This window comes from Mesobacillus sp. LC4, assembly GCF_053543455.1.
Map to the genome: position 1 here is coordinate 403701 of NZ_JBGCUB010000002.1, position 57671 is coordinate 461371.

Annotated in this window: 52 protein-coding genes (2 of these 52 cut by a window edge); 38 read left to right on the forward strand and 14 right to left on the reverse strand. The window is 42.4% G+C overall.

The window, feature by feature from the left end; translation table 11 throughout:
- Window positions 1-491 carry the 5' portion of a DeoR/GlpR family DNA-binding transcription regulator gene (locus AB5I83_RS08535; RefSeq protein ID WP_448974491.1) on the reverse strand. 271 nt of this gene lie to the left of the window's left edge, so only the first 491 of its 762 coding nucleotides appear in the window; its start codon is at window positions 489-491; its stop codon lies off the left edge, out of view.
- Between the two features lie 357 nt (window positions 492-848).
- Between AB5I83_RS08535 and AB5I83_RS08540 the strand changes: the two genes are divergently transcribed.
- The 27 genes from AB5I83_RS08540 to tkt all read left to right on the forward strand — a co-directional run bounded on the left by AB5I83_RS08540 (window position 849) and on the right by tkt (window position 26251).
- A complete protein-coding gene (locus tag AB5I83_RS08540; protein ID WP_448974493.1) occupies window positions 849-1652 on the forward strand; it encodes a class II aldolase/adducin family protein in 804 nt (267 codons plus the stop codon).
- Window positions 1653-1664: 12 nt separating this feature from the next.
- A complete protein-coding gene (locus AB5I83_RS08545; protein WP_448974495.1) occupies window positions 1665-3215 on the forward strand; it encodes an aldehyde dehydrogenase family protein in 1551 nt (516 codons plus the stop codon).
- Window positions 3216-3225: 10 nt separating this feature from the next.
- Window positions 3226-3549: a BMC domain-containing protein gene (locus AB5I83_RS08550; RefSeq protein WP_448974497.1), complete on the forward strand. Its 324-nt coding sequence runs from the start codon at window positions 3226-3228 to the stop codon at window positions 3547-3549.
- 22 nt (window positions 3550-3571) lie between these two features.
- Window positions 3572-3859: a BMC domain-containing protein gene (locus AB5I83_RS08555; protein WP_448974499.1), complete on the forward strand. Its 288-nt coding sequence runs from the start codon at window positions 3572-3574 to the stop codon at window positions 3857-3859.
- Window positions 3856-4314 carry a BMC domain-containing protein gene (locus AB5I83_RS08560; RefSeq protein ID WP_448974501.1) on the forward strand — a complete coding sequence of 153 codons (459 nt, stop codon included), beginning with the start codon at window positions 3856-3858 and terminating at the stop codon, window positions 4312-4314. The genes AB5I83_RS08555 and AB5I83_RS08560 overlap by 4 nt, the downstream gene beginning before the upstream one ends.
- Window positions 4314-4586, forward strand: a complete 273-nt coding sequence (locus AB5I83_RS08565) for a BMC domain-containing protein (RefSeq protein ID WP_306050607.1) — start codon at window positions 4314-4316, stop codon at window positions 4584-4586. Before AB5I83_RS08560 ends, AB5I83_RS08565 begins: the two co-directional genes overlap by 1 nt.
- 775 nt (window positions 4587-5361) lie before the next feature.
- Window positions 5362-5637, forward strand: a complete 276-nt coding sequence (locus tag AB5I83_RS08570) for a BMC domain-containing protein (protein ID WP_167831228.1) — start codon at window positions 5362-5364, stop codon at window positions 5635-5637.
- Window positions 5637-6302, forward strand: coding sequence for a phosphate propanoyltransferase (pduL, locus tag AB5I83_RS08575; protein ID WP_448974503.1), 666 nt, complete (start codon window positions 5637-5639; stop codon window positions 6300-6302). The genes AB5I83_RS08570 and pduL overlap by 1 nt, the downstream gene beginning before the upstream one ends.
- A 15-nt stretch (window positions 6303-6317) precedes the next feature.
- The gene (locus AB5I83_RS08580) at window positions 6318-6578 is read left to right on the forward strand and encodes a EutN/CcmL family microcompartment protein (RefSeq protein WP_448974505.1); all 261 of its coding nucleotides are present in this window, start codon (window positions 6318-6320) and stop codon (window positions 6576-6578) included.
- Window positions 6579-6601: 23 nt separating this feature from the next.
- The gene (locus AB5I83_RS08585; protein ID WP_448974507.1) at window positions 6602-7762 is read left to right on the forward strand and encodes an ABC transporter substrate-binding protein; all 1161 of its coding nucleotides are present in this window, start codon (window positions 6602-6604) and stop codon (window positions 7760-7762) included.
- Window positions 7759-9093, forward strand: a complete 1335-nt coding sequence (locus AB5I83_RS08590) for a CoA-disulfide reductase (RefSeq protein WP_448974509.1) — start codon at window positions 7759-7761, stop codon at window positions 9091-9093. The genes AB5I83_RS08585 and AB5I83_RS08590 overlap by 4 nt, the downstream gene beginning before the upstream one ends.
- 16 nt (window positions 9094-9109) lie before the next feature.
- Window positions 9110-9943 carry a CoA transferase subunit A gene (locus AB5I83_RS08595; protein ID WP_448974511.1) on the forward strand — a complete coding sequence of 278 codons (834 nt, stop codon included), beginning with the start codon at window positions 9110-9112 and terminating at the stop codon, window positions 9941-9943.
- Window positions 9940-10662, forward strand: coding sequence for a CoA-transferase subunit beta (locus AB5I83_RS08600; protein WP_448974513.1), 723 nt, complete (start codon window positions 9940-9942; stop codon window positions 10660-10662). Before AB5I83_RS08595 ends, AB5I83_RS08600 begins: the two co-directional genes overlap by 4 nt.
- Before the next feature lie 335 nt (window positions 10663-10997).
- Complete coding sequence (locus tag AB5I83_RS08605) at window positions 10998-12743, forward strand: helix-turn-helix domain-containing protein (RefSeq protein WP_448974515.1); 1746 nt, start codon at window positions 10998-11000, stop codon at window positions 12741-12743.
- 95 nt (window positions 12744-12838) lie between these two features.
- Window positions 12839-12988 carry a hypothetical protein gene (locus AB5I83_RS08610; protein ID WP_448974517.1) on the forward strand — a complete coding sequence of 50 codons (150 nt, stop codon included), beginning with the start codon at window positions 12839-12841 and terminating at the stop codon, window positions 12986-12988.
- Complete coding sequence (locus tag AB5I83_RS08615; protein WP_448974519.1) at window positions 12969-14399, forward strand: sodium:solute symporter family transporter; 1431 nt, start codon at window positions 12969-12971, stop codon at window positions 14397-14399. The genes AB5I83_RS08610 and AB5I83_RS08615 overlap by 20 nt, the downstream gene beginning before the upstream one ends.
- On the forward strand, window positions 14396-14518 hold the full coding sequence (locus AB5I83_RS08620) for a hypothetical protein (RefSeq protein ID WP_264163815.1): 123 nt from the start codon (window positions 14396-14398) through the stop codon (window positions 14516-14518). The genes AB5I83_RS08615 and AB5I83_RS08620 overlap by 4 nt, the downstream gene beginning before the upstream one ends.
- Before the next feature lie 28 nt (window positions 14519-14546).
- Window positions 14547-15863, forward strand: coding sequence for a M20 family metallo-hydrolase (locus AB5I83_RS08625; protein WP_448974521.1), 1317 nt, complete (start codon window positions 14547-14549; stop codon window positions 15861-15863).
- Between the two features lie 27 nt (window positions 15864-15890).
- Window positions 15891-16595 carry a DUF1028 domain-containing protein gene (locus tag AB5I83_RS08630; RefSeq protein ID WP_448974523.1) on the forward strand — a complete coding sequence of 235 codons (705 nt, stop codon included), beginning with the start codon at window positions 15891-15893 and terminating at the stop codon, window positions 16593-16595.
- Window positions 16596-17205: 610 nt separating this feature from the next.
- Window positions 17206-18192, forward strand: coding sequence for a D-allose transporter substrate-binding protein (alsB, locus tag AB5I83_RS08635; protein ID WP_448974525.1), 987 nt, complete (start codon window positions 17206-17208; stop codon window positions 18190-18192).
- A 25-nt stretch (window positions 18193-18217) separates the two neighbouring features.
- Entirely contained in the window at window positions 18218-19729 is a 1512-nt protein-coding gene (locus tag AB5I83_RS08640; protein ID WP_448974527.1) for a sugar ABC transporter ATP-binding protein, read from the forward strand.
- Window positions 19730-19742: 13 nt separating this feature from the next.
- Entirely contained in the window at window positions 19743-20690 is a 948-nt protein-coding gene (gene alsC, locus AB5I83_RS08645; protein WP_448974529.1) for a D-allose ABC transporter permease, read from the forward strand.
- A 32-nt stretch (window positions 20691-20722) separates the two neighbouring features.
- The gene (alsE, locus tag AB5I83_RS08650) at window positions 20723-21409 is read left to right on the forward strand and encodes a D-allulose 6-phosphate 3-epimerase (protein WP_167831239.1); all 687 of its coding nucleotides are present in this window, start codon (window positions 20723-20725) and stop codon (window positions 21407-21409) included.
- An 84-nt stretch (window positions 21410-21493) separates the two neighbouring features.
- On the forward strand, window positions 21494-22426 hold the full coding sequence (gene alsK / locus AB5I83_RS08655) for an allose kinase (RefSeq protein WP_448974531.1): 933 nt from the start codon (window positions 21494-21496) through the stop codon (window positions 22424-22426).
- A 118-nt stretch (window positions 22427-22544) separates the two neighbouring features.
- Window positions 22545-23534, forward strand: coding sequence for a LacI family DNA-binding transcriptional regulator (locus AB5I83_RS08660; RefSeq protein WP_448974533.1), 990 nt, complete (start codon window positions 22545-22547; stop codon window positions 23532-23534).
- 84 nt (window positions 23535-23618) lie between these two features.
- Window positions 23619-24071 (forward strand): ribose 5-phosphate isomerase B, encoded by a 453-nt coding sequence (gene rpiB, locus AB5I83_RS08665; RefSeq protein WP_167831242.1) that lies wholly within the window; start codon window positions 23619-23621, stop codon window positions 24069-24071.
- 161 nt (window positions 24072-24232) lie between these two features.
- The gene (tkt, locus tag AB5I83_RS08670; RefSeq protein ID WP_448974535.1) at window positions 24233-26251 is read left to right on the forward strand and encodes a transketolase; all 2019 of its coding nucleotides are present in this window, start codon (window positions 24233-24235) and stop codon (window positions 26249-26251) included.
- A 355-nt stretch (window positions 26252-26606) separates the two neighbouring features.
- On the opposite strand, the gene AB5I83_RS08675 is transcribed toward tkt, so the two are convergent.
- The 3 genes from AB5I83_RS08675 to AB5I83_RS08685 form a co-directional block, all read right to left on the reverse strand.
- Complete coding sequence (locus AB5I83_RS08675) at window positions 26607-27335, reverse strand: amino acid ABC transporter ATP-binding protein (RefSeq protein ID WP_448974537.1); 729 nt, start codon at window positions 27333-27335, stop codon at window positions 26607-26609.
- Window positions 27332-27976, reverse strand: a complete 645-nt coding sequence (locus AB5I83_RS08680; RefSeq protein WP_448974539.1) for an amino acid ABC transporter permease — start codon at window positions 27974-27976, stop codon at window positions 27332-27334. The genes AB5I83_RS08675 and AB5I83_RS08680 overlap by 4 nt, the downstream gene beginning before the upstream one ends.
- Before the next feature lie 65 nt (window positions 27977-28041).
- On the reverse strand, window positions 28042-28833 hold the full coding sequence (locus AB5I83_RS08685; RefSeq protein WP_448974541.1) for a transporter substrate-binding domain-containing protein: 792 nt from the start codon (window positions 28831-28833) through the stop codon (window positions 28042-28044).
- Window positions 28834-29219: 386 nt separating this feature from the next.
- Between AB5I83_RS08685 and AB5I83_RS08690 the strand changes: the two genes are divergently transcribed.
- Window positions 29220-30329 carry a M20 family metallopeptidase gene (locus AB5I83_RS08690; RefSeq protein ID WP_448974543.1) on the forward strand — a complete coding sequence of 370 codons (1110 nt, stop codon included), beginning with the start codon at window positions 29220-29222 and terminating at the stop codon, window positions 30327-30329.
- 415 nt (window positions 30330-30744) lie between these two features.
- Here the strand turns inward: AB5I83_RS08690 and AB5I83_RS08695 are convergent, their stop codons facing one another.
- Together AB5I83_RS08695 and AB5I83_RS08700 are read right to left on the reverse strand one after the other, a co-directional pair.
- Complete coding sequence (locus AB5I83_RS08695; RefSeq protein WP_448974545.1) at window positions 30745-31113, reverse strand: DUF805 domain-containing protein; 369 nt, start codon at window positions 31111-31113, stop codon at window positions 30745-30747.
- A gap of 57 nt (window positions 31114-31170) precedes the next feature.
- Window positions 31171-32343 carry an acyltransferase family protein gene (locus AB5I83_RS08700; RefSeq protein WP_448974546.1) on the reverse strand — a complete coding sequence of 391 codons (1173 nt, stop codon included), beginning with the start codon at window positions 32341-32343 and terminating at the stop codon, window positions 31171-31173.
- A 419-nt stretch (window positions 32344-32762) separates the two neighbouring features.
- On the opposite strand from AB5I83_RS08700, the gene AB5I83_RS08705 reads away from it, so the two are divergent.
- A complete protein-coding gene (locus tag AB5I83_RS08705) occupies window positions 32763-39002 on the forward strand; it encodes a pullulanase (RefSeq protein ID WP_448974548.1) in 6240 nt (2079 codons plus the stop codon).
- Between the two features lie 41 nt (window positions 39003-39043).
- Here the strand turns inward: AB5I83_RS08705 and AB5I83_RS08710 are convergent, their stop codons facing one another.
- The 4 genes from AB5I83_RS08710 to AB5I83_RS08725 are packed head-to-tail and all read right to left on the reverse strand — an operon-like array spanning window position 39044 to window position 41817.
- Window positions 39044-39295, reverse strand: a complete 252-nt coding sequence (locus AB5I83_RS08710) for a DUF4176 domain-containing protein (RefSeq protein WP_448975259.1) — start codon at window positions 39293-39295, stop codon at window positions 39044-39046.
- Window positions 39288-39953 (reverse strand): hypothetical protein, encoded by a 666-nt coding sequence (locus AB5I83_RS08715; RefSeq protein WP_448974550.1) that lies wholly within the window; start codon window positions 39951-39953, stop codon window positions 39288-39290. The genes AB5I83_RS08710 and AB5I83_RS08715 overlap by 8 nt, the downstream gene beginning before the upstream one ends.
- Before the next feature lie 13 nt (window positions 39954-39966).
- Complete coding sequence (locus AB5I83_RS08720) at window positions 39967-40716, reverse strand: hypothetical protein (RefSeq protein WP_448974552.1); 750 nt, start codon at window positions 40714-40716, stop codon at window positions 39967-39969.
- A gap of 21 nt (window positions 40717-40737) precedes the next feature.
- Window positions 40738-41817 (reverse strand): hypothetical protein, encoded by a 1080-nt coding sequence (locus AB5I83_RS08725; protein ID WP_448974554.1) that lies wholly within the window; start codon window positions 41815-41817, stop codon window positions 40738-40740.
- A gap of 361 nt (window positions 41818-42178) precedes the next feature.
- Here AB5I83_RS08725 and AB5I83_RS08730 point away from each other — a divergent pair, with 361 nt between their 5' ends.
- Window positions 42179-42724, forward strand: coding sequence for a hypothetical protein (locus AB5I83_RS08730; protein ID WP_448974556.1), 546 nt, complete (start codon window positions 42179-42181; stop codon window positions 42722-42724).
- 263 nt (window positions 42725-42987) lie between these two features.
- Here the strand turns inward: AB5I83_RS08730 and AB5I83_RS08735 are convergent, their stop codons facing one another.
- A complete protein-coding gene (locus AB5I83_RS08735; protein WP_448974558.1) occupies window positions 42988-43803 on the reverse strand; it encodes a hypothetical protein in 816 nt (271 codons plus the stop codon).
- Window positions 43804-43995: 192 nt separating this feature from the next.
- Between AB5I83_RS08735 and AB5I83_RS08740 the strand changes: the two genes are divergently transcribed.
- Window positions 43996-45216 carry a c-type cytochrome gene (locus AB5I83_RS08740; RefSeq protein WP_448974560.1) on the forward strand — a complete coding sequence of 407 codons (1221 nt, stop codon included), beginning with the start codon at window positions 43996-43998 and terminating at the stop codon, window positions 45214-45216.
- A 17-nt stretch (window positions 45217-45233) separates the two neighbouring features.
- Window positions 45234-46124, forward strand: a complete 891-nt coding sequence (locus AB5I83_RS08745) for a hypothetical protein (RefSeq protein WP_448974561.1) — start codon at window positions 45234-45236, stop codon at window positions 46122-46124.
- Between the two features lie 325 nt (window positions 46125-46449).
- Here AB5I83_RS08745 and AB5I83_RS08750 read toward each other — a convergent pair whose 3' ends face one another.
- Entirely contained in the window at window positions 46450-47310 is an 861-nt protein-coding gene (locus tag AB5I83_RS08750) for a hypothetical protein (RefSeq protein ID WP_448974563.1), read from the reverse strand.
- A 9-nt stretch (window positions 47311-47319) separates the two neighbouring features.
- Entirely contained in the window at window positions 47320-48369 is a 1050-nt protein-coding gene (locus tag AB5I83_RS08755) for a tetratricopeptide repeat protein (RefSeq protein ID WP_448974564.1), read from the reverse strand.
- A 280-nt stretch (window positions 48370-48649) separates the two neighbouring features.
- Between AB5I83_RS08755 and AB5I83_RS08760 the strand changes: the two genes are divergently transcribed.
- Window positions 48650-49327 (forward strand): hypothetical protein, encoded by a 678-nt coding sequence (locus AB5I83_RS08760; RefSeq protein ID WP_448974566.1) that lies wholly within the window; start codon window positions 48650-48652, stop codon window positions 49325-49327.
- Window positions 49328-49398: 71 nt separating this feature from the next.
- Window positions 49399-50715 carry a PD-(D/E)XK nuclease family protein gene (locus tag AB5I83_RS08765; RefSeq protein ID WP_448974568.1) on the forward strand — a complete coding sequence of 439 codons (1317 nt, stop codon included), beginning with the start codon at window positions 49399-49401 and terminating at the stop codon, window positions 50713-50715.
- 148 nt (window positions 50716-50863) lie between these two features.
- Here AB5I83_RS08765 and AB5I83_RS08770 read toward each other — a convergent pair whose 3' ends face one another.
- Window positions 50864-52075, reverse strand: a complete 1212-nt coding sequence (locus tag AB5I83_RS08770) for a M14 family zinc carboxypeptidase (RefSeq protein ID WP_448974570.1) — start codon at window positions 52073-52075, stop codon at window positions 50864-50866.
- Window positions 52076-52570: 495 nt separating this feature from the next.
- Between AB5I83_RS08770 and AB5I83_RS08775 the strand changes: the two genes are divergently transcribed.
- From AB5I83_RS08775 to pdxA, 4 genes are all read left to right on the forward strand, one after another.
- Window positions 52571-54232 (forward strand): PrpR N-terminal domain-containing protein, encoded by a 1662-nt coding sequence (locus AB5I83_RS08775; RefSeq protein WP_448974572.1) that lies wholly within the window; start codon window positions 52571-52573, stop codon window positions 54230-54232.
- Window positions 54233-54406: 174 nt separating this feature from the next.
- Entirely contained in the window at window positions 54407-55399 is a 993-nt protein-coding gene (locus AB5I83_RS08780) for a 2-keto-3-deoxygluconate permease (protein WP_448974574.1), read from the forward strand.
- A 12-nt stretch (window positions 55400-55411) separates the two neighbouring features.
- Window positions 55412-56710 (forward strand): four-carbon acid sugar kinase family protein, encoded by a 1299-nt coding sequence (locus tag AB5I83_RS08785; RefSeq protein ID WP_448974576.1) that lies wholly within the window; start codon window positions 55412-55414, stop codon window positions 56708-56710.
- Window positions 56697-57671, forward strand: partial view of a 4-hydroxythreonine-4-phosphate dehydrogenase PdxA gene (gene pdxA / locus AB5I83_RS08790; RefSeq protein WP_448974578.1) — the 5' portion only. 30 nt of this gene lie beyond the right edge of the window; the window shows 975 of its 1005 coding nt (coding positions 1-975); it begins with the start codon at window positions 56697-56699; its stop codon lies beyond the right edge, outside the window. The genes AB5I83_RS08785 and pdxA overlap by 14 nt, the downstream gene beginning before the upstream one ends.

The window sequence follows — 57671 nt, forward strand, 5'->3', positions numbered from 1 at the left end:
AAGTAGTGCTCCATATTGGTTTCCGCATTCCGGCCTAGATTTGATAGAGAGGAACCTGCAAGAGTGCCTCCGATGACCACTAATTTAATGTTTGGGTTGCCCATCAATGTGGTGACTACCTTAATAGAGTTGGTTACTACGGTTAATTTTTGGTCGGAAATCAACCCTGCGATGACAAGGGATGTCGTGGAGGCGTCGAGAAAGATGGAATCACCGCTTTTTATATAGGAAAGTGCTTTGGCGGCAATCTTTTTCTTGCCTTCAACGTGGATGAATTCGCGCAAGTTCACATCAACGTCGTTTTGCACTCCTTCAGAAATATAAGCCCCGCCATAGGTACGGGTAAGGAGACCTTCATCCTCGAGTTGCTTCAGGTCACGCCGGATCGTTTCTTCCGTCACTTTGAACATTTTCGTCAGCTCGGAAACGGTAACGCTTTTCTTTTCGATAATCAATTCTTTTATCTTACTTTTACGGGTTACATGTAACATCGTATTCTCCTTAATGCCATTAGTTATTTTGTATTATACCACTTTTGTTTGGGTTTATATAGAAAAGAAGAATCCAGGGATGGTTATTATTTCATCAAACGAATCCTGCTGCATTTTGATAGATTATGAGTAGGGAATACAGGTGTGAGGCGGCTTTTAACTATAACCATAATAGACTTATTTATGGTCTGTTGTCTGTTTATGTGGTTTTTGGTGGGAAAATCACAACAAAACAGAAATAAACATTGACAAAACTAAGGTTAAGTAAGAATATTAGAGTAAGAAGATTGGGGTTTTTTAAGATTTATATTGTTTTACAAAACCCACTTGCAAGTGAATAGTTAGGAGATGTAATAGATGGTTACGAACAACAAGTATCTGTCTGATTTCGAGGCAAAGAAATTGATTTGTGAGATTGGCAGAAGAGTATACAACAAGAACTTTGTAGCAGCCAATGATGGCAATATTTCTGTGAAAGTTGGTCCGAATACGATTTGGACGACACCTACAGGAGTGAGCAAGGGATTCATGACACCGGACATGATGGTGAAAATGGACTTATCCGGAAAAGTGATTTCCGGCAAGTTAAAACCATCTTCAGAAGTGAAGATGCACTTGCGTGTCTATCATGAAAACCCAGATGTGAATGCGGTGGTCCATGCCCATCCACCTGTAGCCACTTCCTATGCAATTGCAGGGATCAGCCTGGATCAGCCGGTTTCCCCGGAAGCGGTCGTCATTTTAGGAACTGTACCAGTTGCTCCGTATGCTACACCTGGCACACAGGAAGTTCCGGATTCAATCGCTCCATATTGCAAGGATTATAATGCGGTTCTCCTTGCCAACCACGGTGCGCTTACGTGGGGAAGCGACCTTATGCAAGCATACTACCGCATGGAATCACTTGAACACTATGCGCTTATGCTCATGTATTCCAACAATATCATCAATAAGACGAATGAGCTGAATTGCGCGCAAATATCCGATTTGATCGACATCCGTGAAAAGATGGGCATCAAAACGGGTGGAGTGCCAACTTGTGATAATGGAGAAAGAGTGAAGACTGCTGAAAAAGCAGAGCCTACACAAAGCAATGACCAACTGATTGAATCTATCGTCAGGAAGGTTACTGAAGATGTGTTGAAAAAATATCTTAAGTAAGGGGGAAGCAATTTGAGCACCCAGATTTCTGAACAGGATATCAAAAAAATCGTTCAATCTGTCCTGCAAAATGTTGAAGCTGTGATGAAAGAGATGCCGCAGTCTGCTCATGCTCCTATGAAGATGAAGCAGGCTGTCCATCCTGAGCAGCAAAAAGCAACAGCGGCCAAGCAACAAATCTCTACGATTCAGCCGCAAGGGGAGCTTGGAGTATTCGCTTCGATGGAAGACGCAGTCGAGGCAGGCCACAAGGCGCAGCTTGAATTTATGAGGAGCTTCCAGCTGAAGGACCGGGAGAGAATTGTTTCTGCCATCCGGCAGGCGGTTTTGGCGGAAAAAGAAAACCTCGCCGATATGGTCCATGAGGAAACAAGGCTTGGCAATGTCGCCGATAAAGTTGCCAAGCATGAATTGACAGCTTTACATACACCAGGAACTGAAATCCTGAAAACAGAGGCGTTTTCAGGTGATGATGGTTTGACCATTGTTGAGGAAGCACCATTCGGCTTGATCGGGGCAGTGACGCCGGTGACAAATCCGACTGAAACCATCCTCAATAACTCAATTGGAATGCTCGCTGCCGGCAATGCAGTGGTGTTCAATGTCCATCCTTCTTCTAAAAATTCATGTGCCTATATGGTTCGATTGTTAAATAAGACAATCAAAGCTGCAGGAGGACCTGAAAATCTGATCACAATGGTTGGCAATCCTACCCTGGATACGATGCAGGTCTTAATTGATAGTCCGAAGGTTCGTATGTTAGTAGGAACGGGTGGCCCCGGTCTCGTGAAAACACTCCTTAAGTCTGGTAAAAAGGCGGTTGGAGCCGGAGCAGGCAACCCTCCGGTAATCGTGGATGATACAGCCGATTTGGAACATGCTGCAAAATCAATCATTGATGGAGCATCATTTGATAACAACATCCTGTGCATCGCTGAAAAAGAAGTATTTGTCCTCGACTCTGCTGCTGATGATCTGGTTTTTCATATGCTGAACAACGGAGCGTATATGCTTGATCAATATCAGCTAGAGAAAGTAATGAGCTTTGCTCTTGAAGAAAATGAAAAGCAAGTCGCGCAGGGATGTTCGCTAGATTCGAAGCGAGAATATCATGTTGCGAAAAAATGGGTAGGCCAGCCGGCGTCGGCTTTTCTAAAAGAATTGGGAGTTGTAACGAATGGTGAGGTCAGGCTGCTTATAGGTGATGTCGATTTTGACCATCCATTTGTCCAGCTGGAGCAAATGATGCCAGTCCTTCCAATCGTGCGGACTAAGTCACTGGATGAAGCAATTGATTTTGCAGTGAAGGCGGAGCATGGAAATCGTCATACGGCAATCATGCACTCCAAGAATGTTGATCATCTAACTCGATTTGCAAGAGCAGTCGAGACGACCATTTTTGTAAAAAATGCTTCATCACTAGCTGGAGTTGGGTTTGGTGGCGAAGGCTTTACAACGATGACAATCGCCGGGCCTACGGGTGAAGGAATCACTTCGGCGAAAACTTTTACAAGACAAAGGCGCTGTGTGTTAGCCGAAGGTGGATTTCGAATCATAGGGTAGGTGATGGAAGATGGCAAATGCAATTGGATTATTGGAAGTGCAAGGGTATAGTGTCGCCCTGGCTGCAATGAATCAGGCTTGCAAGGCGGCGAACATAAAGATCGAGGGAATGGATTGCAATAATCCTGCTGCCGGCGATCATGCACCAATACCGGTCGTAATCCAGGTGAAATTCACCGGATCGGTCTCGGATGTTAAAGTCGCGCTGGAAGCTGCAGAACATGAAGCCGCAAAGTATATAGATGTAGCGGATGTTTCTGCTCATATGATCTCTTCTGCATCGAAAGGAATCGAGAAACTTCTTCCGCTGGGAAAGGTCAAGATTAAGTCTTAAGTCATGGCGAGAGGTGAGACAGGTGAAGCATTCACTGGGAATCATTGAAGTCGTCGGAAATGTAAACGCTTTAACCTGCGCTGATAGAATGATCAAATCCGCATACATCGAGATTGCCAGCATAAAAAGGATTGGAACCGGAATGGTGTCCATCATCATCACCGGGGATTTGGCATCTGTCCAGCATGCAATCGAGGTGGGCCAGGAGACAGCAGCCGAACATGGGGAACTGATAGCGGCCAGGGTGATCCCAAGGCCATATGAAGGTTTGGAAAAGCTGACGGATTCAGCAGAAGGCGGTGAACAATGAACCGATACGAAGCAATAGGTGTCATAGAAACACAATATTTTACCATCGCATCCGAAATATTGGATGCTGTATGCAAAGGGGCAAACGTTGAATTTCTGACTTCAGAGAATTACCTTGGCGGCAGACTGGTCAGTTTGATTATCGGAGGCAGTGTCTCCGACATTAAAGCTGCAATCGAAATCGCAGGACAGGTCTGTGAAGGAAAGCCGGGCAATCCGCTAAAAATGGCCCTTGCCATCATGAATCCGCATGAAGAAATTATGAAATTCATTGTTCCAGCCCAATTGGCTGCAGATGCGGAGGAGACGGATACTGACGTGAAAAAAAGCAAGGATATGCTTGGCGAGGTTTATGAAGCAATGAAAGATGCTGACATAGATGACATTGATGTTGAGGAAATCATTGATGAAGTAAAAAGTCGTAAAGAATTTAACGAATCTGAGGAGGAAAAATGATGAATGAATCGATCGGTTTAATCGAAACAAGAGGTCTTACAGCAGCAATTGAAGCAGCAGATGCAATGTTGAAAGCAGCCAACGTTGAGATCGTAGGCAGCGAAAAAATCGGATCAGGATTAGTATCCGTTATCGTCAAGGGTGATGTAGGAGCAGTCAAGGCAGCAACAGAAGTCGGAGCAGAAGCAGCACAGCGCGTCGGAGAACTAGTGGCAGTCCATGTCATCCCAAGACCGCACGGTGATATCACAAAGCTACTGCCAAATTTGTAAGTAGGTAAAATTTTCAGGGCAAATAGACAAATTACTTCAAGTTCGGACAACTCTGGGAGAAAAAATCCTAAACTTGTCCGAAGTAAGTCCAAGTTCGGACAACTTTGGGAGAAAAGATCCTAAACCTGTCCGAAGTAAGCCCGAGTTCGGACAACTTTGCCAGAAAAGATGTCAAACCTGTCCGAAGTAAGCCTGAGTTCGGACAACTTTGTCAGAAAAGATCTCAAACCTGTCCGAAGTAAGGCCGAGTTCGGACAACTTTGGGAGAAAAGATATCAAACCTGTCCGAAGTAAGTCCGAGTTCGGACAACGTTGTCAGAAAAGATCTCAAACCTGTCCGAAGTAAGTCCGAGTTCGGACAACTTTGGGAGAAAAGATCCTAAACCTGTCCGAAGTAAGCCTGAGTTCGGACAACCTTGGTGGAAAAGATCCTAAACCTGTCCAAAGTAAGCCCGAGTTCGGACAACTTTGCCAGAAAAGATGTCAAACCTGTCCGAAGTAAGCCCGAGTTCGGACAACTTTGGCAGAGAAGATCTCAAACCTGTCCGAAGTAAGCCTGAGTTCGGACAACTTTGGCAGAAAAGATCTCAAACCTGTCCGAAGTAAGCCTGAGTTCGGACAACTTTGGCAGAGAAGATGTCAAACCTTTCCGAAGTAAGCCTGAGTTCGGTTGCAGTGAAGGAATCATGTAGTAACTCGTGCAGAAGTACTCAATTTCAGCAATTTCTATAACTTAGTAAGCAAAAATTATAAACAATTTCAGGAGGAATCATACATGAACGGATCATTAGGGATTATTGAAACAAGGGGTCTTACAGCGGCAATTGAAGCAGCGGACGCTATGCTGAAAGCAGCAAATGTTGAAATCGTTGGCAGTGAAAAAATTGGCTCTGGACTTGTATCTGTTATCGTGACTGGTGAAGTAGGAGCTGTAAAGGCGGCGACTGAAGTCGGTGCTGAAGCGGCTCAAAGAGTTGGAGAGCTTGTTGCAGTTCATGTCATTCCAAGACCGCATGGAGATGTAGCAAAATTATTGACTGGAATTAAATAATGATGAACATCAATCATCAAGAATTATTGTCTGAGATTACGAGATCCGTAGTTGAGGAGCTGAAGAAGCACAATCTTTTGGATCAACCGACACAAAAAGAATATGTCCCTGTCAGTGTATCCGCCAGGCATGTACACCTTCAGCAAGAACATGTCAGCCAGCTGTTTGGCGAAGGATACACTTTGACGAAGTTGAAAGAGATCTCTCAGCCGGGACAATTCGCCTGCAATGAGCAAGTAACGATAGAAGGTCCGAAAGGCAAAATCGAGAAGGTGCGGATTCTTGGGCCGCTAAGGAGTCAAACACAGGTGGAAATCGCGAGGACCGATGCCAGGAAACTCGGCCTCAACCCTCCTGTCCGCAACTCTGGCAATCTAGCAGGCTCTTCACCGATCTCGATTATCGGTCCTAAAGGGAAAGTGGTTTTACAGGAAGGATGTATCATTGCCGATCGCCACATCCACATGACCCCGAAAGACGCTGCACAGTTCGGCGTCCGCGATAAACAAAAGGTGTCTGTCCTAGTAGATGGAGAGAAGGCGGGTATCATGGGGCAGGTTATGATCCGGGTAAGAGAGAACTATGCACTGGATATGCATATCGATACAGATGATGCGAATGCATTTGGACTGGCAGGTAACGAGCTGCTAAAAATTATTCCCTAAAAGGGGGCGTGAAACATGATCATGGGCCGGGTAATCAGCAATGTCGTATCAACGAGAAAATATAATGAATTGCAAGGGTTCAAGCTCCTTGTCATCCAGCCTTATTTCGGGGATGTGGAGGATAGCTTCGTGGCGGCGGATGAAATTGGCGCTGGTATTGGAGAGCTAGTCCTTGTTTCCAGGGGCAGTGTGGTGGAAAACGGCCTGAGCAGGAAGGCACCGATCGATGCTGCTGTGATAGGCATCATCGATCATGAACCATTAAAAAAAGATTAAGATGACAGGTGGTGGAAACTCAAATGTTTTCAATCTTAAAAGTTCTCGCAGTCGGCGATCCTGCAGTCTATGCGTACACAGATCCTCGTTACTCCATCGTCGACACCTATAATAAAGCGAAGGAAATGCATGTCCATTTCAAGATTGTTCCGTGGGTGGATTATTATGGCATGATGATGGAAGCGCTTGAAGGAAAGAGTGACTTTGATATTGTGATGGTGGCCGGCCATCTGTGGCTGAAGGATTTTATAAAAAAGGGCCTTATCGCTGAAGTAAATTATACAAAACACCAATCCTACAATGAAGTCGACATAATGGAAGAAATCCGTACCGAAGTAACATTTGAAGGGAAACCATACCTGTACCCATCTTTTTGCGATGGGCATATTCTTTTATATCGAAAATCCCTGGCTGAACAAGCCTTTGGCGGCAAGCTTCCTGATGTGATAGATACAGATACAATCATTTCACTTGCGGAAAAACTGCACGGCCAGGATGGGATGGCTGGGATCAGCCTGAAGGCGCACGAAAGTGAAATCTTCCTTGATTTCCTTCCTTTTTTACGTAATGAAGGGATTGATGCATTCGACGGTAAATCGTTCCGCCCTTCTTTTAATCAAGAAAAAGGAGTACAGGCACTCGAAAAGTATCTTTCCCTCAGAAAGTTTGCTCCTGAAGATTCACATACATATGGCAATGACGAAGTGAGGAAAACGTTCCAGGAAAAGCGTGCAGCACTTGCGATTACATGGGGCGGGCAGCTTGGATTTGTCATGGATGACCGCTGCCTCGAGAAAGAAGATGTTGGTTTTGCGATCATTCCTACAGCGTGGACTGTGACCTGGGGATTTGCCGTCAACAAGAATTCGCCCAATAAAGAGCTTGCGAATGAATTCCTTCGTTACTTAACTGCTCCCCCCATAGACCGGGTGGTCGGCAGCTACTCGGGTGCTCCTATAAGGAAATCCTCTTATGAGGCAGGGCACCATGAGTGGTATCCAATTTTACAGGAATCCATTAACCGTTATGCAAAGCCTTTGCCGAAGATGGATGATGCTGGGGATAGAATGGCATCTTTATATACTCACATCCATCAAGCTTTTATTGGGAAAGAAAGTCCTGCCGAAGCTCTACAGGCAGCGGAGGATGAAATTTTAAAAATAATGTCCGGGAGAAATACATGATGAAGCTAATCGTAATTGGCGGAGTTGCAGCAGGAATGTCTGCAGCTTCCAAACTAAGCAGAATGGACAAGGATGCCCAAATCACTGTGTATGAGCGCGGCAGCTTTCTGTCGTATGGTGCTTGTGGACTTCCGTACTATGTTTCTGGAGAAAATGACGATTATACAAAAATGATCGCCCGGACAAAAGAACAATTTGAATCAATGGGTATGGAAATCCAATTAAGGCACGAGGTCGTCAAGGTCGTTCCGGAAAAAAAACAGGTCATGATCCGCGATTTAGAGAGTAAGCGAATGTTCCTCGACAGCTATGATAAGTTGATGATTGCCACTGGCACGCATCCAATCGTCCCGCCTTTCAGCGGCAGGGAATTGGAGAATATTCATGTGCTCAAGACGTTGGAGGATGGGATCAGGCTGCAGGAGATAGCCAGCAACCCAGAGGTGAGGAATGTGGTCATCGTCGGCGGGGGCTATATCGGTATCGAGGTAGCTGAAGCGATGGGCCATCTCGGCAAGAATATCCGAGTTATTGAACTGTCAGACAGGATCATGCGGACCTTCGATAAAGAAATAACCGACATGGCTGAAGATGAGCTTCGCAAGCAGGGAGTCCAGCTGAACCTGAATGAAAAGGTCCTGGGCTTCACCGGCGAAGGAAAGGTTGCGAAGGTTCAAACAGATCGTGGTGAATATGAAGCAGACCTGGTCCTTCTGTCCCTTGGCGTGAAGCCGGCAACTGGTTTCCTTGATGGCTCCGGAATTGCCCTTGCTGAGAATGGGGCGGTTGTGATTGACAGGGAAATGCGCACGAACATCGAGGATATTTATTCAGCCGGGGATTGCGCCCTTGTCTACAATAAAGTCATGGAAGAAAACAGCTATATCCCGCTTGGGACAAATGCCAATAAATGCGGCAGGCTGGCTGGTGCGAATATTGCTGGAGATCACCAGAAGTACGTCGGAACACTCGGCAGCGCGGCCATCAAGGTTTTTGACCTTGAGATGGCAAGGACGGGAATGTCAGAAGATGACGCGAAGAAATTGAACATGGATTATACAACTGTTTTTGTAAAAAGTGCGGACCATCCGGGTTACTATCCGAACCAAACTCCGATTTGGATTAAGCTGATCTGCGAAAAAAGGACACGGAGAATTCTTGGTGCACAGGCAATTGGCAACAAAGGCGTTGTATTAAGGATCGATATTTTCGCAGTCGCGATCCACGCGAATATGACAGCTGACGACCTGGGAATGGCAGACCTATGTTACGCGCCGCCCTTTGCAGGAGTTTGGGATGCGGTGCATATCGCCTGCAATGCAGTAAAGTGATGGTGGTGGATTTTTTATGAAGAAAGTGAAGAGTTTAGCAGAAGCAGCAGCTTATGTGAATAATGGGGATACAGTTGCGTTTGGAGGGAATGTCCTCCACCGCGCCCCGATGGCATTCGTCCGTGAAATTGCCAGACAGGGAAAAAAGGAGCTCAAAATTGTAAAAACAGCAGGAGCCCATGACATTGATCTTTTATGTGCGATGGGCAGTGTTGCGTCAGTGGATGCTGGCTTTGTCAGCTATGAGACCAAGTTCGGTCTTGCATCACATTACCGGAAAGCGGTGCAGGACGGCAGCGTTAAAGGGAACGAGCATGCTTGTTATACAGTAATTTGTGCCCTCCGCGGAGCCCAGATGAATGTACCTTTTATGCCGGTAAAAGGACTGGTTGCTGGCGAACTTCTGGAGAAAAATGATTATTTTATGGTCGTGGAGGATCCATTCAGCGGAAATCCCGTCACGCTTGTGAAAACAATTGTTCCTGACGTTGCTGTCATTCATGTCCAGGAATGCGACGCGCATGGGAATGCACGTATTTATGGACCAAAGTTTGAAGATGTGCTGATCAGCAGGGCAGCTAAGAAAGTCATTATCACCACTGAACAAATTGTTCCTGACAGTAAAATGAAGCTCAATGCAGAATACGTCGATATCCCTTCATTCTTGGTCAGCGCCGTCGTCCATGCGCCAAAAGGTGCAAGTCCGACTTCTTGTTATAAAAAGTATGACATTGATGAGAAATCACTGACGTCTTTTATCGGCATGAAAACAAAGGAAGAAATCCAGGGCTATCTATCAAGCTATACATCGAAAGATCATCAAGGGGAAAGGGTGGCTAACAGACTATGACACAATCTTATCGACCTGTTGATATCATGACATGTGCCATCTCCAATATGCTGAAGGACGGGGAAACGGTGTTCCATGGTGTCTCATCGCACCTGCCAATGGTCGCAATGAGCCTGGCCAAGCAAATGCATGCTCCAGACTTAGTTCACCTGAACATCCCGGGCGGGGTCAATCCCGGCTCCATCCGGCATGCATCCTACTCTTCTGCTGGTGCTGACTTGCTTGATAGCGGAGAAGCCTATTTCCCACTGGAAGAAGTGTTTGACCTCTCGATGCGAGGACGGCTGGATGTGGCATTCCTTGGAGGAATCCAGTTTGACATCAATGGAAATGTAAATGCATCGGTAATAGGTGACTACCATCGTCCGAAGCTTCGCCTGCCTGGTGGAGCAGGAAGCGCCGTGTTAATACCGACAGCGAAGAAAGCGATCATTTGGCGGACGAAGCACGACATCAGGACCTTCGTCGAACAAGTAGACTTCGTTACTACAAGAGGGAACCTATGGAAAATCGTGACTCCGCTCTGCGTATTCGAATTCAAAAACGGCAAACTGTATCTCGACACCATCCACCCAACCTCTTCACTTCAAGAGGTAAAAGACAATACCGGATTCGAACTGCTTTATGATGAAATTAAGTACACGGCAGAACCTACGAAAGAAGAACTTGTGATGCTGAAAAAGATAGACCCGTTTGATTATCGGGCGATAGAGTTTTAAGTGGGACGTAGGGACGGTTCTCGCGCCCCATTCGTCATTCTAAATAAATGAAGAGGAGGGACATGGGGACGGTTCTCATGTCCCTTCATTCATTTTTAGGTACATCAATCAAATGAGCGGGACATAGGGACGGTTCTCTTGTCCCGCTCGAAAGTCGAATGAGGGGTGCGAGGCTGAAGAGAGGTACAAATTAAATATGAAGGTCCTATCTCAAGTATTGTAAAGCAGTGACTTTTAAGAAGCCTAAAAGAACAAGGAAATGTTGATCAGATGACGTAAGATTGATTTCCTTATATGATGGTTTTAGATACCATCGAAAAGGGGCGGGGAACCAAATGAATACTGAGAAGCAGCTTATGAGTTTAATAAATGCTACTAAGGCTTTGACTTCTACCAGGGACCTTGATGAGGTTCTCCAATTGATTATAGAAGAGGTACTGAGTGTCTTCGATTGGGCGGACGCGAGTGTTCTATTCCTTTTGGATTCACAAAAGGAATACCTGAAGGCTAAGTCTGCTGTCGGTTTTAATATGGAATATATGGGGAAAGTGGCGCTTCAGCCTAATGAAGGAATGAGTGGCAAGACGCTTGTATTGAAGGAGCCGTTGTTGTTCACTTCTGGCACTGATACATATAAGGGGATGTCCGATCTCTCACCAACGAATATGGATTTCTACCAAAAATCGCTTGGGAAAGACCACCAGATACCGACAAGCACAATCTGTGCCCCGTTGATTACGGAAGGAAATTGCATCGGCGTGCTGACGATTGATAGCTTTTCAGAAAACGTCCAGTTTAATCAGGCAAACCTTATGCTTCTTCAGACCTTCGCTGCCCAGGCCGTAATTGCTATTGAAAATGCCACGCTGATTTCCAGGAATGAGCGTTCGAACCGCATTCACCGGGAATTAACAAAAGTGTATATGTCAAATCAGGATTTAGCTGTAATTACCAAGACACTATCAGAATTAATCAACAAAACGGTAGGCGTGTTTAATGAATTTTTTGATTTGCTAGCTTATACAGATAAGAAAATTGAGAAAATCAGTGATTTTATTAAAGAGGAAGGCTCGTGGAATGGTGAGCTGCCGCTTAATAAAAAGGTCTACATTGAAGGAGATGAATATCAGGTCTACTTCTTTTCGATCACAATCGATAAAGAGCTGGCAGGGGTGCTGATTGTGGCAGCTGAAAAGCATGAAGTGCTTGATTCCCTGGATATCTTTGCGATTGAGCAGGCAACGACTGTTTTTGCACTGGAAATCCAATCATTGAATCAGAATATCTCCAATCAGTTCAGTTATCAGCGTTCAATTATGAATGATATTTTAAAAAATCCCGATAAAGGCATGGATATCCTTAAAAAAAATGGCTTATATCGAAAGAATGATGTTTATGCTTTTTTGACAGTGGAACTAGCTGACAATTACGACCATAATGGCGGGATTGGGTTAAAACCAAGCTTTTCCCGGCAGCTTCACAGGAATCTGACCCTTGTTCCGGAGGTAACCCTGGTTTATGAAGACGGCTTTCGCTTTTCTATTTTATTTTCCCTAAGGGAGACGGTAGTTGAGGCTGACTTTCATAAAAAGATTCGTGATTTCGTGTCCAGCCTGGCAGAACGATTCCCGCTCCACGCTGGAGTAGGCAGGATTTTTAGTGCTTTTTCCGACATTCATTATTCCTTACAGGACTCTTTAGTTTGTGTAGATTATATAAAGCAGATTGACCATCCTGGCTCATATTTTATGACGTATAAGGAGCTTGGGATGTACCGGCTATTTCTAGGTATGGATCAAAAAGAACTTGAAGGCTTCTTGAGAATGGACCTCTATAAAATACTAGAATATGATTACCAGCATAACACTGAACTTGCAGCAACATTGGAATGCTATCTTGCCAATAGCCAGAGTACCAAGAAAACGGCCGAAATGATGTTTCTTCATGAGAATACAGTGAAATACCGGATCAATAGAATCAAAAAGATTCTGGAAATTGACGATTTGGTTGGAGAATTGGGACTAGAACTTTATCTGGCGTTAAAAATCAATCAATATCTAAATAAGCCGACTTTGTCTTAATGAGACAAAGTCGGCTTGTTTACTTTGTCTGATTCAGACATATAATTAAATTTCAGAATTTTATATAATTATCAGTAAATTAATTGGAAGGGGACATGATGATGGCATTCTGGATTGCAGCAAGTATTTTGTTGTTTGTAATTGTAATCGTTTCCACTTTTGGACCAATGGTCGGTCTTTATGGGGAAATGGAATACACGAGCAAAAAGGAGGAGGTAGGACAGGATGAGCGATCTTTGGGTTAATATACTTGTTATTCTGGCACTGGGAGCAGCCTTCATCGTAACTAGCTGGTACATTTCGAGGAAGGTTTCCACCGCTGATGATTATATTTCAGGAAATGGTAAGCTCGGTGTCGCCTTTGGAACTACTTCCCTCCTTGCCTTCTGGGTAACAGGCAACACCATCATGGCAGCTCCTGAAGCAGCATACGGCATGGGGGCTATCGGAGCAATTGCCTATTCCTTTTTGGGCGGCGTGGCTGTAGTCGCATTCTCACCACTCGGCAAAAGGATTCACGCCATCATTCCAAATGGAAAGACAATCGGCGACTTTTACAAGAACCGATTCGACAAAAAGAACTATTATTTCTTTTTACTCATGGTATTCATCTATATTTTCGGTTTGCTGATGACCCAGGGAATCGGGGGCGGCCTCCTGCTCGAGCAGACTTTCCATATTCCTTATGAGCTTGCTGTAGTGCTGACTTTCCTGATCGTCATTATCTATGCTTCGATGGGCGGCTTCTCGTCTGTCACAGGAATTGCTTTCTTCCAGGTTATGCTCATATTCGTTGTAGTTATTGTCGTTCCGCCGATTGTGTACTTTACTACTGGCGTAGCGCCTGTATATGAGGGGATACAAAAGCTGGCACCGGAAAAACTCGATTTGCTGCTGCCGTCTGGAATCCTATTCATGTTTGCCGGAGCGATGATGGGCATTGGCGAGGTTTTCATGGATAACACATTCTGGCAAAGGGCATATGCAGTCCGGAAAGAAAAATTGATGAGCATCTTCTCACTTGCCGGGATTGGCTGGTTCTTCGTTCCGCTTGCCACAGCTACCCTTGCTTTCGTAGCGATCGGTACCGGTCAGGCGCCAGAACAGGTAAACCAGGTAGCACCATATATTGCCGAGATTTATGGCGGCGAATTTGTTAGCTGGGTCTTCCTTGTCGGAGTATGGTCTGCCCTTGCTTCTACTATCGCGGCGATTCTTAACTCATTGGTTTCGCTAATTTTAAATGATGTGTATAAATCAATTAATCCAAATGCGGATAATAAAAAACTGCTTAAAATGGCAAAGGGCCTGACGGTGGTCATTGGAATTCTGGCACTTCTCATCAGCTTGCCGAAATTCCTGACTATGCTGCAGATGCTCATTTTCCTTGGTGTTATCAACGCGGCATTTGTCTTCCCAATCATTTATGGCCTGTTCTGGAAAAAGCTGAATGCCGATGTTAGTTTCTGGGCAGCTATCCTTGCCGTCATTGGTGGATATATTGCTTACTATACAATTGGTTCGCTACAGGGTGTAGTTGTAAGCGGATGGATTTCCTTCCTCGTCTGCTGGGTTGGCAGCATGGTGAAACCTGCAAATTATGATTGGGAACAACTATATCGGGTCGGAACTATACCGGAGGTGACACGCAAATGATCATTTCACCAGAAGCATTCAATATACTGATTTGGGTAAGTATTGTCGGATCAGGCGGACTGATGTTTTATATCTTTGGTTATTTCCTTTATGAACTGAAGAGGAAGAAAATTTGGTGAGAATTTTTAAATGCAACGGGGTGAAAGCATGCAGGATACAACAGCAATAGAAACTTTTTATGTAAGACTGATGGATGGTTATAACCAGGAGCTAAGCCACTCGGGCGTAAGTGGGGATCGGATTGCGAGCAGGCTTAGCGAACTTTCAAGAATTGGTTTGCAGGAAAGCGGCGGGGTGACCCGCCCAGGTTATTCTTTGTTTGAAAAACAGGCGAAGGAATTGGTCATAAAATGGATGGAGGACGCAGGCCTTTCTGTCACGGTTGATGGTGCTGGAAATGTGTTCGGGAAGCTGCCAGGCAAAAATGACGGACCTTCCGTTGTTTCCGGATCGCATCTCGACAGCGTGCCCAACGGCGGCCATTTTGACGGGCCGCTTGGTGTTATTTCGGCATTGGAGATAGCCCAGTCCTGGAAGGAACAGGGCTATGTACCTGAAAAACCATATGAAGTTGTCATTTTTTCCGATGAGGAAGGATCACGATTCAAAAGCGGACTGACAGGAAGCCGCGCTTTCATGGGCCAGATTAGCCCGGAGGAATTAAAGGGACTATATGACGAAAACGGAATGACGTTTGATGAAGTAATCACTGAATATGGAAGTAGTTTTGACAAGTATATTGAAGCAAGGAACCATGGCAGGGAAATTGAGCTGTTTGTCGAAGTTCATATTGAACAGGGAAAGGTCCTTGAAAGAGAGGATGAACCTGTCGGAATCGTCAGTGGCATTGCAGGGCCCGCCTGGCTGGAAGTCACTTTTACTGGGGAAGCCGGTCACGCGGGAAATACGCCAATGGTTGGACGCAAAGATCCGCTAGTGGTTGCGGGAATGTTCCTTCAGGAAATTGAAGGGCTTCCAGAGAAGGTTTCCGGAACAGCGGTCGCAACTGTGGGAAGAGTCAATGTTTCTCCAAACGGAATTAATGTAATCCCTCAGGAAGTGCAAATGATTGCCGATATCCGTGATATCCATGAAGACACCCGAGACCAGCTGGTGGAGCTGATTAAGGAAAATGCAGAAAGAATAGCAGCTGAGAGGGGCATCGAGGTCAGGACAAGCTCCAATACAAAAATCAAGCCGATGCCAATTGCCCAACACCTTCAGAGCAAGTTAGTTACAGCAGTGGGGAAAAACGGAATAAAGCCTGTTTTCATTCCCAGTGGAGCTGGCCATGACGCGATGATTGTAGGAGAAAAGTATCCAGCGGCGATGTTATTTGTCAGGAGCAAGAACGGCATCAGTCACAACCCGCTTGAATGGACCTCACTGAATGACTGCGTTTATGGGGTACATGCTTTAAAAACGTTTATCGAAGATGTTATGGGTAGTAGATTAGAATTTTAATAGATTTAGAAAGGGGAGGACTTGAAAATGACTTTTTCAATTACAGCAAGATGTGAAGAAACCGGACAATTTGGTGTTGCTGTGACAACGAGGGTGCCGGCTGTCGGAACCCTGTGCCCGTTCGTAGAAGCTGGTGTTGGTGGGATTGCTACCCAATCTTTTGTTAACCCTTATATCGGTATCAACGGCCTTAAATATTTGAAGGAAGGACTATCTGCTGAGGAAGTAAAGGAGCGAATTCTCGAGGAAGATCCTGAACCGGCAATCCGACAGTTTGTCATTGTCGACAATACCGGGAAGGCGGTTGCCTTCACTGGCGAAAAGTGTGATGGTTGGAACGGCCAGGTTGTCGGCGAAAACTACGGTGTCGCAGGAAATATGCTTGTCGGGGAAGACACGATTCTCGAAACCGCCAAGGCATTCGAGAACAGCAAGGGGAAGTCGCTTGCAGAAAGGCTGATCATTGCCCTTCAGGCTGGACAGGATGCCGGCGGCGACAAGCGTGGCAGACAATCCGCCGCGGTAAAAGTAGTCAGTACCGAGGAATATCCATTGGTGGACCTGCGAGTCGATGAGCATCCTGACCCGGTAAAGGAACTAGGCAGGGTTTACGAAGTAGCCCAAAAAGAACTATTTCCTTTCGTAGAAATGCTCCCAACCAAAGCCAACCCAAAAGGCAATTTTAATTTTGAATCGTCAAGGGAAATGGGGTTGCTGCAGGATAGTAAATGACGGGACGAGGGGAAGGTTCTCTTGGCCACATTTGGGAGTTGAAATTATGCGGGAGGCGATAAATACCTCCCATTATGGTCTGTGGATGCCAGAAGTTTACTGGTGTCCACACCCTTATACCAGATTAGATAGAGTATCAGATCTGTTAAAACTTAGGTGATCTTGTCGTTAGATTAATGAGAGTTTTAGATTCGTATGTATAAACCTAATGATTTAGAACTTTTTGTGAATTTAATAATTTTATTTAATTCTTGAATTGACAAAGGATAGATATTAAAATATTATAAAAATTGTAAGGGATTACATTTGGTTAATCGTTTTCCCAAGTTTGTTTAAATCTTTTAAACTGTGGAAAATCGTTAGTCGATATCATTTTTGGTTAATCGATTTTCCACAATCAAAAATTTTCAAGGGGGGATATACTTTTTAAGCAATAGGAAAAAGAAGGTTAATTGTTATTATATTAATCAAGTGAATAAAAATCATATGCTTTGATCTTACATCTTACGCAGTGGTTAATCGTTTAACCAAACCTAGTAGTTTACGAAGATTTTAGATTAATGGTAATGTTTTATAATTTATTTCTAAAAACCTAAAAGGAGCAATCTCGATGAAAAAATTTAAGATTTTCCCTATTGTATTTATGGTTTTTGCTTTATTACTTGCTGGATGTAATGCTGGTCCGACAGGAGGAAAAGAAGCAACAGATGAAAAGGCTGAAGGATCTGGAGATGAGAAAGTTAAAGTTGCCATGATATTGAAAACGCTATCAAGTCCATTTTGGGTTGCTATGGAAGAAGGAATTAAAGAAGAAGCAGAAAAGCTTGGTGTAGAGGTTGAAATCCTTGCTGCACAGTCCGAAGATGACCTTCAAGGGCAACTTAGAATTTTTGAAGACTTATTGATCAAAGATTATGACGGTATCGGTTTTGCTCCATTATCTCCAGTAAACCTTATTCAACCGGCTGTAAACGCATACAAGGATGGAATTCCTACCGTTAATATCGATGAAAAAGTGGACATGGATGAATTGAAAAATGCAGGCGGGAATGTCAATGCATTTGTAACTACTGATAATGTGAAGGTTGGAGAGCAGGCTGGCCAATTCATCGTAGACGCAATTAAAGAAGGAAAAGTGGCGATTGTTGAAGGTAAATCTGGAAATGCTTCTGGGGAAGCAAGACGACAGGGGGCAGCAAATGCTTTTGAAGCAGCTGAGGGTATTGAACTAGTTGCTAGTCAACCAGCTGATTGGGATCGCAATAAAGCACTTGATGTAGTGTCAAACATGATTCAAAGATACCCGGACTTGAAAGCGATTTATGCTGCAAATGATACGATGGCTCTTGGTGCACTTCAAGCTGTTCAAAATGCTGGTAAACAAGATCAAATCATTGTTGTTGGTACAGATGGCCAGCCAGAAGCGATTGAATCTGTGAAAAATGGCGGTTTAACTGCAACAGTCGCGCAGGATTCAGCTGAAATCGGCCGTGAAAGTTTAAGGTTACTTGTGGAGGCTGTGAAAGAAAATAAGGTTATTACGGAAGGTGTAGAACCGGAAATCGTTACAGTCCCTTCATATATTGTTAGCGAATAATAGAAAAGAGTAGGAAGTGTGTGATATGAACGCCCTGGTAAAGATGGAGAAAATAACGAAGAGATTCGCTGGTGTAACAGCATTGAAAGATGTAGATTTCTCTCTTGTCCCTGGAGAAGTGCATGTTTTATTGGGTGAAAACGGAGCGGGTAAATCTACACTAATGAAAATTCTTTGTGGAGTGTACGAACCGACAGAAGGAAGTATTCAAATCGGAGATCGTCAATTTTCCAACTTATCTCCAAAGGAAGCTGCGGAACATGGGATCAGTATCATTTATCAGGAGCTTAGTGTTATCAATGACTTATCTATCGCTGAAAACATCTTTGTAGGCAAATGGCCTACAAAGAAGGTTTTCGGTATTGAGGTAGTTGATAAAGACTATATGCAAAAAGTGACAGTCGATCTCCTGGAGCGTGTGGGACTAAAACGTAAGCCATCTGAACTTGTTGGTGATCTATCTATTTCGGAAAAACAGCAGGTTGAGATTGCAAAAGCACTTGCATCTGAGGCGAAGGTTCTGATCATGGATGAGCCGACTTCATCCTTAACAGATGGAGAAATTGAAAAGCTGTTTAAAGTAATCCGACAACTAAAGAGTGAAGGCGTTGGAATTGTCTACATCTCTCATAAACTGAAAGAAATTAAAATCATAGGTGACCGGATTACGATTTTAAAAGATGGCACATATGTAACAACACGAGAGCTTGCAACAACCGAAACCAATGAGCTCATTACGTTGATGGTTGGGCGTGAGCTGCAATCAAAATATACTGGCAGCCACGAACACCAAGGAACCAATGAAGTTATTTTTGAAGTGAAGAATTTAACGAGAAAAGATGGGAAGGTAAAAGATATTAACTTTGAGCTATACAAGGGTGAAATATTAGGGTTTGCAGGACTGATTGGATCAGGTAGAACGGAGCTTATGAATTCAATCGTTGCATCTGAACCAATTAGCTCGGGAGAAATCAACCTGAATGGTAAAAAGCTAAAACTGAAGAATCCGTATGATGCCGTTAAAAACAATATTGCCTATATTACTGAGAATAGAAGAGAGACAGGATTCTTTCCTAACTTTGAAATCTGGAAAAACATCTCCATTTCTTCTCTGGCTAGTGATTCCAAATTTGGTGGACTGTATGGGCTTGTAAACACGAAGAAGGAGTTAGAATGGGCTGAAAAACAAAAAGAGGCCATGTCTATCCGGTGTTCTTCAGTTCACCAAAACATCACCGAATTATCGGGGGGAAACCAGCAAAAGGTCATTATCGGAAGATGGCTTGCAGCAGGCTCTGATTTGTTTATTTTTGATGAACCGACTAGAGGAATTGATGTAGGTGCCAAGAGTGAAATCTATAAGATCATGCGCCAACTCGCAGATAGTGGTAAAGGTGTATTGGTTGTTTCATCCGAACTTCCAGAACTACTGAGTATTTGTGATCGTATTGCGGTCTTTAATGATGGCCGGCTAAACGGAATCCTCTCAAGCGAGGAAGCAACAGAAGAGAGAATTATGGAAAAGGCAACATCTTAAGGAGAGTATGAATATGAGAGAAAAGGTTAAGATTATCTGGCAAAAATACGGTACTTTCGGAATCCTGGTTCTACTGGTTTTAATAATGGGGATCCTTTCTCCAACTTACTTCTTTAATATATCAAACCTTACACAGGTCATCCTGCAAAGTTCCATTAATATCATTGTAGGTGTGGGGGAATTCTTTCCTATTCTGATAGCTGGTATTGATTTATCGGTAGGATCAATTATGGCTTTGACAGGAATGATTACAGCGAAATTGCTCGTTATGGGTGTACCGGTCATTTTAGCGGTCATTTTAGGTGGAGTTATTTTAGGGGCAGTATTAGGTTTTGTTAATGGGTTCCTAATTGTTAAGACAAAATTGCATCCTTTTATCATTACATTGGGTACTCTTTCCATTTTTAGAGGATTAACACTAATAATTTCAGATGCGCGCCCCGTATATGGGTTGCCTCAGGAATTTACCCTAGGTGTTGCTGGCTGGCTTTGGTTCGTTCCCATTCCAGTTATTATCGCACTTGGGTTAGCTGGCACCTTAATCTTTATTACAAACAAAACCAAAATGGGAAGAAATATTTATGCATTGGGTGGGAATAAACAAGCTGCATGGTTCTCAGGAATCAACGTGGGACTTCACACAATCATCGTATTTATGATTTCTGGCATGGCTGCTGGAATTGGTGGTGTCGTTTTGACAGCCCGTCTTGGTGCGGCTGAACCACTAGCAGGAACTGGCTTTGAGTTATTTGCAATCGCAGCCGCAATCATTGGAGGAACAAGCTTTTTCGGTGGTAAGGGAAAAATTACAGGGGTCATCATGGGGGCATTGATTATCGGTGTCATCAATAATGGTCTAAATATCCTTAATGTATCTACTTACTACCAGCAAATTGTAATGGGAGCTCTAATTATCGGGGCAGTTGCATTGGATAGCTTTATCGCAGGTAAAAAAGAATAAATTAATAACAAATTTGAAAGGCGGATAAAACGATGTCAAAATTTTCACCATCCTTAATGTGTATGGACTTATCAAAATTCAAAGAGCAGGTTGAGGCATTAAATCAAAAGGCTGATTTTTACCATGTCGATATAATGGACGGTCATTACGTAAAGAATATTACTCTATCACCATTTTTCATTGAACAATTAAAGAAGATCTCTACATTGCCGATTGATGCTCACCTTATGGTCGAAAATCCAGCTGACTTTGTCGATATGACGATTGATGCAGGAGCAGATTATATCAGTCTTCATGCTGAAACTATTAATGGTGATGCTTTCAGGCTGATTAACCATATTAAATCCAGAGGTAAAAAATTCGGTGTGGTTTTAAATCCGGCTACTCCAATCGAAACAATCAGACACTATATTCATCATGTTGATAAATTAACTATCATGACAGTTGATCCTGGGTTTGCGGGTCAGAAGTTTGTTACTGAGATGGTAGATAAAATCAAGGAAGCTAAAGAGTTGAAAGAGAAGAACCAGTATAAATACCTTATTACGATTGATGGTTCATGTAATGAAAGAACGTTTAAAACGCTTGTTGAAGCAGGAGCAGAAGTATTGATTGTTGGTACTTCAGGGTTGTTCAATCTTGATGAAGATGTATCTAAGGCATGGGAATTAATGATGGAAACCTACGAGAGCGAAGTAAAGAAGATTGCTAGTTTGTAAAGAGTGGTTAGGTTCATCCTTTGCTAACCGAATCTCTCTAGGATGCCCGCTGCTTAAAAGAAAATGAAGTGAGGAAGCGCCAAAATGGAAACAAACAAAATGAAATACGTCATTGGTGTTGATATTGGGGGAACGCATTTAAGAGTTGGAGCGGTTACTCCTGACAAAGAGCTACATTTCTTTGAAAAAAAGAAAATTGCTGATATTTTGGATAACCTCCATCCAGTTGAATCCTTAATTCAATTTCTAGATGGATTTATTCAGGCAAACCTGGGAAACAGTGATGTATTAGGAATTGGAATGGGATTTCCATCCGTAGTCAGCAAAGACAAGAAAAGAGTACTAGCTACAACAAACTTAAACATTAATGATATAAATATCGCAGATCCTATCCAGAATTATTTTCGAGTTCCAGTTGTCATAGAAAATGATGTGAATCATTTGCTTCATTTTGAAATATCACAACGAAAAGTATTAAATGATGAAATTATTCTTGGATTTTACATTGGGACAGGATTTGGCAACTCTATCTATATAAATAATAGGTTTCTAGATGGGAAAAATGGGGCTGCTGGTGAACTTGGCCATATCCCGGTTTTAGGAGACGAAGCTGTTTGTCAATGTGGCAATACAGGATGTATTGAAACCTATGCTTCGGGTAAGACATTGGTACTTCTTCATCAAGAATATTTTTCAGATGTACCATTTGAGGATGTTTTTACAAAATACGCTAATAGTGAGCATATTGTTAAATTTATTAAATCCCTTGCTGTGCCAATTGCAACAGAGATCAACATCTTCGACCCACATTTAGTAATGATTGGCGGAGGAGTAGTTGGTATGAAGGATTTTCCAAAAAGCCAATTAGAAAATGAGATCATCCGCTATTGCAGAAAACCTTATCCAGCCAATGGGCTTGTGATTGAATATGCAGAAGATACAAATGCGGCAGGTGTCTTAGGTGCAGCAACGAATCTGTATGACAATTATATTGGAAAATCGATTTTCACTAGGTAACAGGATTTATAAGGACAAACTGGTTTACAGCTCCAATTGCTGATATCTAACTATTCATAAAAGGAAGTATAGTTGTGTTATACTTTTTGTAGACAAATAGAAAGTTGGAAGATGTTAAATGAAGAAGCTAACAATAAAGGAAATAGCGGAATTAACAGGGGTTTCAACGGCTACTGTCTCAAAAGTTCTGAACAATACTGGGCGATATTCGGAGGAAACAAGGAAGAAAATTCTTGATGTTGTTCAAGAATATGATTATCGGCCAAATGCTGTCGCCAAGAGTCTGAGAACAAGACGATCTAAAACAATTGGCGTAATTGTTCCTGATATTACAAATGAATTTTTTGCGCAAATTGTATTAGCGATTGAAAAATATTGTGGACCTAAAGGATATTCTGTATTTATCTGTAATACAGATGAAAATGGAGAAAAAGAGCTACAGTATATAAAAGAGCTAGAGTTAAAGGGAGTTGACGGTTTAATTCACCTTATAGGTAGTGATGAACTGTTCAATGTTGAAACCAATTTGCCAGTCGTTTGTATTGACAGAAAGCCGATGGCTCATAATGCAGCCTTCATTACCTCTGATAATTTTCAGGGCGGCTATCTTGCCGCAAGGGAATTGATTGATAAGGGATGCAAAAAGATCCTGCTAATAAGGGATTACCGTGTAGGTCACCCTACATTGGAGCGGCAAAAGGGTTTTAAGTCTGCGTTAAAAGAGAAGAAAATTCCGTTTGACGAAGAAGAACAAGTTCTAAATGTAGAGGTTGGAATTGAACAAGGTAAAAAGGCTGTCCAAGAGTTAATTAAAAATGGGAATTTCGATTTTGATGGAGTTTTTGCCACCACTGATTGGTTAGCTTTCGGGGCGAAATTGGCGTTAGAAGAGAATGGAATTAAGATTCCTGAAGAGGTAAAAATTATAGGTTTTGATAATATCAATTTAGCTAAATACTCTTCTGTCTCTTCAATTCATCAGGATAAAGAAGCAATGGGTCAGAAAGCTGCTGAAAATTTGATCAACCGAATTGAACTTAATATCCATACAAATGATGTTATTAAGCTGCCAGTAACATTAGTTAGCAGGAACTCAACCAGTGTTTAACTTTTGGAAAAAGACACAATAGGCTATTGATTATAGTACTGCTTTTTGGTTAATCGATTAACCATAACCGGGAGGACACTGAATATGAAGGTTGCTATTGCATGTGATCATACAGCATTACCAATGAAAGAAGAAATTAAGAAGGAACTTGAAGAGCTGGGTATTGAATATCAAGATTTGGGTGCCTATACAGAAGAGAGAGTCGACTATCCTGACTATGCTTTAAAAGTGTGTGAACAAGTGGCCAACAAGTCTGTCGATAAAGGTATCCTGATATGTGGAACTGGAATTGGCATGTCCATTATGGCAAATAAAGTGAGAGGGATTCGTTGTGCACTTGCACACGATACCTTCAGTGCTAAGTATACTCGCTTGCATAACAACAGCAATGTCCTGGCAATGGGACAAAGGGTCATTGGTCACGGTCTTGCGAGAGAAGTGGTAAAGGTTTGGCTTGAAACGGAATATGAGGGCGGTCGTCATGAGAGACGTGTAGTAAAAATCACTGATTATGAGAATAACTTTTCGTCAAAGTAAAATCTCTGTGGTTGCTGTTCTATTGATGCTCTGCTTAGTCTTAAAAGAAGAAAGTCTGGATGGTGCTGGCGGGATATTTGTTCTGCCGAATCATTATCCAACTTGTTGAAACGCTACAGTCAAATTTTAAGATTGCCTATATAGTAAAGGGGATTTTAGGAATGGATTCAATAAGTTTACAAGCAATTAATACGATACGTACGTTGAGCATGGATATGATTCAGAAAGCAAACTCCGGACATCCAGGCTTACCAATGGGCGCGGCGCCTATGGCCTATACATTATGGGCGAAAGAAATGAACTTTAATCCTTCTAATCCTGATTGGTTGAACCGTGACCGGTTTATTTTATCTGCCGGTCATGGATCTGCTCTTCTTTATAGCTTGCTTCATTTATTTGGTTATGATGTTTCAATGGAAGATTTAAAAAGCTTCCGGCAGTTTGGAAGTAAAACACCGGGGCACCCTGAATTTGGACACACGGCTGGTGTCGAGGCTACCACAGGTCCGCTAGGTCAAGGAATTGCGATGGCTGTTGGAATGGCAATGGCCGAACGACATCTTGCTGAGAGTTATAATCGAGAGGACTTTCAAATAATTGACCATTATTCCTATAGTCTTTGCGGAGACGGTGATTTAATGGAAGGTGTTTCTGCAGAAGCTGCTTCTCTTGCTGGTCACTTGAAATTAGGAAGACTAATTGTATTATATGATTCAAATGACATCTCCTTGGATGGAGATTTAAGTCAATCATTCTCCGAAAATGTTCAAGGTCGATTCAAGGCTCATGGCTGGCAGGTTCTTCGAGTGGAAGATGGAAACGATGTTGTTGCCATACAAAAGGCCTTGCAGGAAGCAAAGGCGGATCAGGAGCGTCCAACATTAATTGAAGTAAAAACAACCATCGGTTATGGGTCCCCAAATAAAGCTGGTTCTTCAGCTAGTCACGGCGCACCCCTTGGGGAAACGGAAATTAAATTAACAAAAGAAGTTTACGGTTGGGAATATGAAGAACCATTTTATATTCCTGAAGAAGTAAAGCTTCATTTTAGTAGCGTGCTTGAAGAAGGGAAAGCAAAAGAACTAGCCTGGTATGAACAGTTCATTGCTTATAAAGCAGCTTACCCAGTACTTGCTTCGCAATTGGAAACCGCTGTGAAAGGGGACCTGCCTAACAATTGGCAAGAGGCTCTTCCTGAATTTGTTCCTGGGGAAAAACTTGCAACAAGATCATCATCTGGTCAAACATTGAATGCGGCAGCAAAGGTCTTTCCACAACTTATTGGAGGCTCAGCCGATCTCGCTAGCTCCAATAAAACGATGCTTTCAGCTGAAAAGGACTTTGGTCTGGATGGGTATGCCGGACGAAATATCTGGTTTGGTGTACGAGAATTTGCTATGGGTGCTGCACTTAACGGAATGGCCCTTCATGGGGGCGTAAAAGTATTTGGGGCTACATTCTTTGTATTCTCAGATTACCTCCGCCCAGCGATTCGACTTGCTGCATTGATGAAGTTGCCTGTCACTCATGTATTTACACACGATAGCATTGCGGTCGGGGAGGATGGACCAACACACCAACCAGTAGAACAGTTGGCATCTTTACGCGCAATGCCTGGTTTGTCAGTCATCAGACCGGCAGAGGCGAAAGAAACAGTGGCTGCGTGGCGTTTAGCACTTGAAAGCCAGGACCATCCAACTGCGCTGGTTTTAACCCGCCAAGACTTGCCAACACTTTGGTTGGATCAAGAAGAAGTATTTGAAGGTGTGAAAAAAGGAGCGTATGTCGTTTCTGAAGCGAAAGGTGAAATTGCAGGTCTATTGCTGGCAACAGGTTCTGAAGTTGCTTTAGCACTAGAAGCACAAACTGAACTTGCAAACGAAGGCATTCACGTTTCTGTTATAAGCATGCCAAGCTGGGATTTATTCCAAAAACAATCCAGTGAATACAAAGAAAGCGTGCTACCAAGCCGTATAACAGCTCGTTTAGCTATCGAATTAGGATCTTCCCTTGGTTGGAGAGAATATATCGGAGCTCATGGAGAAACCATTACCATTGATGAGTTTGGCGCATCAGGTCCAGCGGATAAGCTTTTAGAAGAAAGTGGGTTTACCGTTAAGCATGTGGTTTCGAGGTTTAAACAATTGATGAAGAAAAATGATAGTCTGGTGAGAAATTAAATATTTTTGGAACGATGTGACGGTACGAGACCATTGAAAGAGCGCATATTCCAAAAAAAGAAAACTCCATTTCTAGGCTTCTTCTAGAAATGGAGTTTTTTGTTTGGTGTCTTAAATAAAGTGCTTTTAATCGTATAGGTATCCATTTGGATTAAAAGAATAAGAAAAACAAACTCGAAAAGTTCGATGCAAAGCCGACAGCGAGAGCTTCGGTGCGATGACAAAATTTCAATCTCGAAATTAAATAAACTAGGAGATTAGTTGAAAAACATATTGAAAGAAAGTAGTAACCGCTCTTGTATTGAAGGAGGAGGGACATGTGAAGAAGCATGAAACGTCCCTTCCACAGTCCTAATTATAATACTTTCCCAAGAAACGCCTTAGTACGTTCATGCTTAGGATTACCAAATAACTCGCCTGGTACATCCTCTTCAACGATATATCCGCCGTCCATGAAGATGACGCGATCTCCGACTTCACGGGCGAACCCCATTTCGTGAGTCACGACGACCATTGTCATGCCTTCGCGGGCGAGGTCTTTCATAACCTCGAGGACTTCTCCAATCATCTCGGGGTCGAGGGCAGAGGTAGGTTCATCGAACAGCATGACCTTTGGTTCCATGGCAAGTGCCCTTGCAATGGCGACACGCTGCTTCTGTCCGCCTGATAATTCTCCGGGATAGCTGTCTGCCTTTTCCTCGAGGCCTACTTTTCTGAGAAGTTCGAGGGCTGTCTGTCTTGCAGCATCTTTGTCGACACCCTTGGCTTTGATCGGTGCCAGCGTAATATTTTGCAGCACCGTTTTATGAGGGAAGAGGTTGAAGTGCTGGAACACCATCCCTACTTCCTGGCGAATTTTATTGATGTTGATTTTAGGGTCGGTGATATCATTTCCATTCACGATGACATGGCCATCTGTGATATCCTCGAGTCTATTCAAGCATCGCAGGAAGGTGCTTTTTCCAGAACCGGAAGGACCTACGACACAGACCACTTCCTGCTCTTTCACCTCTGTACTGATATCTTTTAAGACTTCAAGTTCCCCAAAGGATTTTTTAAGATTATTGACCTGGATCACACTCATCGCAGTTCATACCTCCTCTCTATAAAGTCGCCGAGTTTGGTCAGCAAGTAAATCAATATGAAGTACATGAGTGCCACCATCCCCCATACTTTAAAAGGTTCATAGGTTGCCGATACGACGACTTGCCCTCTTTGTGTCAGTTCAGCGATTCCGATGACAGACAGGAGCGAGGTGTCCTTCAGGCTGATGATTGCCTGGTTTACGAATGTCGGCAGCATTCTTCTTAACGCCTGCGGCAGGATGATATAACGCATTGTCTGCGCACTCGTCAGTCCCAATGTTCGTGCAGCTTCTGTCTGTCCTTTATCGATGGACTGGATGCCGGCTCGGACAATTTCCGCTATATAGGCACCTGCATTGATAGCAATCCCAATGATCCCAGCTGTTACAGGTTGGAATGAAATAAAGGAAAGTGAATTCAATCCGAAGTAAATAAAGAATAATTGAACTAGGAAAGGTGTTCCGCGTACAAAGTTAATGAACCAAATCGCAATCCACCTTAGAGGCGGAATCGGTGACAGGCGGAATAGCGCTGTAATCAAACCAATGATGAACCCAAACATCAAGCCGAGAAGTGTTATATACGCTGTCAGTTTTATCCCGGCCCATAGGACGGGAAGGGCTTCCTGAAAAATCTCCATATTCTAGCTCCTTTCAAGTTTTAGAAAAAGACAGCGCGCTTTTCGGGAGCGCGCTGAGAAAATTCCTACTCTTCAAGATAAGTGTTCAAGATTTCGTCGTACTTGCCATTATCCTTGATTTTTTTCAGGCCGCTATTGATCTTTTCAAGCAGTTCCTGGTTCTCGCCTTTTTTTACAGCGATGCCGTACTGGTCGCCATTCAGGCGTTCCCCGACAGTCTTCAGGTCAAGGTTGCTTGTTTTAATCGCATACGCGATAACCGGGTAGTCTTCAATCAATACATCTGCGTTCCCGTTTGCAACTTCCTGGAACATGGACGGGCTATCATTGAATTGGCGTACTTCTTTAATGCCATATTCATCTTTAATTTTCTCGGCATGGTCAGCACCTGTTGTACCATTCTTAACGGCGACAACTTTACCTTTCAAGTCATCAACGCTGGTAATGTCGTTGTTATCTTCTGAAACAACAAGTGTTAATCCGGCATCAAAGTATGGATCTGAAAAATCGACTTTTTCTTTTCGGTCATCCGTGATACTCATGCCGGCAATGGCTACGTCCAGCTGATCAGCAAGGATTGCCGGGATGATGCCGCCGAAGTCCATTGGCTTCAATTCGATCTCAAAGCCTTCTTCCTCTGCAATGGCATTGATGATATCGATATCGATTCCTTTATACTCGCCGCCATCTTCAAATTCGAACGGAGGATAAGTCGTATCCGTACCAACAGTGTAGGTATTGCCACCGTCTTCACCAGAGCCTTCATCCCCACCGCTGTTTGCACCGTCCGATCCGCATGCAGCTAAAACCAGCATCACTGCCATCATTAAAAAACCAAATATCTTTATTTTTTTCATCCAACCCCTCCAAATATTTTTAGATAATTCAGTACATTGTTTAGGTTAACAAACATTTTTAGTCCAATGCAAAAGAAAAGGCTTTTGGGACTTTTGTTGCGATAGGGAGAGGGTCAGGTTTTTGGCTGCTATAACTTACTTGTCTTAGTACAGATGAAGACCCACTGCTTATTAACCATTATGGACACGTCCTAAATGTGGATTATGCAACCATTGCCATTACGAGTGGAAAGCCTATCATGCCAGGTTAAAACGAATAATATAAATGTTATAATAGTACAATCGGATTAATCTGGGACTGCATGAATCATTCGCAGGATTTATCAAATACACTAGAAAGCAGCGTGATAATAATGGATTCCATAAGGCAGTTTATGGAGGACCATTTGCATGAGATTTTAGATGATATCAAGTTTCTGGTCGAATGTGATTCTCCATCAATGAATAAAAAACTCGTCGACCAGTGCGGAGAGAGGATTCAGGAGCTTTTATATCGCGATTTTGGTAAACGGGCAGAAGTGTTGGAAGAAGAGAAATACGGAAATCACCTAAAATTTGAATTCGGGGAAGGAGACGAAACTATCTTAATCCTTTCCCATTTTGATACGGTTTGGGAGCCTGGCGATTTAGAGTTTAAAATCGAAGGCAATCGTGCCTATGGACCTGGCATCCTGGATATGAAGGGTGGCTTGGTACAAGCTATTTGGGCAATAAAAGCCATTAAGGAATTGAATATCCCGTTCTCAAAGAAAATTGTATTCCTTTTTACCAGTGAAGAAGAGGTGGGTAGTCCGACATCGCGCTATGTCATTGAAGAAATAGCGAAGGATTGCGATTATGCGTTGGTTACAGAACCACCCGTTGTTAAGACGGGTGCTTTAAAAACGGCAAGAAAGGGTTCAGCGCGTTATTATATCGATATTACCGGTAAGGCTGCCCACGCTGGCAACAACCATCATGAAGGAGCAAGTGCCATTCAAGAGGCTGCCAAGGTCATCGATTTTTTAGAATCCTTAACAGATTATGAGGTTGGAACCACCGTCAATGTTGGATTTGTTAAGGGCGGAGGCAAGCTCAATGTCGTGGCTGACTTTGCAGAGATTGGCATCGATGTCCGAGCGAAAACCAGTGAGGAACAAGAAAATATTGATGAAGTAATATGTGGGCTGACACCCTTCACAGAGGGAACAAGTATTGACGTTCGAGGAGGCATTTCACGCCCACCGATGGAACGAAATCAAGATACAAAAGATTTATTCCAGACCGCTAAAGAAGCAGCAAAAGAAGAAGGCTTCAAGTTAAAAGAAGCATCGGTTGGAGGAGGAAGCGACGGAAACCTCACAGCCAGCATGGGAATCCCAACCTTGGATGGACTCGGTACCATCGGAGACGGAATCCACGCAAGAAACGAACACATCATCATCAGCCAAATCCCAGAACGAGCAGCATTTTTCACTAACCTGCTGATTAGTATCGGGACAGAAGATGGGGAGTAGGAATGGTATTGTACACCATGAACAAGCACACCATTTTGCGCAGAAGACGAAAAGGGCAGGTTGAGCTGTTAAAATTGCTCATCCTGCCCTTTGTTATGGTGCCTGTCACCACCCGAAATTTGTCGAATTGATTTTGGGATGGAGATTAATGCTTTACTGTCTTCTTTCTAGTTATTTTACATTTTTTAGGTTTAATAAAAAAATAAATCATTAACGACGTCCCATCTCAGAATTTACTACTGGGAAAGGATATTAAGGTATTTTACATATACGAAAAAAAAATGACCACCCATAAGATAGTCATTCCAGATACTTATTATTTTCAACTCTGCTCCCCATCTTACACATAACTATCCGGGTGGAGGTTTTTGGCCAAAGCTATACAGATAGTTTCTGAGCTGTGATAGGCTCAAATTTAAGCCGATTTATTAAAGAGATTTTTAGGGTTCGGACCATACTTGTTGTCGTTTGCGTCGCTATCCAAACAAGTGAACACTAGTAAGATAATCCCCCCGACCAACGGTATGAAATTAACTAAGTACATCCAGCCGCTGTATCCGATATCGTGCAGTCTGCGAACGGTGACAGAAAGGTATGGAATCAACGTTAAGAAATAATAAATTAATATGACTACAAACAAAAGAAGTGACTCCACAGCGGATCCTGCAAGATAGAGTGTACCCATTATAAGAATGTGAAATAAATTAAAAAACCAGTATTCTTTCCGTCTCGCTCTGCCTTTAAAATTAGCGTAATTCTTTATTGCCTCTAAATACCACTGCATGTAATTGACCTCACTTTTAAAATGTTTATTTTTGCTTTACTAATGCCGTTTCCCAAGCTAGATTTTACGACTGTATGTCTCTGTATTATTTGGTACAAGAGACCCTCCACCAGGACGGTTTGTTTTTAGCCCAAACAGAACCCTTAGAATATTAACTCTTCTAATGATCAACTCGTATAATCCCATAATGATTAAAAATGCAGCAGATACTAAAAAGATCAATTTTACCGGTACAATCCATTCAAGGTTATAGATGGAAAAACCTAGTAAAATAATGACAGGTTGATGAAGTACGTAGAACGGCATGGAGGCTTCACTTGAATATTTCAATGCCCTGTTGGAAACGTTCAAATATTTATCACCGACGTATAGGATAAAGAAAATCATGTTCCACACCAATAGGACACGGATCATCATGAATACTGCCCAACCCCATGAAATCTCCATCGGGAATCCATAGAGAAATACCCAGGATATATAGGCAGCGGTACTTAGTATACTTAAAGCACCAGCTAGAGGCCCTATTTTACGGACAAATGCCCTTAATGATTCTCGAGCGAAAAAATAAAATCCAAAAACATATAATAATAGATAAAAGATTATTCCCCAGCTTGCTAAATTTACGACATTGTTGACGGTCAAAGCAGCGATTGTAAGAGGGATAGGAATGGATAAATAATGGATCATACTAAATTCCTTACCAGTCGCGATTTCTTTAGTTTTTATGAAAAAAGGCAATGTCAGGACTGAAAATATCAGTAACATTAAAAGATACCAGAGATGATGTCCAAAGAATGCGAAGTTCCCTGTACCGCCCATTTCCAGATAAAATCCGTCAAAGTAATGAGGAAAGAACTCCAGGAAAGAGCCTTCAAATTGATGGTTCGTGATTCTCTCAATATACACTTGCGGAGGTGACAACAGGAAAATCCCCAACAGTAATGGCAGCCCAAGCCGTAAAAGCCTTTCTTTTATAAAGCTTTTTGAATTTCTTTTGCTCAGTGCATAGTAAGTAGCCATTCCTGACAATACAAAGAAGACGGGCATGATCCAGTTCCCCACCAAGAGGGAGAAAAACTCGATATATGTATGATCAATGGAGTTGTTTTTAATGTGCCAATCAAACGAATTGAAAAACATCGAACAGTGATAAAGGAAGACGAGCAGCGTGGCCAATACCTTTATCCAGTCCAAATCATAATGTCTACCTAGTCGGCCTGCTTTTTCCATAAATTACCCCCTATGAGATAAATATACATTCTTATGGGATAAAAATACATATATTTTTAAGTCTAACGTCCTATGAATTTCGCTTTTTTTAGATTGGTGATTTAAATGATTGGTTCGCGTTTCTTTTGAGCTTCTGTTATTGCTAAATAGTGGAGAGATAGGATGGTCTCAAGTTTTTGCCTTCTTTCACATTTCTCTCACATTTTAAATTTTCAGTAGATTCTTTTTGCTTTAATGAATTGAAGTTTCTTTGAATCTATTGTAATATTGAGAGGAAAACTTGTTGCAAGCGTTTGCATTAATCGAGGCATAATTTTTTTACCTATTTGTGCAAACGATTTCATTTAGTAGAGCAAGGAGAAATAGTTAACAATAACTCTTCTCTATCACTCTACAAACATTATAAAAAGGGGGAAGAAATGTTAATGAGAAAGAACACTAAGCGTAATTTCTCGATCTTCATGACTGCAATCATGCTGTTGAGCCTGTGGCTGCCTTTTGTGCCTGCTCCTAAAGCATTTGCAGAAGATACTGGCACTGCTGTAGAGTCGACTGACCGCACAGTCCGTGTTCATTACATTCGTGAAGATCAGCAGTATGACGGCTGGAATATTTGGGTCTGGAATACTGGCAGACAAAATGACCAGATTGATTTTCAGTCTTATGAAAACGGCATGGCAACAGCTGATATTGCAGTTGCTCCTGAAACCGCTAATATCGGACTTGTAATCCGCAGCACAGATAATTGGGACACAGCGGTAAAAGAATTCGATAAAGACCGCATCATTCCGGTCAATAAAAATGATTCAATCACTAAGGCCTTCATCACGAGCGGCGTTGAGCAAATGCGAATCGTCCCTGATGGATCTGCTCCTGTAATTGACCAGGGAAATGCGACTTTCTTCTATCGTAACAAAGAGCTTTTTGCTAACGACGCAATGGACACGATTGAAAAAGTAGAATTGAAGTTTAATGGCGAAATCATTCCAATGACGTATGAGTCTGAGAATGAGAGATTCACAGCTACTTACGAAAACATTCCTAATGGCACAACTGCTTACACTTATGTTGTAACCATGAAGGACGGCACTACGACTGAAGTTCAGGATCCATACAATCCATCTTCAGAAATCGTCTTCCAAAAGGGCGAGCTGACTGTTTCAGGCACAGTCGCACCAGCTGCGATCGATTACAACCAGAACGCAGTGTTATCTCTTGATGTACAAGGAATGACTGATGGATTAACCATCAGCAAAATTACAGCTGACGTTTCGGCGCTTGGCGGATCCAAGCAGCTGGAAATCGACGCTGCATTAAAAGAAGTAACCATTGCAGTGGATGACAATGTAACAGCTGGAACAAAAGAAATTCCGCTAACTGTTGTAGACTCTTTCGGAAACCCTTACAACGGTACTGCTACTGTAGAAGTTAAAACAAGACAAGCTGTCGGTGAAAATGATTTTGACTGGGATGAGTCGATCATTTACTTCATGCTGACTGACCGTTTCTTTGACGGTGATGATACGAACAACGATCCTTACAACCAGAATTACGATGCAAAGAATGACCGCGGTACATACCAGGGCGGTGACTTTAAAGGAATCACACAAAAATTAGATTACCTTGATGATCTAGGAGTAAACACAATCTGGATCAGCCCGGTTGTAGAAAACATCAAGCATGATGTGCGCTACGACAATGAGGAAGGCCACTCATACTATGCATACCATGGCTATTGGGCTAGTAATTTTGGCAACTTGAACCCTCACTTCGGTTCTATGGAAGATTTCCACAACCTGATTGACGCTGCACATGAGCGCGGCATCAAAATCATGGTCGATGTGGTCCTTAACCACACAGGTTATGGCTTGAAAGAAATTGATGGAAGCATCACAAACCCTCCTGCCGGCTTCCCGACAGATGAAGAGCGCGCTACATTCAGCAGCCTGCTTCGTCAGGGAGAAGTAGGAACAGATGAGGTTCGCGGTGAACTGGCTGGACTTCCAGATTTCAAGACAGAAGACCCAGCAGTCCGTGATGCAATTGTTCAATGGCAAACGGACTGGATTGAAAAAGCAAAAACAGCAAAAGGCAACACGATTGACTACTTCCGTGTAGACACAGTCAAGCATGTTGAAGATACAACATGGATGGCGTTCAAGAACGCAATCACTGAAAAAATGCCGGAACATAAAATGATCGGTGAAGCTTGGGGAGCCAGCGCAACAAACCAGTTGGGCTATCTTGAAACAGGAATGATGGACTCCCTGCTTGACTTTGATTTTAAAAATATCGCGAAAAACTTTGCGAATGGAAAGCTTAAGGCAGCAAATGATGCCCTGATTTCCCGCAATGGAAAAATTGACAACACGGCTACACTTGGCCAGTTCCTGGGCAGCCATGATGAAGATGGATTCCTGCATGCTGTCGGCAATGACGAAGGCAAGCTGAAAATTGCTGCTTCCCTGCAGGCAACAGCAAAAGGCCAGCCGGTCATTTATTACGGTGAAGAGCTTGGCCAAACAGGAGCGAATAACTATCCGCAATACGACAACCGTTATGACCTTGCCTGGAATCAGGTAGAAGGCAATGACATTCTTGACCACTATAAGAAAATCCTGAATTTCCGCGGCGATCACTCGAAGGTTTTCGCTAAAGGTGAACGTACGGCAATCGGCGGTACAGACACTGATAAGTTCATGGTTTTTGCCAGAACTTATGGGAATGAAGCTGCATATGTCGGCTTGAACGTTGCTGACGCAGCAAAAGAAGTGAAATTGACAGTTGATGCCGGAGCGGTTGTTACAGATCATTACTCTAGCAAAACTTACACTGCTTCAGAAGCGGGAGAGGTTGTTTTAACAATCCCTGCAAAAGCTGATGGCGGTACTGTTTTACTGACAGTTGATGGCGGTGCGATTACGGCTGCTGAAGCTGCGGGTACTGGAGATGGCGACGGAGATGGAACCGTTGAGCCAATCCCTGCAAACCATGTCCGTATTCACTACAAGCGCGATGATAACAACTATGAAAACTTCGGTGCATGGCTGTGGAACGATGTAGCATCCCCATCCGCAGGCTGGCCGACTGGCGCTACAATGTTTGAAAAGAAAGACAGCTATGGCGCTTATATCGATGTAGAACTTATCGAGGGCGCGAAGAACATTGGCTTCCTCGTTATGGACGTAACAAAAGGTGACGCTGGTAAGGACGGCGGAGACAAAGGCTTTACGATCACATCACCTGAAATGAATGAAATTTTTATCAAGCAAGGCGACGATACGGTTTATAAATATGAGCCTGTCAACCTGCCTGAAAACACAGTCCGTGTTCACTATGTGCGTGACAATGCTGACTATGAAGACTTTGGACTTTGGTTCTGGGGAGATGTTACATCCGCTCCTGTAAACTGGACTGCAGACGCTCCAAGCTTCGAAAATACAGACCGATATGGTGCGTATGTCGATATTGAGCTGAAAGAAGATGCAAAAGAAATCGGCATGATCACCCTGAACAAAGTTACTCAAGAAAAGGATGGCGGGGACAAGAAGTTCAACCTCCTGGACAAATACAATCACGTATGGGTAAAACAGGGCGATGACAATGTCTATGTTTCTCCATACTGGGAACAGGCGACAGGTCTTGTATCTGCTGAGGTTCTCAATGAAAAGACGATTCTATTAGGCTTCACGATGACTGACGGTCTAACAGCCGATTCTCTAAAAGAAGCTCTTGCAATCAAAGATGCAGATGGTGCTGACGTGACAATCGACGGTGTCGAAATCACTGGTGCTACTTCTGTAAAAGTTACAGCACAATTCGCATTAGACAAGCTTCCATTGTCTGTCACATATGCAGGCAGAACGGTTTCAGCTGCTTCTGGCTGGAGAATGCTTGATGATATGTATGCTTATGATGGAAATGACCTTGGTGCAACTTACAAGGATGGCGGAGCAACATTGAAGCTTTGGGCTCCAAAAGCAAGCAAGGTTGTTGCAAACTTCTTCAATAAAGACGATGCAGCTGAAAAAATTGGCAGCATTGAATTGGAGAAGGGTGACAAGGGAGTCTGGTCTGTTGTGGCTGCTCCTGGAGACCTTAATGTAAATGATCTTGAGGGTTATTTTTACCAATATGATGTTACAAATGATGGAGTGACTCGTCAGGTTCTTGACCCTTATGCAAAATCAATGGCGGCTTTCACAGTGAATACGGAAGGCGAAGCTGGTCCAGATGGTGACACCGTTGGTAAGGCAGCGATCGTTGACCTTAGCGATACAGACCCTGAAGGATTCAGCCACGCAAAAATCGATGGCTATGAAAAGCGTGAAGATGCAGTCATCTACGAGGTCCATGTACGTGACTTCACTTCCGATCCTTCAATTGAAGGTGATTTGAACGCAAGATGGGGTTCTTATGAAGCGTTTGCTGACAAGCTTGATTACATTAAGTCTCTTGGCGTAACACATGTCCAATTGCTTCCTGTCATGGCTTGGTATTATGGCGATGAAACAAAGATGGGACAAAGAGAGCTTGATTACTCTGCTGGCGGAAACGAGTACAACTGGGGCTATGACCCGCACAGCTACTTCTCGCCGGATGGAGCATATTCAGAGGATGCGACTGATCCTGAATTACGTGTAAAAGAATTGAAAGAAATGATCGATGCAATTCATGATGCTGGAATGGGTGTTGTCCTTGATGTTGTTTACACTCATATGGCTAAAGCTAGCCAGCTGAATGATATTGTTCCAGATTACTATGCGTTCCAGGACGCTCAGGGCAACTTCCTTGGCGGCTTCGGAAACAACCTGGCAACTAGCCATACAATGGCTGAAAAGCTGATGGTCGATTCCGTGAAATACTGGTTCGAAGAGTACAAGATTGATGGTATGCGCTTCGATATGATGGGTGACGCAACTTATCCATCTGTTCAAAACGCATATGACGCAGCAGCACAAGTAAATCCTGACGCATTGTTCATCGGTGAAGGCTGGAGAACATTCGCTGGCCACGTCGCTGAGCCAGAATTAGCTGGCATGGGTGCTGACCAGGATTGGATGAACAAGACAGATGACGTTGGCGTATTCTCTGACGAAATCCGTAACGAATTGAAGTCAGGCTTCGGTTCTGAAGGTGAACCTCGTTTCATCACAGGCGGAGCAAGAGACATCAACACAATTTTCAAGAACATCAAAGGTCAGCCAGGCAATACAGCTTGGGATGATCCGGGCGATATGGTACAGTACATCGCAGCGCATGATAACCTGCCGCTTCACGATGTCATTGCACAATCGATCAAGAAGGATCCGTCAGTAGCTGAAAATGAGTTAGAAATCCATAAGCGTATCCGCATTGGAAACTCGATTATTTTAACATCACAAGGAACAGCATTCCTGCACGCTGGCCAGGAATATGGCAGAACGAAGCAGTGGAAAGGCGAAGGCGTTCCTGAGCAGAAGTACCACGAACTGAAGGATGCACAGGGACAATCGTTTGGATACTTCATTCACGATTCTTATGATTCTTCCGATGCAATCAATATGTTCGATTGGGAAAAAGCAACAAACAAAGAAGAATACGAAGTGAACACGACAACACAAGCCTTCACAAAAGGTTTGATCGAGTTAAGAAAGTCAACAAACGCGTTCCGCCTCGGCGAAACGGAATTGGTTGACCAAAACGTAACATTGCTCGATATCCCTGAAATTAAGGATACAGACCTTGTGATCGCATACGAAAACGTATCAACTGACAAGACTGGCAACTACTATGTGTTCGTGAACGCTGATACTAAAGCACGCACATTGACGCTTGGCGATTACAACTTCGCTGACGGAGAAGTACTTGTCGACAGTGATGAAGCTGGTGCGAAGCCGGTAGTGGAACTGTCTGGTGTAGAATTAACGGACGAAACCATTACAATCGATCCACTGACGACAGTCGTCATCAAGCTTGATCGTAAAGCGACAGACAGCCCATCTGAGGAAGAAGAACCAGCATTATCTGGCTGGGTACAAAAAGATGGCAACTGGTACTATTATGTTGATGGCGTCATGGAAACTGGCTGGGTCCAGGACGGCGGAGAATGGTACTTCCTTGCAGACAGCGGAGCGATGGAAACAGGCTGGATCAAGGATGGCAGTAAGTGGTACTTCCTTGCAGACAGCGGAGCGATGAAAACGGGCTGGATCAAGGAAGCGGGCAAGTGGTACTTCCTTGCAGATAGCGGAGCAATGAAAACAGGCTGGGTCAAGGACGGAGGCAAATGGTACTTCCTTGCAGACAGCGGAGCAATGAAAACGGGCTGGATCAAGGGTGGAGACAAGTGGTACTTCCTTGCAGACAGCGGAGCAATGAAAACGGGCTGGATCAAGGACGCAGGCAAGTGGTACTTCCTGTCTGACAGCGGAGCGATGAAAACCGGCTGGGTTAAAGACAGCGGCAAATGGTACTTCCTAGCTAAATCCGGCGCTATGAAGACAGGCTGGGTCAAAGATGGCGCAAGCTGGTACTTCCTGTCTGACAGCGGAGCGATGAAAACTGGCTGGGTAAAATCAGGAACCAAGTGGTACTATCTGTACAGTAATGGAAAGATGGCCTACAATACGAAAATTGGTAAGTACAAATTAGGTCCAGATGGAGCTTGGATTCAATAAACAAAGAAAGAAGCGAGGGCGACCTCGCTTCTTTTTTGCGGTTAATTTAAGTTTTCTTTCGCGAATTCAATTTCTTCTTCATCCTGGAAGCCGATGAAGAAGACTTTTTCGATTTGGTCATGGTTGAAGAGGTACATATATTCTTCGTTTAGGTTCCCTTCTGGATAGAGGCAGGCGATATAATCCCATACTTTGTCGGAATTTAATTCCTTTTGCTTCCTTCCGTAGATCATGATTCTTTTTGATCCGCCATTAAGCAATACTACCGAGCCAATTGGCAAGTATTTATCCATCATTTCGATTCTCCTTTTTAATGCGTAACATGCTCATTCCTAAGACTGCAGCTGGGAAAAGGGTGAATACTGAAGCCATAAAGAACTGATAAGAAGTCTTTACGGATTCTTGATGTGTGAAGGCTGCTTCTTTTATTAGTGTTAAAGCTGCAAACATTAGAGCGATCATCCCGACAGCCAAAAGAGAACCGATTACATATGCCTTGCTGCTATTCAACTTCCTTAATTTCGGAGAAGAGATGAATAGAGACAATATAAGCAGAATGACAGCACCTGCAAGATATAGGAGAAGGGTTAACTGGGAGTAGTTTACTTCCTCAATGATCAGTCCGTCCCTGACTCCGGTCGTATACATCGCACTTGATGTTAGAAAGAGTTGGATGCTAAGAACCATAAGGTAAAAGAATAAATAGCGGCCAGCCTTGGTCCAAGTTTTATACTTTTTGGAAAGTGATAATCCATAGCCAAAAAGTGTAGCCGAAGAGACTAGCAATATAATAAAACTTATGTTCATCCAAATTGGCAGGATAGAGAAATGCTGCAAATTAATTAGTGAAATGAACATAGTCATGATAAAAAATGCTATATTCACCAACTTAATATTTTTTTGCATTTCTTTAGGGTTGGTGTAGACAGGTTGAGTTCTGACAGTTTTCATTGTATTCCCCTCTCTAACTAGTTAACAACAAAGGCAAGTTGCCTAACTGGGTCTCTCTTAATATGACCTTGTCACCTGAAGCTGAATAGACTGTGGTTGCTGTTTTTATTTTACCAGAATCATTTGCTGCTACGGTCATTTTCGTTTCTCTATGACGAAGGTTCTCTGTTAAGTAGACTGTAGTATTTTGCGAGTGAACAGCAGATAAAATGGTTGATATTGATTTTGCAGGAAGATTCATATTTTCACAGTATGTAAAAAGAGCATCCGTCCCTTGTTCAGAGAAAATCTCTAATAATTTTTCAAAGTCATCAAGAGTTAATTCTAATTGGAATTCATTCAGTTGGTTCATCCCATTATTCGTGTCGGTCGCCGCAGACAGCAATTCACTATGAAGGCCTCGAGAGGTGACAAAGGATAGTGAATAGTGTTCGGGATATACCTTTACGACAATATTCTTTTCGGTTTTTTCACCAGTATAGATAATAGTTCGGATTTCTTCATTTTCGATAACTGAAATGACTTGTTCTGCTGTGAAAATTCCTGCAAGGTGTTCCATTAAATGATCAGTAATATATGGATTTCCTTCTTCATTCAATTTTAATAGTCCTTTTGAAAAGGAGCTTTCGCAAAAACTGATCCATTCTTTCTCCATTTTTTCAGGGGAATAGTCAGCGAATGGGTCTTCGATGAAGAGAGGAAATGGCTGTTCAATGATCACGCATAAAAATCCTATATCAGTTGTTGATAAATGAAATGTCATTTAAAGGTCTCCTTTTCTCATCTAGCCAGGTGACACTGCACCAGTCTTGGGCTTGGAATTAAATAGACCGCCAACCCATTCAGCCGCACCTTTTACAGCACTTCCAACAGCTTCTACACCATCGCCAACGACGTCCTGAACAACGCCCAATGTCGATTTCTTATTCTTTCCGTTGCCCCAAATTTCAGCTTTGAGAAGTTTATCCCCTACATAAGCTGATAGGACACCTACACCAGCGCCGATGACTGCGCCAGCAACCGTTCCAACTCCCGGTGCGATAAAGGTGCCGACAGCTGCCCCGATTTTTGCACCAGCAACACCCACACCAACGGAGGCTCCGCCGGCTATCACAGCATTGCTGACTTTTCTTTCTACAGAGATTTTCTTTTCAGTAGTCAGTTCATTATATGCCTCTGCACCACCCGAAAGCCAAGGGGCGACTTTCGATACTACATTTATCCCTTTAACCCACTTAGAGATATTATAAAGCTTCGTTGCATGAGGGTATTTGTTGTTTTTGATGTTCTCAATTGTATATCTTCGTGCTAAACCGTGTCCGCCATGGTATGTCTCACTGTTTAATACCTTTAAGTACTTACCGTCAACAATGAACCTTGGCAGATGGTAGTAAGCGGGCAGTCCAGATAACGGCAACTCGACCAACATATCACGGATTAGGTTGATTTCATTATGAGTCAAAAAGTCAGCCAGCCCTTGATCCCAGCGGGCTGCATTGGTGGATTTGACCTTATCAGGAGTTTTTCCATTACCAGGAATCTTGCAAACTTCTAATGTTTGAGCTTTTTCACCGGCGATTTTCAACATATGTTGAGCGCGCTTCTCGATATTTTTCTCCGCATTTTCATACTTTTGCGTCGCAACATTTATAAAGGACTTAAGTGCTTTTACATTATTTTCTAATTCTCGAATCTGTCGATTAGATAGCCATAAAGAAGAGTTAATTCCTTTACGAGCTTTAATCCGGGAATCAACAGCATTATTCAATGAGAAAAGCTGTGATTCTAGTTGAACCAATTTAGAGGAAATGGTATGGAGACTTGCATTCGAATCCCTTACCCTGTCGATATTTACCTTAATCATTCTGCAAACCCGCCTCCTTTGCTGTCCTTTTTAGGAGTTAACACATCTATCAAGATGTTATAACATATCAATGGTTTTAACAATATTTAACAACCGTTTTAGTACTAAAGGAGGATGTGTTTTGTCTCTGTTTGCGGATTTTCGTGAACGCATGGGAATGCTTCCGGTTATTTTTTAACACCCTGAGTTCAACTTTTAGTTATAGCCAATTACTCCTGAGCTCTCAAAATACTAAGGATAAATTATCCAATATTTAGTTAAAATCCACTCTATTTTTCCGATATAAAGAATGTGAGTTAGTTTATTGAATAGTAAGTTAATTTATACTCCATCACACTTAAGGAAAAAGGAGTTTGGGATTATGAAAGGCTCTTTGGAAGTGAAATCTGTTTCTAAGCTTAGTAAAACAGGAGGCATGAAGCACATTGTTTCAATAGCTAACCTGCCGATCAATAAGCTTCAACTAGTGAATGGTAAGTACTCTTATACAATTAATGGCCAAGATGGTAATCATGAAGTGAAAATAAAATTAATTTTTAGTAAAAAAATAGTTGATAAACGAAAAAGCCAAGGGGTTGATATTGGTTATATTGAATTTGCTTCTGATTTTGTCACCATCAACTTAAGCAGGGTGATCTCCCTAAAGCGTATTTATAAATCTGGTAACAGCTATCAAACCAGCTACAGTAATATTAACAGTCAGAACCCTATCATCTATGAGGTTAGTCTTACATACAAGAAGGGTTATTTTGAATCTACAATATCGTCTAAAATTAACAAAACATCAGCCAGCCAGACACAAGCGACAAGGGATCGTACTATTAATCAAACGAAACGCGTGTCTCAAAAGCCCGTGAGTAAAACTAAAACAAAACAGCCGGTATTTTTAAGCTTCCCGACAGAGTGAAGATAGGGAGTTCCTCAAACCCATATGCAGGGGGAAGAGGACTTTCGCCAGATGATCTCCGCCATAGGGATATTTGCCGGGCCGATTCAGACCCTTATAATTATTCTCCTAATTCTGATAGTATACGGCCCAGGAATGAGTTCTTGGGAGGTACCGGGTCGAATATGCATAGATAAGGAGAGTGGCGTGCTTTTTTGCCGTCCAGTAGATATATAGTGACTTGCGATTTAGAATACAGCGTTGTATGCCATTACGAGTTGCCATCAATACTGCAGCACATATAGCTCCTCAAAATAACGTTCTTGAAACTTCTTATTCAGAATCCCTGTGTAATATGCAATGGGATTCTTTACTTTTATCTTCGATTTTAGCTTCCGAACAAGTTGTGTGAAGGAGTCTAATGACAAGGAAAGCAGGAGGTCTGCTTCTTTTTCATAATTGTTACGGTAGGAAGAGATCTTGCTCATCCGCCAGAACTCTTCGATCGCCTTTGCAGTTGGGAAGAAGTATTTTACTAGATTCACGAAAGCACCTGGGATTGAGTCGCTGACAAATAGATGGTCTTCTGGTGCACTTTCGGAAGCCGGCTGGGTTTCGATGTTTTTTTCATTTGCAGCCTTATCTTCACGTTTATTCTTTTCTTTCATGTTAGTTTGAGAAGGAATGATAGTTTTATTTTGGTGGCTCAATTGACCGCCCTCTGGTAGTTCGTTCATCGGGAAACGATTGAAAACATACAGATTGCTGGACTGAGAACCATTTTTACGCGCTGTTTCATAGACGGTGAAAATGCCAATCTTGCTCGCCTTCAGGATCATCCTTTTAAAAGTAGAACGGGAGATTCCCATCTCCCCATATTCCTCATAAATCGCCTTCAAAACAGTGCCGATCTTGGCATTGGCCACCCCAGGCACCTTCGCAGCAAAACGCGCCATCCTCTTCAACCCAATCAATTCTCCCTTACTGAAAAAACGCTTCTTATCCGCCATCCACATCTCAAAATGATTGTTGAACTCCTTCAGAGAACCAAACTGTGAATATCCCTCAAAACTCTCAATCCCCGCCGATTTAATTGACATGCTAATGCACCACCCTTTCACCGTCTATATACAAAGAGATAGAAGAAAAGGACAGGGTGGGGAGGGAGAAATTTTTCGACAGGTGCCTGTCACCACCCGAAATTTGTCGAATGCTATGTTTCTAAAGAACTTTTGTTTGGTGGCCGATATTACGGGTGGGGGATTATTTTTTGAGAGAGGGTTTAGGTCATCATGGGTTTCATCATTGGTTTTTTTAGGGTTTTGAAGGATGTATTTTTATTTATTTTAGGGCTTATGTTCTTGGCTTTGTTTTTCTTTAGGGTGGTTGAGTGGGGGCTGGAGTATAAAGTCGTTCAGCCTAAGGCTGACAAGATGGCTTATGAGCTAACTTCTTTTGCTGAAGCGAATGAGGTGGTTTTTACGGATGATTTGCTTAGCAAGTTCGTCAAGTCATGGAAAAAAAGCGGTTGGATTAAAGATAATGAAGAGATTACCATTCAATATGTTCAATTTGGCAATGATAAGAGGTTTAGAGTTAATGTCACGTTGATTGCAGACTACTGGGATCATAGTGTAAGACCAACAGGAAGCTCTGAAATGCATGGAATCAATTGGGGAGAGCCTCCGAGAGAAACGGTAAGAGGGGAATATCCGCTCTTAGAAGAGGCCAAAGAAGCTGAAAAACAGGTAGCTGAACAAAAGACTGAATCTGAGGAAGCAAATCAGGAGGATGCAAGCGTAATAACTGCAGATGAAAAAACGACTCAGATAGAGAAGATCAGTCACAATAGTATCACTGCATTTATATCGCATTATGTGTCTGCAGGGATTTCGGCTATTGATCAAAACGATTTTTCATTGGTTCAAGATTTGCTTGATCCAGCAGGGAAAGCTTATAAAGAAAGTAAGAATTACATAAAGCATATGAATGAAAAGGGAATGCAGCAAGAATTGTTGGAAATGGACGTTACAAAAATTGTCCCATATAACTCAGACGGATTTAAGGTATTTACTACTGAGGAGTATAGAGTCATAGACAGTAATGAGACAATTAAAATAAAACGTTATCAATCTGAATATTACCTAGTTTTATTGAATGATGGGAAACTTGCTTTGAGAGAGCTGATTGAAACAAATCTCTTATCTAGCGCTGAAGTGGATCGAGCAATTTATAATAATCACGACGGAAACACCGATTTCTACGACATGGAAGAAGAAGACACAGTACATGCAGAACCATACTATATTTATGAACAGGCTTGTGCCTCCTGCCATGGCGGGAATTTTGAAGGTGGGGTAGGACCGGAACTATATTCGATTGGATATCGCATGGACATATATGAAATACAAAATATCATTTTGTATGGACAAGGCAGCATGCCAGTTGGATTGCTAGATGAACGCGAAGCAGAGGCAATGGCTGCGTATTTGCTTGAATTGCAGCAGGAGTGAGGAAGGAGCCTTCATTCTTGGGTAAAAAAATAAAGAAAGGACTAAATCGAATGAGGCTTGTTTCGTGGAATTGCAGATTGAATAGTAAGGATAGACGCGAAAAATTGATTGAGGTTCTTCCGGATCTTGCTGTCATTCAGGAGAGTCTTCATCCAGATTATATTGCCAATGACCTTTCATTTGAAGATGCAATTTGGGTCGGTCAGGACAAGATTAGTGGACTGGGTGTTTCAGTCCTTTCTTTTTCCAAAGACTATCAATTGTCCCTGCTTGTAGATGAAGTGAAATATGAATGGGTTGTGCCGATAAAGGTATCGGGAAAGGAGGATTTCACTTTAATTGCAGTCTGGGCTAAACGAATGCCTGGTGCTTCTTATGGAAAGGTGCTTTATTCTGCTTTGCAGGAGTATGAGAAATACATCCAGGACGGACCCGTTATCATCATCGGTGATTTTAACCTTGATAAAAAAGTACGGTCTAGTTATACAGGCATTGGCTATGAGAAAATCATGGAACTGTTTGAAAACTATGATTTGAAAAGCTGCTATCACACTATTGAAAAAGAGGAATTCAGTACAGAAAGTAAAGCCACCTACTATCATTACGGGAAGTTTGAAAAGCCATTTCATGTTGACTATTGTTTTGGTTCCAAGGAAGTTCTTGAGGGGATGCATAGCTTTACCACTGGCACCGCTGAGGAGTATCTTCCCTATAGTCATCACGTCCCGCTTATTCTTGATTTCAGCCTCCAAATGCCAACAGCTGAAACCGAGAAAACAATCATTACACCAGAAATCCTAAAACAAGAATATCTTCTTTCAATTGACAGCACTTTTGCCACAGTGGAAGAACTTGAGGAAGCTATTAAGTATATAAGAGCACTACGGATCATGGGCGGTATAGAATAGTTTGTGAGGAAGAAGTTATTTCTTCCTCTTTTTAGTGTTCTGAAAAATTCATTGCGGATATTCAAAGTTGTGATTACTTACAAAAAAAGCATATGAACGGTTGCCATGTAAGAGGTACCGACCATATGCAAGAAATGTGATATCTATTTTATCCAGGCTCCAGCTGGAATGTCACTTTAAATACCATAAAATAAAATAATTACCCAGAATAAAAAGTCGCGACACCGAGTGCGATTAAAGCCAATAAAACACCTAGAGATAAATAAAGTGCTACTTTTATATTTCTACTCATAGTATCCCATCTTTCTGTAAGTTCCTACACCTATCAAAATGTTAATAGAATTCCGGTCTTATCATCAGCGATTTTTAATCTTGGATAATTTAAGCATAATAGATCATTCATCTCAAGGTCATTCATTTTCTTTAATAAAGGTTCCAGTCCATTGTCAAATGCAAACCCCGCTGTTTCTTCCCAACTGGAGGAAGGAATTTGAAGGCCATCAGATAATAGCAAGATTTTATGAACCCTGTTCAGTGAAATGATTCCATACTCTATGAACTGGTTTGCATCTTCACTTCCATCAAGAATTCCATAGCCTCCCAATGTATTTAGCTTGGCTCTATTTTCACGTAATAAATCCAGAATTGCTGTTCTTTCTCGGTCGAGTAGTTCTTTTGCTTGTTCAATTGAAACATCGGCTAAATCCGATAGATTCATTTTTAACAATCGCTCGAATTCAGTAATGGCAATGGAATCTAACGGAGAGATATGATCTTTAGTCAAGGATCTAATTGAACCATCTACATATTGAATGAATAGCATACAGTCTCCGGCATGGATGTACTCCATCTTACTCTGATCCATATTTATTTTGACTGCTGCAATCCCACATGAGCTTCGTTGCTCTTTGGGTAGGTGCAATATTGGTTCATTATTCGTAAGCTCGACGGTTCTTTCCCCGAGGAGCCTATTGGCAAATTCTGCTTTTTCAAGCAATGTTCCTTGATTTTGATCATCAAGCAAACCTTCCTTGATTGTACTGGATGCTATTTTGCCTGATAAGCCTCCAAGACCGGTTGCACCGTCAATTACAGCAAAGATATTGTTGTTTGAATCAAGAATAAAATCGTCTTCATTAAATTTATTTATTCCAATTTCATAGACCTTTTCTATTTTTTTATACATAGCTGCCTCCTACAATAAGAAATGCACTCCGAATCCAAGGCCGATTAACAGGGCTCCTAGTAAAAATGCATATAAGATTTTAGTTCTGTTCTTTTTTATATCAGAGAACAACACACTAAATGCCACATAACTAATTGTAAGGCATCCTGATAAAATAAATAGCAGAAAAACTGTGTCCATAACTGATTCTTGTTTCGTAAGATTAAATGATCCTATTGTAAAGGTAATAATTGCAACAAAGAATCCAAGCATCTGAAGATTTTCTGTTTTCGATTTTTCAAGGGATTCTGACATAGCCTCTTTAGAAGCCTGTAAATCTTGTATAGATTCTTCCAATTTTGCGTTTAACTGCTGATTTCGGATGGCAGCCAATTGTGTTTGGTACTCATTGATTCTTAATACATAATCCTTTTTGCTGGAGTCCTCAAGGTCAATTGCCTTTAAAATTGCTTCATTTGCACGTTTATATTGTTTCTTTAAAGACAAGATTCTTCCTTTTGTATAATGAAACTTTGCGTACTTTGGAGATAGACTGATTGCACGGTTGAGCAGTTCCTCTGCTTTTTCTAAAAGGTTTGAGTTGATACCATAGCCTTCTTCTAGAGCAATGACAATAGTCTCTGCATAATTATGTAAAACTCCCTCCTGGCTAGGCAGTCGGATTACAGCTTCTTCTGCATAAAGAATAGCTGACTGATAGCTTTCTTCATTCTTCTTTTCCTTGTACATCATTGAACAAAAATGAGGATAGAGTTCAAAAGTGGAGAACAAATCCCCATAATGATTTATTATTGCCTCATACTTTGAGGTTTCTTTTAATCTTCTAAAGCTTATGCATAGTGCTAAAAAAGCAACAAACCGGATATGCATTTCATTTTCATGAATAATAGGAGATTGACCCTTAACCAAAGAATAAAGCATCTCCTGCTTATCTAGACCATACTCAATACTCCAGTCAGCGATGCTTGTCTCGAATTTTCTCGTTCTTACAGCGGGAAGAGACTCACAAAAATCTATAAAATCCTGATCAACATCTAAATCCAAATCCTTTACCGTCATTTTACACCTTCCAACATAAGATACTTCTAATATACCAAATTAAGGAGAATATTGGGAATCTAGTATTGTAAGCAACCGAGCTAATAGATAAGGCGGTTTGCAATTTTTGGGACATGTTGTGTCCTTAGATACTAAAGTTCAGCAGCCTTTATATGGCTGCTGGACTTTTTGTGTTGTTGGGTCTTTTTTGACAAAGACATGGAAAAAGTTACTAGCTAACCGATATTAATGTAAGTGATTGTTATATTTACTGGAAAAAACTAAGTGAGGAAACTGATCTATGGTCTACCTAGAAATGTGCATCGAACATCTTATTTATGCTAAAGAAGAGCTCGAGAATTCAAGAACGCCGTTTTATCTGGAAAAAGTGAAGGAAGCGCTGACGAGAATCCTCATATTGGAGAATGATATTGATAATTTTCACTCAAATATGCAAAACGTGCCAAATCTATCACTTGTAGATAGAAACCCGCCAAAGGCACAAAAAAAGTTTGCGGATTTTAATTATGTTTCAATGCAGATTGAAGGAGCGTTGATTGAATTAGGTAATCAAGAAGATTGTTGGGAAGAGGAATGGTTTTGGTTAAATGAAGAAACTTTTGAAGTTATTCATATGTTAAGCGATCTTCAAGATGATATAGAGGCAGTCAAGAAGTTAATTGATGTCTTGACATCATTTGATTTCACACCAGACTTGTATGATTTTTTAGTTTATTATAAGCCAAAATTTAAAGAGATTATTGAAAAGTTAAAGCAACTCCAACATCCGGTTGAGAGCTACTTTTATATTGCTGATCCCAGACAAAAAGAGCTGCCCCGGCCAAAAAGAGGTTCGTATCGAAAAGGCAGGCAGAATTTTACAACATTCGCCACTGGTTCAAATGCCATGCTGATACTGCAAGGTACTGGTTTAAAGGCAGATAGGTGGCATTTATCTGATAAGAAAACACGCAAATAGTGATTTATTAACAGTTAAGTCGTCGCCCTTATCTTAATGTGCTAGTTGCATAGACTAAAAGGAGAATCTAAATGATTGAAAAAACATGCCCGCGTTGTGGGTCGAATTTAATAGAAGAAGTTTACGAGAGAGAACACGAAACTGATGACGGCGGCATGCTCATTGATGTTCATCCAATCAATTTGTGTACGGACCAGCATTGTGGCTATATGGAGCGTTATGAACCGTTGCCAGAAATCAAGTACCAGCAGGGTGAAGATCGATTGTTGCTGGTATATCCAGATGAGAAAGGCAGGATTCTTGAGTTGAGGGATATGGTGATCTGGCCGCCGACTCATTACCTTTCCATTCTTGGAAGGGGGGACTGGGAGGAATATCGTGGCAATCATGATGTTGAGGTCTTGCTTGAGAATGCTCGTGACAATGATGCTTATGGTAAAATGCAGCCAAATCTATTTGAGTTTGCCACAAGCGAACTATCACAGGATGCTTTTTTATGCTGGCTGCTGGCATGGAGCCAGGATGATTTTCGTTCTATCAATAAACCGCTGCATCGGGCTGCGCTTGACTTTGTGTCGACGATTTTTAATGTCCATGGAGAGCCGGTGCCATTAATTAAAAAAATCGAAATCGAAAAGCAATACAAAGGACTTGATGTCCTGGCCGTTGTAAATGATCGATATGCGATTTTAATAGAAGACAAGACATTCACAAAGAACCACTCAGACCAGTTAAGGCGCTATTCTGAAGCAGTTTATATTAGGAACCCTGAATGGATTCAACTGCCGATCTATTATAAAACTGCTGATCAAAGTCACTATCAATCCGTTACGGCTGCGCAATATTTTCCTTTCACACGGAAGCGGATGATTCAGATTTTAAGGCGTGGTCGTGAAAATGGCGTAACCCATGATGTATTTCTAGATTATTTATCCCGGCTTGAGTGGTTGAGTGAGCAGTATGAAGCATTCAAGCATGTGCCAGTCAAAGAATGGGATAACTTTGCATGGCAAGGATTTTTTATCGAACTGCAAAAAGTGATTGACGGCAATTGGGGATATGTTTCAAACAGAAAGGGGGGTTTCTGGGGATTTTGGTGGAAGCCGAAACGATTCGGTGACAAAAGCTATTACCTCCAGCTTGAGGAGAACAGACTATGCGTAAAACTTGAAGCAGCTGAAGGAGTTGTTTTACTGGAGAGTGCTCGTACTATCCTGGAATCAGTTTTGGCTGAGTCAGGCCAAAAGGGTCTATCAATGAGTAAACCTAAACAACTGCGCACCGGTAAAACCATGACAATTGCCTACCGTCCTGATATTATTCAGGTTACAGAAACTGGAACTATTGATATGGAGAGTACGATTGAGGAATTGCGGAAGTGGGAATAGTGAAAGAGGAATCTGACATGGCTGGCTATATATAAATCTAAAAATGGAAGAGTCTCCTCAAGAAAGTTTAGGAATCTGAAGGCATTGATTGGCTTTTAGTTTGCATTGAAAAAGCGGAGGCTTCGGCCCTCCGCTTTTTTTCATACTCTTATAAACTTGGTGAATAAGCAGTTTGCGGAATGTTATCATATTCATCCGCGTCCAGCGTCTCTACTGATCCATCCACAACACCGTTAAGGATTCCATATAGTCCGGTTTCTACTGCTTTGACCAGCTGGCCTTTTTTCTTTTGTCCCAACGAGTGTGATTGGCCTCTTACTTCGAAAAGGACTGTGCCGCTTCCGTTTAGTGCGAAGCTTCCAAGCGCTGTTCCAGGAAGGTCCAGGTTTTGCTGATAAAGAGTGATATTGTTGAATGGTGAGTTTTCACCGAGAGACTGAAGTGCATTGTATGCAGCAAGATTCAATTGCTTGGAATACTGGAAATTATAGTTGTCCTTATACTCAGCATATTTGGCGCCTGCTGCTGTATTCGGATCTGGAACGAAGTCTGCTGATAGGGACATTGTGACAAGGTCGTCTGTGCCTTCAACATAATATTGGCCCTGGTGGTGAAGGTCGATGAAGACATCTACTTTGCCGAACTCGGCTTGAAGCTTTTTATACACATCGCGCACGGTTTGTGATTCTGGCGTGATGTACCAGCCAGCTTTACTTGAGGTGCCAGGGAAATCTTCTGCTTTTGGAACATAATTAAGGTCCGGATTGAAGTCACGGTTCACATCAAATCCAGGTCTGCCGTTGTAGTCTCTGTCCTGGATAATGCGGTTGTTATAGTAATTCCAGGCAGGCTTAGCTGCATCTGCAAGCTGAGGGAAATCCTCGACGACCTCTTCCCATGACATATCATTGCCGCGGCGGTCAAGCTCTGATGCATCAGGATTCATTTTTGGCAAAGTGACGAGAGTGATTTCATCGCGGATCTTTTGTGCTTCAGGTGAATTGCTGGATCCCAGGAATTGGAGCATGCTGAGCAGGGCTTCGGTTCCTGTGTTCTCATTTCCATGGATTTCACTTTCGATTAAGACGACTTTATCTCCAGTGCCTACTCTCGCCTGGTAAATATCCCTTCCCTGGTTAGATTGGCCGACAACCTCCAAAGCAACTTTCCCCTGGCTATTCGCTTTGATTTGCTGCAGTCGTTTGACCATTTCCGCATAATCAGTATATCCATTGACTGAATAAACCTGGTTTTCATTGTAGAGTTTCCCGTTTGGCGAGTTTGTTGCCAGTGTTGGCGAGGCAAGGGCAGTACATAATGCCAATACACTTAGTCCGGTGATTACTTTGTTTTTCTTCATCGACGATCACTCCTTAAACTAGTAAAAGTAATTTCCTAGCTATTTTAATAAGGATAATAGGGAAATGTTGCTGCAATTTGTCGAATATTTCGGTTATCGAAATAAATGAGAGGATGGGACTAGAATGCCTTGGTAGATTGGTAGTTTTGATTTAGAAATAGAAGAGTAGGAGGGTCTATCTAATTTCCTGAATTTTTGTATTGGAGCAACAAATTGAAAAGTAAAGCTACCTTCACTACACTGATTCCCCTGGAGCGATGATGTGGTGAGATGAGATGTTTTGCGCTCCTATATAATTTAATTCTGCATTTTAAAAGTAGTTCTTTAATGAGAGTTCTCCATGAGTGTCTCTTGATTATGGACCCTTATGGTTAGGCTTGATGGCTTTGCTGTGGGACGACACTAAGTTTCGGATTGGGGGACTACCTCTTTGTCGTTGCGCTTTTCTTACAGGTATGCTATTTATGAAGGTAAGGAAAGAACGGGTGATTATATATGATTAAGGTGTTGTTTATTGCGCCATATCCTGCGATGGCTGTATTGATAGATGAATGTAAAGCAGAGGCGGAAGATTTGGATGTTACTGTAAAGGTCGGCAACTTGGGCTCTGCAGTCCCGTTGGCTAAACGGGCGGAACAGGACGGTTTTGATGTAATCATAAGTCGCGGCGGAACGGCTAAGTCGATTGAAGAAGTGACCAATTTGCCGGTTATTGATATCCATGTTTCTGGTTATGATATGCTGCGTGTACTAACGCTCGCGAATGAGTTTCCCGGCAAGAAGGCGATCGTTGGTTTTTCGAATATCACATTAGGAGCAGAAACGATCACTGATATATTGGAGTTTCCAATTGAAGTCTTTACAGTTGAGAGAGCTGAAGAAGTCGGACCGCTTATAAAGGACCTCAAGGATCAAGGATACAGCGTTATTATGGGTGATGTCGTTACTGTCCATAATGCTGATCGGTACGGAATGGAAGGAATCTTGATTCAGTCAGGTCGAGAGGCGATTTTTGATGCATTCCAGCGAACCAGAACGATCTATTCCTTTTACCAGAAGAAACAGACAGAAATCGATTTGATGAAGGCCATGCTGGAATCAGCAGCAAATGACTTTATCGTCCTTGATCATGATGGTGAAATTGCTTACGAACAATGGAAATCAATCTCACCATCTTTAATAGATGTATCTGAACTATCCAAAGACGGAGTGTTAAATTCACAGGCGGTTATCAAGGTTGGCGATGAAGTATACAAAGTGAAGCCATCTGTGCTGACAAATGGGAGCAGGAAATACTATTTATATTCTTTTTCAAAGCTTGGACAATCCATTGATGAATCATTGATAAAAGTTGAGCATGTATCCCAGCTTCCTTTAATCATTCAGGAAAGCGAGCAAATGAGGAATTGTATTTCCTCGATAGGAGCAAATATTAAAAAGTCCAAATGGGCGTTGATTGGTGAAAATGGTACTGGAAAGGGTTTGATTGCAAGGTACATCCATTATTTGAAGCTTGAGGGTGATGGACTTTTTGCAGTCGCGATGGCCAGGGACTTTCTAGGGAATTCAGAAGTTGATAAGGACATCAAGACGATTTACCTTCAGGGTATCGATACTTTGGACTTTCATGAACAACAGAGACTAGAGCAGGTGGCTGATTATTGTTGCAGCATCGGAATCAACATTATATATTCGGTTCTTACGGAAAATGAAGGGTTGTTTGATTCAGATGTAGCACGAATCTATTTGCCGTCTTTACGTAATCGCAATGGTGACATAAGGGCGCTGGCAGCTTATTTCATAGCCGATTCGAATCAGAGCTTTGGTACTTCGCCGATAAAGATTAAAGAGGAAGCTCTCGACCTTTTGGAAAATTACCATTGGCCGGGCAATGTAGCAGAGTTAAAAGCTGTTCTGCATGACGCAGCTGCTGCGGAAAAGGGATATGTTTTAAGTACAGAAGTGATGGGCCCTTTGCTGGAATCCAAAGTTTCAAGTGGGTTTTCAATTCAGGATGATTTTTTACAGGGAACTTTAGAAGAAATCGAGAAGAGGATCATCCTTGCTGTGATGGAACAAGAGGATGGGAATCAGACAAGAGTCGCAAATAGGCTGAATATCAATCGTTCCACATTATGGAGAAAGCTGAAGAATTAGTTCTTCAGCTTTTTAAGTTGTTTAAAAATGCAACAATTAGTTAGGTGGGATTATTTAATGTGAATAATTTGTGAAAAAACTATTGCAAAAATAAAACGTTTTCATTAAAATGAAACATGTAAGCGATTACTAAATCGTTTAAATTTGAAACAATATAAAAGGGGATGCTAGAATATGAGAATAAAGGCAGGTTTAGAAAGAATTCCTGGTGGAATGATGGTTGTTCCGTTGCTTATTGCAGCAACATTGAACACATTTGCACCAAACTTGCTTCGTATTGGTAACTTTACAGAGGCACTGTTTGTAAATGGCGCAGGTACTTTGATTGCACTTTTCCTATTGGCGACTGGTGCGCAAATAAATGTAAAATCATTCGGTGTTTCGGTTGGTAAAGGCGCGACATTGCTTGGAATCAAATGGATTGTCGGTGCCGCAGTTGGACTTATTGCATACTTATTCGCTGGTGATAACGGATTATGGTTGGGGCTTGCTCCAATTGCGATCATCGCTGCAATGACAAACAGCAATGGCGGTTTGTTCGTTGCTCTTGTAGGTCAATACGGAAGTAAAGAAGACCGTGCTTCTTACTCATTACTTGCTTTGAATGATGGGCCATTCCTAACAATGGTGGCACTATCAATCTTCGGTGCAATGGGCTTTGTTGACGGAATGTTCTCCATCCAGTCATTCATCGCTGTATTGCTGCCAATCCTTGTTGGTATGGTTTTAGGTAATCTAGATGAAGACATGCGTGAATTCCTTGATAACGGAAGTTCCATGCTGATTCCATTCTTCGCTTTCGCGCTTGGTATGGGAATTGATTTCGGAGCGATCGTTGCAGGTGGATTAACAGGAGTTCTATTAGGGATAATGACGGTTCTATTCACAGGTACAGCAGGTTATTTTGTTTTCAAAGCGTTCAAATGGAATCCAATTGTCGGAGCTGCAGAAGGCTCGACAGCTGGTAATGCAGTTGCGACGCCTGCCGCGATTGCTGCGGCAAACGCTAGCTTCTCTCAATATGCTGAACTGGCGACTGTCCAGGTAGCTGCATCGACTGTTACAACAGCAATTCTACTGCCGTTGTTCATCGCTTTCCTTGTTAAACGACTTGAGAAAAAGGGGTACGCGTTCAAGCAAGGAAATGTCATAAAAGTGGATAGTTAAGGGTGTGTTCATATGGGTGAAAAAATCGGAATCATCGCAGACGACTTAACAGGTGCCAATGATTCAGGTGTTCAATTGGCGAAAAGAGGATTTTCTTCAACCGTAGTGTTCAATCTAGAAGGTATTAAAGAAGCAGGCTCAACCCCTGATGTTCTGGTTGTCGATACTGACAGCCGGGCAGTTCCTGGGGAGAAAGCACATGAAGCAGTGGTTAAAGCTGCTTCTCTTCTTTTTCAGCATGGGTATTCACATGTATACAAGAAAATTGATTCTACCTTACGGGGAAATGGTGCGGTTGAAATTGCTGCCGCCGCCAGCGTTTTTAAGCCTGAAGCAGTTGTAATCGTGCCAGCTTTTCCAAAGGTGAACAGGACAACTGTAAAAGGACTTCATTATGTAAATGGCACACTGATTACGGAAACGGAGTTTGGGCGCGATCCGAAGACTCCAGTTACAGAAGGGTTTATCCCTGATTTGCTGAAGAAATCTGTGGATGAAGATATTGCTTTGATTGATCTTGATCTGATTCGAGGATCCGAGGATCAGTTAGCATCATTCGTTGAGAAAACAATAGACGGCGGGCAATCCTGGTTTGTTTGTGACAGCGAGACAGAAGAGGACCTAATGGCAATCGCAGCATTTTTTGCGAAGCTTGGCAAAAAAATCGTTTGGGCAGGCTCTGGCGGTTTAATTGAGTATCTTCCCGCTGAATTGGAGATTTTTCCACAGTCAGGCCAAGATATGAAGAAAACTGCCATCGACCGGACTCTTACCGTATCCGGGAGTCTTTCTCAAGTGACGAAAAAGCAGCTTGAAAGCCTAAAAGGAATAAAAGAAGTCGAGTTTATAGAAATAAATCCAGTTCAATTGGTTGAAGATACACTTGAGACAAGTAGCTTGGCAGTAAACAGGAAAGCCAATCATTATGTCCTTTATGTTGATTCTTCCGAAGCAAACAGAGTGGCTGCGCGTGAAGCGGGTGACAGATTAGGCTATAACAGCAACCAGGTGAGTGAGGCAATTGCTTTCGGACTGGCGAAGGCTGCAAAAGTTTTCCTTGAACAGGTCCAGGATATCGGCGGACTTGTTTTAACAGGTGGTGACACTGCAAAAGCCGTTTGCGGTGAATTAGGTGTGAATGAAATGGAACTCCACTCTGAGGTCGAATCCGGACTGCCGTTTGGCATGATCAGGAGCGGGGAAAAGAACTTCTGGGCAATTACAAAGGCCGGTGGTTTCGGGAACGAAGGCTCGCTTGTAAAAGCGGTGGAATACATGACAGGAAAGGTTGGGCAATATGAAACAAACTAAACCAGTGGTCGGAATAACTATGGGTGACGCAGCAGGTGTCGGCCCGGAAATCATTTTAAAGACGCTTGCAAATGAAGAAATCTATAAAATCAGCAATCCTTTTGTCATCGGTGACAGCAAGATTCTTGAACGGGCTAAAAGCTTTGTCGGCAGTGAGTTGGAGATTCAATCTGTTACTGCTGAAGGGTTAGAGGAGATTGAATATAAGCTTGGCACTGTTCATTGTCTAGACTTGAATCTTCTGCCTGCTGACCTGCCAGTAGGTGAAGTCTCTCCCGATGCTGGACATGCAGCTTTTGAATACTTGCGTACAGCAATCGAGCTTGCGAATGAACAGAAGATTGATGCGATCTGTACGGCTCCTTTGAATAAAGAAGCACTGCAAAAAGGTGGGCATAAATATCCTGGTCATACAGAGATTTTAGCAGACTTGACTGGCACTCAGGATTATTCCATGATGCTTTCTGCGCCGAATTTACGTGTTATCCATGTTACGACGCATGTAGGAATCATCGATGCTGTTAAAATGATTAATCCAGAGCGCGTATACCATGTCATCAAGCTTGCACATGATACATTGCGCAAAGCAGGAATTGAAGCTCCGAAAATCGCTGTTTGCGGCATCAATCCGCACGCTGGTGAGAATGGCTTATTTGGTTACGGTGAAGAAGATGAAAAGGTCGTTCCGGGTGTAGAAAAAGCTCAGGGAGAAGGAATCGATGCAGTAGGTCCGCTTCCTGCTGATACTTTATTCTTCCGTGCGGTTCGTGGAGACTTTGATATTGTCGTTGCCATGTACCATGACCAGGGACACGGTCCGGTAAAAGTGCTAGGACTGGACGCTGGTGTCAACATTACTGTCGGACTGCCGATCATTCGTACTAGCGTTGATCATGGCACAGCTTTTGACATCGCTGGAAAAGGCATTGCTGACGAAAAGAGCTTGATTGAAGCAATGAGA

What these genes read in the sequence shown, in the direction of transcription:
- AB5I83_RS08540 (WP_448974493.1), top strand. Translation starts at nt 849, where the DNA reads ATGGTTACGAACAACAAGTATCTGTCTGATTTCGAGGCAAAGAAATTG.
- AB5I83_RS08550 (WP_448974497.1), top strand. Translation starts at nt 3,226, where the DNA reads ATGGCAAATGCAATTGGATTATTGGAAGTGCAAGGGTATAGTGTCGCC.
- AB5I83_RS08560 (WP_448974501.1), top strand. Translation starts at nt 3,856, where the DNA reads ATGAACCGATACGAAGCAATAGGTGTCATAGAAACACAATATTTTACC.
- AB5I83_RS08565 (WP_306050607.1), top strand. Translation starts at nt 4,314, where the DNA reads ATGAATGAATCGATCGGTTTAATCGAAACAAGAGGTCTTACAGCAGCA.
- AB5I83_RS08570 (WP_167831228.1), top strand. Translation starts at nt 5,362, where the DNA reads ATGAACGGATCATTAGGGATTATTGAAACAAGGGGTCTTACAGCGGCA.
- pduL (WP_448974503.1), top strand. Translation starts at nt 5,637, where the DNA reads ATGATGAACATCAATCATCAAGAATTATTGTCTGAGATTACGAGATCC.
- AB5I83_RS08580 (WP_448974505.1), top strand. Translation starts at nt 6,318, where the DNA reads ATGATCATGGGCCGGGTAATCAGCAATGTCGTATCAACGAGAAAATAT.
- AB5I83_RS08585 (WP_448974507.1), top strand. Translation starts at nt 6,602, where the DNA reads ATGTTTTCAATCTTAAAAGTTCTCGCAGTCGGCGATCCTGCAGTCTAT.
- AB5I83_RS08590 (WP_448974509.1), top strand. Translation starts at nt 7,759, where the DNA reads ATGATGAAGCTAATCGTAATTGGCGGAGTTGCAGCAGGAATGTCTGCA.
- AB5I83_RS08595 (WP_448974511.1), top strand. Translation starts at nt 9,110, where the DNA reads ATGAAGAAAGTGAAGAGTTTAGCAGAAGCAGCAGCTTATGTGAATAAT.
- AB5I83_RS08600 (WP_448974513.1), top strand. Translation starts at nt 9,940, where the DNA reads ATGACACAATCTTATCGACCTGTTGATATCATGACATGTGCCATCTCC.
- AB5I83_RS08605 (WP_448974515.1), top strand. Translation starts at nt 10,998, where the DNA reads ATGAATACTGAGAAGCAGCTTATGAGTTTAATAAATGCTACTAAGGCT.
- AB5I83_RS08610 (WP_448974517.1), top strand. Translation starts at nt 12,839, where the DNA reads ATGATGATGGCATTCTGGATTGCAGCAAGTATTTTGTTGTTTGTAATT.
- AB5I83_RS08615 (WP_448974519.1), top strand. Translation starts at nt 12,969, where the DNA reads ATGAGCGATCTTTGGGTTAATATACTTGTTATTCTGGCACTGGGAGCA.
- AB5I83_RS08620 (WP_264163815.1), top strand. Translation starts at nt 14,396, where the DNA reads ATGATCATTTCACCAGAAGCATTCAATATACTGATTTGGGTAAGTATT.
- AB5I83_RS08625 (WP_448974521.1), top strand. Translation starts at nt 14,547, where the DNA reads ATGCAGGATACAACAGCAATAGAAACTTTTTATGTAAGACTGATGGAT.
- AB5I83_RS08630 (WP_448974523.1), top strand. Translation starts at nt 15,891, where the DNA reads ATGACTTTTTCAATTACAGCAAGATGTGAAGAAACCGGACAATTTGGT.
- alsB (WP_448974525.1), top strand. Translation starts at nt 17,206, where the DNA reads ATGAAAAAATTTAAGATTTTCCCTATTGTATTTATGGTTTTTGCTTTA.
- AB5I83_RS08640 (WP_448974527.1), top strand. Translation starts at nt 18,218, where the DNA reads ATGAACGCCCTGGTAAAGATGGAGAAAATAACGAAGAGATTCGCTGGT.
- alsC (WP_448974529.1), top strand. Translation starts at nt 19,743, where the DNA reads ATGAGAGAAAAGGTTAAGATTATCTGGCAAAAATACGGTACTTTCGGA.
- alsE (WP_167831239.1), top strand. Translation starts at nt 20,723, where the DNA reads ATGTCAAAATTTTCACCATCCTTAATGTGTATGGACTTATCAAAATTC.
- alsK (WP_448974531.1), top strand. Translation starts at nt 21,494, where the DNA reads ATGGAAACAAACAAAATGAAATACGTCATTGGTGTTGATATTGGGGGA.
- AB5I83_RS08660 (WP_448974533.1), top strand. Translation starts at nt 22,545, where the DNA reads ATGAAGAAGCTAACAATAAAGGAAATAGCGGAATTAACAGGGGTTTCA.
- rpiB (WP_167831242.1), top strand. Translation starts at nt 23,619, where the DNA reads ATGAAGGTTGCTATTGCATGTGATCATACAGCATTACCAATGAAAGAA.
- tkt (WP_448974535.1), top strand. Translation starts at nt 24,233, where the DNA reads ATGGATTCAATAAGTTTACAAGCAATTAATACGATACGTACGTTGAGC.
- AB5I83_RS08675 (WP_448974537.1), bottom strand. Translation starts at nt 27,335, where the DNA reads ATGAGTGTGATCCAGGTCAATAATCTTAAAAAATCCTTTGGGGAACTT.
- AB5I83_RS08680 (WP_448974539.1), bottom strand. Translation starts at nt 27,976, where the DNA reads ATGGAGATTTTTCAGGAAGCCCTTCCCGTCCTATGGGCCGGGATAAAA.
- AB5I83_RS08685 (WP_448974541.1), bottom strand. Translation starts at nt 28,833, where the DNA reads ATGAAAAAAATAAAGATATTTGGTTTTTTAATGATGGCAGTGATGCTG.
- AB5I83_RS08695 (WP_448974545.1), bottom strand. Translation starts at nt 31,113, where the DNA reads ATGCAGTGGTATTTAGAGGCAATAAAGAATTACGCTAATTTTAAAGGC.
- AB5I83_RS08700 (WP_448974546.1), bottom strand. Translation starts at nt 32,343, where the DNA reads ATGGAAAAAGCAGGCCGACTAGGTAGACATTATGATTTGGACTGGATA.
- AB5I83_RS08705 (WP_448974548.1), top strand. Translation starts at nt 32,763, where the DNA reads ATGTTAATGAGAAAGAACACTAAGCGTAATTTCTCGATCTTCATGACT.
- AB5I83_RS08710 (WP_448975259.1), bottom strand. Translation starts at nt 39,295, where the DNA reads ATGGATAAATACTTGCCAATTGGCTCGGTAGTATTGCTTAATGGCGGA.
- AB5I83_RS08715 (WP_448974550.1), bottom strand. Translation starts at nt 39,953, where the DNA reads ATGAAAACTGTCAGAACTCAACCTGTCTACACCAACCCTAAAGAAATG.
- AB5I83_RS08720 (WP_448974552.1), bottom strand. Translation starts at nt 40,716, where the DNA reads ATGACATTTCATTTATCAACAACTGATATAGGATTTTTATGCGTGATC.
- AB5I83_RS08725 (WP_448974554.1), bottom strand. Translation starts at nt 41,817, where the DNA reads ATGATTAAGGTAAATATCGACAGGGTAAGGGATTCGAATGCAAGTCTC.
- AB5I83_RS08730 (WP_448974556.1), top strand. Translation starts at nt 42,179, where the DNA reads ATGAAAGGCTCTTTGGAAGTGAAATCTGTTTCTAAGCTTAGTAAAACA.
- AB5I83_RS08735 (WP_448974558.1), bottom strand. Translation starts at nt 43,803, where the DNA reads ATGTCAATTAAATCGGCGGGGATTGAGAGTTTTGAGGGATATTCACAG.
- AB5I83_RS08740 (WP_448974560.1), top strand. Translation starts at nt 43,996, where the DNA reads ATGGGTTTCATCATTGGTTTTTTTAGGGTTTTGAAGGATGTATTTTTA.
- AB5I83_RS08750 (WP_448974563.1), bottom strand. Translation starts at nt 47,310, where the DNA reads ATGTATAAAAAAATAGAAAAGGTCTATGAAATTGGAATAAATAAATTT.
- AB5I83_RS08755 (WP_448974564.1), bottom strand. Translation starts at nt 48,369, where the DNA reads ATGACGGTAAAGGATTTGGATTTAGATGTTGATCAGGATTTTATAGAT.
- AB5I83_RS08760 (WP_448974566.1), top strand. Translation starts at nt 48,650, where the DNA reads ATGGTCTACCTAGAAATGTGCATCGAACATCTTATTTATGCTAAAGAA.
- AB5I83_RS08765 (WP_448974568.1), top strand. Translation starts at nt 49,399, where the DNA reads ATGATTGAAAAAACATGCCCGCGTTGTGGGTCGAATTTAATAGAAGAA.
- AB5I83_RS08770 (WP_448974570.1), bottom strand. Translation starts at nt 52,075, where the DNA reads ATGAAGAAAAACAAAGTAATCACCGGACTAAGTGTATTGGCATTATGT.
- AB5I83_RS08775 (WP_448974572.1), top strand. Translation starts at nt 52,571, where the DNA reads ATGATTAAGGTGTTGTTTATTGCGCCATATCCTGCGATGGCTGTATTG.
- AB5I83_RS08780 (WP_448974574.1), top strand. Translation starts at nt 54,407, where the DNA reads ATGAGAATAAAGGCAGGTTTAGAAAGAATTCCTGGTGGAATGATGGTT.
- AB5I83_RS08785 (WP_448974576.1), top strand. Translation starts at nt 55,412, where the DNA reads ATGGGTGAAAAAATCGGAATCATCGCAGACGACTTAACAGGTGCCAAT.